The sequence below is a fragment of the Streptomyces sp. NPDC006339 genome (assembly GCF_040612775.1).
Taxonomy (GTDB): domain Bacteria; phylum Actinomycetota; class Actinomycetes; order Streptomycetales; family Streptomycetaceae; genus Streptomyces.
Window position 1 is genome coordinate 1 of record NZ_JBEXQW010000007.1, and the last position, 54993, is coordinate 54993.

Here is a 54993-nt window from a genome sequence, read left to right on the forward strand (position 1 = left end):
GGAACCGGAACCGGAGCCGAGGCCGAAGCCGAGGCCGTCGGTCGGCTCCGTGGTCGTCGCCCGTACGCACGACGCGTACGGGCCCCGGGCCGTTCCTCCGGGACGGGAGGGCGGGGCGGGCGATCTTGTCCGCCGAAGTCCCGTGTTCGGCCGACTTAAGGATCCGAACCGCCCGTATCAGGTCGCACGCGCCCGGATTCTGGACGAGGTCTTCCGCTGAGCGGAGCAGGTCGCTACTGTCCCGGCTCAAGCAAACGCCCCGTGGCAGCGCCGCCGCGGAGCGCAGCCGGTGTACCCCGTCCTGCCGGCGGCCTCTGACGTGCGTCGCCGATGGGACCGGTGCCGCGGCTTTCGTCGGAGTCCGTTGTCACTCACTCCGAAGGAGAGGGCGTCGTGACCGCGGAGACCTCCCAGACGCTCGACCGGGGACTTCGAGTCCTCAAACTGCTCGCCGACACCGACCACGGCCTGACCGTCACCGAGTTGTCCAACCGACTCGGTGTGAACAGGACCGTCGTCTACCGACTGCTCGCCACGCTCGAACAGCACGCCCTCGTCCGCCGGGACCTCGGCGGCCGTGCCCGGGTCGGCCTCGGCGTGCTCCGGCTCGGCCGGCAGGTGCACCCGCTGGTGCGGGAGGCCGCGCTGCCCGCGCTGCGCTCGCTCGCCGAGGACATAGGCGCGACCGCGCACCTGACCCTCGTCGACGGGGCGGAGGCGCTCGCCGTCGCCGTCGTCGAACCGACCTGGACCGACTACCACGTGGCCTACCGGGCCGGCTTCCGCCACCCGCTGGACCGCGGCGCGGCCGGCCGCGCCATCCTCGCCGCCCGCCAGGGCGAGCTCATCGAACCGGGCTTCACCCTCACCCACGGCGAACTCGAGGCCGGCGCGAGCGGCGCCGCCGCCCCGCTCGTCGGCGTGACCGGCATCGAGGGCAGCGTGGGCGTCGTCATGCTGGCCGACGCGGTCCCGGAACGGGTGGGCCCGAGAGTCGTGGACGCGGCCAGAGAAGTCGCCGACGCGCTGCGCTAGGGCGCGGGCTCGCCGTCTGCCGGTGGCAGCGACCGGACTGTCGGGCCGAGTGCCTCGCGTTCGGCGTGCTGAGCGTGCCCGGCGCCTCGTGGGGGCCGTGCCCTCCGGTCGCGCCCGTCCACGCCCCCGGGACGCGCCCCGGCTCTCGCCCCGGCGCCTACCGCTCCGCGTGGGCCGGGCCCGTCATGAGGGCGCCCAGGGCCGTGCGTTCGTGGGTCACCGAGCGGCCCGTGCGGGTGGTGGTGAGGAGGCCGGCCGCTCGGAGGGCGGCCGCGTGGGCCGAGGCGGTCGCGTTGCTGACGCCCAGGGCGCGGGCGAGGGTGGTCGTGGTGTGGGGGGTGGCGAGGAGGTGGAGGAGGGCGGTGCGGGTGCGGCCCAGGACGGGGGTCAGGGGCTCGTCCGGGGGCGCCGCGTCCTGGACGGGCGGGTGGCCGGGGTCCGCCGGGTAGGTGAGGACCACCGGGCGGTCCGGAAGGTCGTGGAGGAGCGGGCCCGCCGGGTGGTGGAAGGTCGGCAGCAGGACCAGGCCGCGGCCGGCGAGCCGTACGTCACGGCCCGGCCGGCCCGGCCACTCCCAGACGCCCTCGTGGAGCCGCGTGCCGGGGACCAGGGCGGTCAGGGCCGCGGCCACGCCGTGCTCGGCGACCGCCAGGGCGTGCCGGGCGAACTCCTCGCGGTGCAGGTCCTGCACCCGCGCCCAGACGGGCGCGAGGACCGTCTCGTACGCGGCCCGCTGGGCCTTCCGTACCGTCTGCCAGGACGTCTCCTCGCCCGCGTGCAGGCCCGCGATCCAGCGCGGCGCGGGCGCGGCCCCGTACACCCGCTCCAGTTCGGAGCGGACGACCTCGGGCGCGGTCGAGCGGATCCGTTCGAAACCGTCGGCGAGGCTGTCGCCGAGGACGTCGAGGAAGGACGGCGGGCGGCCCGCCGGCACCAGGTCGGCGAGGGCCCCCGCGGCGGCCGGCAGCGCACGCAGCACCCGGCCGCGCCAGCGACCGAAGAGCGGCGGCGCGGGGCGGCGGGGCGCGACCGCCGTCGTCAGGGCCGCATGGAGCTCCTGGAGCGGCGCCGGCCGGGGCGCGAAACGCACCCGTCCGAAGTCCTCCGCCGTGAAATGGATCCGCAGCACCCGCACGACTCCCCACCCTCGCCCTCGCCCCTGACCAGCCTTTCGGGCAGGGCCTGAACCTTCGCGCGGGCCCCCGCCCCGCCCCAAGGATGCCCGGTATGACAGCGAAACCCGCTCCCAGCCGCCGTACCGCTCCCAGCCGCCGCACCCTCGCCCGAGGCGCCCTCGCCGGTGTCGTCGCCGCCGCGCTGCTCCCGACGACCACCGCGCACGCCCGAGAGGCGCTGCTCGGCCCGGCGCTGCGACTGCCGGCGCCGACCGGCCCCCACCCCGTCGGCCTGCGCACCGTCCACCTCACCGACCACACCCGTACCGACCCCTGGGAGGGCGGCGTGCGGGAACTGATGCTCACCGTCCTCTACCCGGCCCGCAGCGTGCGCGGATGCCCGCGCGTCCCGCAGCTCACCCCCGACGAGGCCGTGGTCTTCGCCGACCTCGCGCCGCACGTCCGCCCGGGCCTGCCGCAGCCGGGGACGGTGGACTGGGGCGCCGTCCTCACCCACGGGCACCTCGGCGCCCCCGCCCTGCCCGGCCGCCGCCCGGTGCTGCTGTACACCCCGGGCGGCGGGGACTCCCGCACCCTCGGCACCGGCCTCGCGGAGGACCTGGCGAGCCACGGCAGGGTCGTCGTCCTGGTCGACCACCCCGGCGACGCCACCCAGGTGGAGCTCCCCACCGGCATGCGGACCACCGCCCTGCTCCGGCCGCCGTCCCCGGAGACCTTCCGCACCATGATCGACACCCGGCTCGGGGACCTCCGCTTCGTCCTCGACCGCCTGGGCGACCTGCCCCTCGCCCCGGTCATGGACCGGCGCCGGATCGGCATCGTCGGGCACTCGGCGGGCGGCACCGCCGCCGTGTACGCGGCGCACGGCGACCGCCGGATCCGCGCCGTGGCGAATCTGGAGGGCCATCTCGACCTGGCCCCCCTCGACGGCTTCGACCGGCCGCTGCTGCTCTTCCGCACCGACGGCTTCGACGCCGCCGCCCGCCTCGAGCGCTCCTGGGCCGGGCTGCCCGGCCGCCGTGCCCTGCTCACCGGCGCGAACCACTGGGCGTTCACCGACTACGCGGCGTTCGTCCCGCAGCTCCAGGCCGCCGGCCTGGTGACGGCCGCCGCCCGGGCCGCGCTCGTCGGCCCCGGCGACCCGGCCACGGCGGTGGCGACGGTACGGCGCCGGGTGGGCGCCTTCTTCGCCCGCCGACTGCCGTAGCGCTGGGTTCGGCCACCGGCTGCCCCGGGGTGGGCCGGGCCGCCCGACTGCCGTAGCGGCGGGTGCGGCCGCCACCCGCCCCAGGGGGGCGGCCACCGGCTGCCGTCGCGGTGGGCGCGCGGCCGCCCAGTAGATTGGGGGCGTGTTCTCCCGTCTCGCCGGACTCCCGCGCCCCCGTGCCCTCGCGCTCTGCGCCCTGCCCGTCGTTGCGCTGCTCGCCGTCGCCGGGCTCGCGCCGCTGCCGTACTCGATCGCACAGCCCGGCTCGACGGCCGATGTGCTCGGCGAGGACAAGGGCCGCGAGGTGATCACCGTCTCCGGAGTCCCGGTCCGCCCGACCGAGGGTCAGTTGCGGATGACCACGATCGTGGCGACCGGGCCGTCCGAGCCCATCGACCTCGGAGAGGTCGCCGACGCCTGGTTCCGCACCGACCGGGCGGTTCTGCCGAAGTCCTCCGTCTATCCGTCGGGCAAGTCCGACGAGGAGATCGAGAAGCACAACCTGGGTCAGATGAAGGAGTCACAGGACGCGGCGACGCTCGCCGCCCTCGGCTATTTGAAACTGGACCCGAAGAAGGTGAAGGTCCGGCTCCATCTGGCCGACATCGGCGGCCCCAGCGCCGGACTGCTGTTCTCGCTGGGCATCGTCGACAAGATCGCCGGGGACGGCGACGGCGGTGAGCTGACCGGCGGCCGGATCGTCGCCGGTACGGGCACGATCGACCCGGACGGGACCGTCGGCGCCGTCGGCGGGGTCTCCCTGAAGACGCAGGCCGCCGCCCGTGACGGGGCCACCGTCTTCCTCGTGCCGAAGGCCGAGTGCTCCCAGGCGGAGGCGGAGCTGCCGAAGGGCCTGCGCCTGGTGCCGGTCACCGCCCTCAGCGACGCGGTGTCCTCTCTCCGCGCCCTGGAACAGGGGCAGGAGTCGAAGGTCCCGAGCTGCTGAGAGCCTCCTTCGGCGTGGCCGCGGCCGGGGCCGGGACCGGGGCGTCCAGTTGGCGCCAGACCGGGAACAGCAGCGGCGAGAGGGTCGCCAGGAAGAACGCCCCGCCCACCGCGAGCAGCGCCGCCGTGAGGCCCGCGCTCTCGACCAGGAGGCCGGCGGCCAGGCCGCCGAGCGGGGTGGTGAGCAGCACCGCGGCCGAGCTGGCGCCGCCGACGCGGCTGCGCAGCTCCTCGGGCACCACCTCGTAGAAGGCGGTGGTGAGGATCGGGTTGAGCACTCCGGCACCGAGCCCGCCGAGCGCCGCTGCCACGATCATCGGCGGGACGGTGTCGGTGAGGGCGGCGGTGACGATGGGCGCGCCCGATATCAGGAAACCGGCGGTGAAGACCGGCCGGCGCGGGAAACGGTGACCGGCCGCGCCGTAGAGGAGGGCGCCGGCGAGGGCGCTGCCGCCGAAGACGGCGACCAGCAGGCCCTGGGCGGCCGAGCCGCCGAGCTCCTCGCGGGCGTGCAGCGGCAGCAGTACGGCGCTCCAGCTCAGGGCGAGACCGTTGGTCACCATCACCATGAGGTCGACGGCGAGCAGCAGCTTGGTGCGCAGCAGGAAGGAGTAGCCCTCGCGCAGGTCGGCGCGGTAGGCGGCGAGGTTCAGGGGTGGTGCGGCGCGCGGTGGTTCGGCCGCCGGGATGCCCCGCAGGGTCGTGAGGACGAGGAGGGCGGAGGCCAGGAAGGTGGCGGCGTCGACGTACAGCACGGTGTCGGCGCCGATCAGCGCGACGAGCAGGCCGCCGACGGCGGCACCGGCCATCCGGGCGCCGCGCGAGACGGCGTCGTAGAGGCTCGCGGCGCGCGCGAGCGGGGTGCCGGCGTGCTGGGCGAGGTCGGGGACGAGGACGTGGCGTGCGGTCTCGCCGGGCGCGTGGAAGAGGCCGGTGACGGCCATGAGCGCGCACAGCATCCAGAACTGCAGCATCCCGGCCCGGTTGAGCAGGGGGATCGCGACGAGCGCGAGGGCGCAGACGAGGTCGGAGACGACGGAGACCCGGCGGCGGCCGATCCGGTCGATGACGGGACCGCCGGCGAGGGCGGAGACCACGACGGGCGCGGCGGCGCAGAAGGCGACGAGGCCCGCCTTGCCGGGGCTTCCGGTGGTCTCCAGGGCGAACCACGGCACGCCGATGAGGGTGAGTGAGTTGCCGCTGATGGAAATGGCGTTGGCGGCGAGTACGCCGGCCAGTGGCGTGCGTGAGCGCACGGTGGTCCCCCCGGTGCGGTGGCGGTTCAGGCGGACAAGGAGACGGGGCGGGGAGACCGAGGTATCGCCAGCTTCAGGCCGAATTCGACCAGCTTCCAGCCCAGTTGGACGCGGACGGGAGTGGCGGGGGCGGCGGTGGCGGCGGCGTGGCGGAGCTCGGCGGCGGTCAGGGCGTGCAGCGTGAGGTGGATGTCGGGGTGCATGGGACGGGCCCTTCCGGTCGTGTCCGTACGTACGTCGGTCAGTTCGCGCCGTGCTGGGGAAAGGCGTGCAGGTGCATCCGCACCCGCTGGACGCCGGGGGCGTCGCGGTCCTCGGCCGCGTGGTACTCGCCGATCAGGGCGTGTATCCGCTCGTTGAGCTCGCGCTGCCGCTCCGGGGACAGGTGCAGCGTGAAGTCGCTGATGTCGGAGGCGCCGTTCCACTCGTCGATCCACTGGTGGCGGTTGCCGAGGAAGGTGTGGAGCTCCTGGGTGTGGATGTTCGCGATCTCGTAGAGGAAGACCTCGACCGCGCCCTGCACCTCGGGGTCCGGGTTGGCGTGCAGCGACTCGTCGATGGCGGTGCCCTGCTGGGCCGCCTTCCACCAGCGCTCCCGGCCCTTGCCGCGCTCCGGGTCGTCCTCGACGAAGCCGTGGGCGGCGAGCTGGCGCAGGTGGTAGCTGGTGGCGCCGCTGGACTCGCCCAGCCGCTCGGCGAGTTGGGAGGCCGTGGCGGGGCCGTGGTGGCGCAGGGCGCGCAGCAGTTGGATGCGCAGGGGGTGGGCGAGGCCCCGTAGGGAACGGGGGTCGAGCACGCGGGGCGGGGGCGGTGCGGGGCGGGCCCCGGAGCCGGCTTCGGGCCGGGGGGCGTGCCCGGCCTCGGGCCGGGGTTCGGACTCGTGCTTCTCGGACATGACTCCACCGTAGAGTTGCAAAGCACTCTCTGCAAGGCTTTTTTGCAGAGTCTTCTTTGCAACTCTACGGGCGGCCATCGGCTGCCATCACCCCTCCCTGATGAAGCCCTCCTCAATCAGCCACTCCTTCGCCACCTCGTGCGGGTCCCGGCCCTCCACGTCGACCTCCGCGTTGAGCTCCCGGGCCACCGCCGTCGTCAGCTTCGCCGTCACCGGCCCGAGCAGATCCGCGATCGCCGGGTACTTCGCGTACGTCGCCGCGTTCAGCTCCGGCGCCGCGTTGTAGTTCGGGAAGAACTGCCGGTCGTCCTCCAGGACCGTCAGGTCCATCGCCTTGATCCGGCCGTCGGTCGTGTACACCTCGCCGAGCAGGCAGGAATCGGACTGCGAGACCTGGGTGTAGATGATCCCGGCGTCCATCTTCCGTACGTTCGCGGCCGGCAGGCTCATCCCGTACGCCTTCTGCATCCCCGGCAGCCCGTCGTCGCGCGAGGCGAACTCGTTCTCCACGCACACCGTCACCGCCGACGGGTCCCGTTTCGCGAGCGCCGCCACGTCCGAGAGGGTGCGCAGGCGGTACTTCTCGTTGTTCCTGCGGCTGATCGCCAGCGCGTACGTGTTGTCCAGCGACGCCTGCGGCAGCCACACCACCCCGTTCTTCCGGTCCGCCCGGCGCACCGCCTCCCACTGCGCCGCCGGGTCGGCGATCGGCTCGGCGTTGCCCTGGTACGTGATCCAGGCCGTGCCCGTGTAGTCGTACATGGCGTCGGCGTCGCCCTTCACGATCGCCTCGCGCGTGCTGATCGAACCGGCCAGGTTCGTCCGGTCCAGGACCTCCGCGCCCGCCGCCTTGAAGACCAGGCCGATCATCTGGCCCAGGACGATGTTCTCGGTGAAGGTCTTCGACGTGACCGTGAGCGAGGCGCCCTTCAGCGGCTGCCCTCGGCCCACCGAGCCCGGCACCACGTCGTCGACCATCGGAGAGCCGCTCTTCAGCCCGCAGCCGGACAGCACCAAGGCCGCGACCAGGGCCGGAATCAGGGCAGCCGGCCACCACCGCGGCCCCGGCCACCACCGCGGCCCCGGCCACCACCGCGGCCCCGGCCGACACCGCGCCGCCGCCCGCATCACGCCTCCGCTCCCAGGCCGCGCGGCGTCAGCGCCACCTCCGCCAGCGAGGCCAGCCAGTCGACGAGCAGCGCGAGGGCCACCGTCAGCACGGAGCCGAGGACCAGGACCGCCATCCGCTGCGTCTGGATGCCCGAGGTGATCAGATCGCCGAGCCCGCCGCCCCCGCCGAAGGTCGCGAGGGTCGCCGTGCCCACGTTCAGCACGAGGGCCGTGCGCACGCCGGCGAGGATCAGCGGGACGGCCAGCGGCAGTTCGACCTTGGTGAGGGTGCCGGACGGGGACATTCCGATGCCCCGGGCGGCCTCCACGAGCTGCGGGTCGATCGCCCGCAGCCCGGCCACCGTGTTGGAGAGCACCGGCAGCACCGCGTACACCACCATGCCGACGATCGCCGTCGACGGGCCGATGCCCAGCCAGATCACCAGCAGCGCGAGGAGGCCGATCGCCGGGGTCGCCTGCCCGATGTTCGCGAGCGCCGTGAAGACGGGGGCCGCCCGGTCCAGGCCCCGGCGGGTGAGGGCGATGCCGAGCGGGATCGCGATGACCAGCACCCAGAACGTGGAGATCGCCGTCAGCTTCACGTGCTGCCACAGCCGCAGTTGTACGTTGCCGCCCGCCAGGGCGTTGCGGGCGATCGAGTCGAGGTCGGCGCTGGAGATCCACAGGAAGGTCGCGAGCAGCACCAGCGCCACGAAGGCGGGCAGCAGCACCAGCTTGCGCCAGGTGATCCGGCGCCGGGGCCCGGCCGGCGGGGGAGGAGGCTCCGCCTTCTCGACGACGGCCGCGTGCCCCTCGTCCAGGAAGGTGTGGCCCCGGACCTCGTGCTCGCCGGCCGGGCGGTTCTCCGTGTCGCTCACGTTCCGCCCTCCAGCTCCTGCTCCGTCTGGTGGGCGCGGAGTTCCTCCAGCTCGTGCTGGTGCTCGATCGCCGCGAGCCGGTCGGCTTCGAGGAGCTCGTGGACCGAGTTCATCAGGGTCTCCATGTCGACCACCCCGATGTACTCACCGCGCCGCCCGGTCACCGCGACCCGGCCGCCGCTGTCGATCAGGACCGCCTCCAGGGCGTCGTGCAGGGTCGCGTCCCGGGTCACCGTGTCGTGCACGAGGGTGCCCGCCCGGGCCAGCGAACCCTTGGCCCGCATCAGGTCCCCGCGCCGCAGCCACTTGTACGGCCGGCCGCGCCGGTCCAGCATCAGCAGCTCGTTGTGCGGGCCCTTGCGCAGCGCGTTGAAGATCGACTGGAGCGGGTCGTCGACCGTCACCGTCGGGAAGTCGGCGACCCCGACGTCCCGCACCCGGGTGAGGTTCAGCCGCTTCAGTGCCGCGCCCGCGCCGACGAAACCGGAGACGAAGTCGTCGGTGGGGTTGGTGAGGATCGCCTCCGGCGTGTCGAACTGGGCGATGTGCGAGCGCTCGCGCAGCACCGCGATCCGGTCGCCGAGCTTGATGGCCTCGTCGAAGTCGTGGGTGACGAACACGATCGTCTTGTGCAGCTCGTGCTGGAGCCGGATCAGCTCGTCCTGGAGGTGGTCGCGGGTGATCGGGTCGACCGCGCCGAACGGCTCGTCCATGAGCAGCACCGGCGGGTCCGCGGCGAGCGCCCGGGCCACGCCCACCCGCTGCTGCTGGCCGCCGGAGAGCTGGCGCGGATAACGGCCGTGGAACTCGCGCGGGTCGAGGCCGACCAGGTCCAGCATCTCCTCGACCCGGTCCTTCACCCGGGACTTCGACCAGCCGACCATCTTCGGTACGAGGGCGATGTTCTCGGCCACCGTCATGTGCGGGAAGAGGCCGGAGGACTGGATGGCGTAACCGACCTTCCGGCGCAGCTTCACCGGGTCGATGTTCGTGACGTCCTCGTCGCCGATGCGGATGCGGCCGCTGGTCGGCTCGATCAGCCGGTTGATCATCTTCAGGGTGGTGGACTTCCCGCACCCGGACGGACCGACGAAGATCACCGTCTCGCCCGCCTTGATCTCCATGCTGACGCCGTCCACGGAGGGGTGCGGATTGCCCGGGTAGCGCTTGGTGAGGTCCTCCAGCTCGATGGAGGCGCCGGAGGTGGTGACGGCGGTCTCAGACACGGATCCCCCTTGGTACGGTCAGGCGGCCGAGCAGGACGTACGCCCCGTCGAAGAGCAGGGCGAGGATCACGATCCCGAGCGTGCCGGCGAGCACCTGGTTGATGGCGTTGGCGCTGCCCAGGGAGGCGATGCCGCGGAAGATCTCGTTGCCGAGACCGGGCCCCGAGGCGTACGCGGCGACCGCGGCGATCCCCATCAGCATCTGGGTCGACACCCGGATGCCGGTCAGGATCGGCGGCCACGCGAGCGGCAGCTCGACCCGCAGCAGCCGGGCCGCCCGGGACATGCCGATGCCCTTGGCCGCGTCCACCAGGCTCGGGTCCACCCCGCGCAGGCCCACGATCGCGTTGCGGACCACGGGCAGCAGCCCGTACAGCGTGAGGGTGATGACGGTGGGCGGCACGCCCAGGCCGACGAGCGGGATGAGCAGACCGATCGCGGCGAGGGAGGGGATGGTGAGCAGGGTGGCCGTGGACATGATCGCCACGCTGCCCGCCCACGGGCTGCGGTACGTGAGCAGGCTGATCAGCACGCCGACCGCGGTGGCGATCAGCATGCACTGGAAGACGGCGCTGACGTGCTGGAAGGCGTCGGTGAGCAACTGCTGGTGGCGACTGACCAGATAGTCCCAGAAGCTCACGCGCGTCCCTCCACAAGGCCCCGGGGGCACAGGGCCCGGGGGTCACCGCGGCGGGTCCCGGTCCTCCGCGGCCTGTTCCACCAGCGGGATGATCCGCAGGGGGACCGGGTTCTCCATGACGATCGCCGTGGAGGCCCGGACGATGCCATCAAAACCGACGACGCGGTCGATCACCCGCTGGAGATCGGCGTTGGAGCGGGCCACCAGACGGCACAGCATGTCCCCGTGGCCGGTGGTGGTGTGCAGCTCCAGGACCTCCGGCACGGTCGCCAAGTGGCCGCGTACATCGGCGCCTTGGCCCTGTTTGATCTCCAGGGTCGCGAAGGCGGTGACCGGGTAGCCGAGGGCCGCCGGATCGACCTGCGGCCCGAAACCCCGGATGACTCCGTTCGACTGAAGCCGGTCGAGGCGGGCCTGGACGGTGCCGCGCGCCACGCCCAGGCGTCGCGACGCCTCCAGGACCCCGATCCGGGGCTCCTCGGCGAGCAGCACGATCAGCCGCCCGTCCAGATGATCGATCGCCACGGCGGCCTCCCGATGGTCAGGATGTACAAGTCGCACGGCCATACTCGCTTGCCGCTGTACACATTGACCAGGGAAACAACAAACTATTGCGCAGCCTGCCGCCCGGGGTGACCCTGCTCCCATGACTGAGACCATCGATCAGACCCTGAGCACCGCGCGTGAGGCCGATCCCTTCCCGGTGAAGGGAATGGACGCGGTCGTCTTCGCCGTCGGCAACGCCAAGCAGGCCGCGCACTACTACTCCACGGCCTTCGGCATGAAGCTGGTCGCGTACTCCGGACCGGAGAACGGCAGCCGCGAGACCGCCAGTTACGTCCTCACGAACGGGGCCGCCCGTTTCGTGTTCACCTCCGTCATCAAGGCCACCAGCGACTGGGGCCGCTTCATCGACGAGCACGTCGCCGCGCACGGCGACGGCGTCATCGACCTGGCGATCGAGGTGCCGGACGCGCGTGCCGCCTACGCCCACGCCGTCGAGCAGGGCGCCACCGGCCTCGTCGAGCCGTACGAGCTGAAGGACGAGCACGGGACCGTCGTCCTGGCCGCCATCGCCACGTACGGCGAGACCCGCCACACCCTCGTCGAGCGCTCCGGCTACGACGGCCCCTACCTCCCCGGCTACGTCGCCGCCAAGCCGATCGTCGAGCCGCCGGCCAAGCGCACCTTCCAGGCCATCGACCACTGCGTGGGCAACGTCGAGCTCGGCAAGATGAACGAGTGGGTCGCCTTCTACAACAACGTCATGGGCTTCACGAACATGAAGGAGTTCGTGGGCGACGACATCGCGACCGAGTACTCGGCGCTGATGTCGAAGGTCGTCGCCGACGGCACCAAGAAGGTGAAGTTCCCGATCAACGAGCCGGCGATCGCGAAGAAGAAGTCGCAGATCGACGAGTACCTCGAGTTCTACGGCGGCCCGGGCGTCCAGCACATCGCCCTCGCCACGAACGACATCGTCGCCACCGTGCGGACGATGCGGGCCGCGGGTGTCGAGTTCCTGTCCGTCCCGGACGCGTACTACGACACGCTCGGCGAGTGGGTCGGCGACACCCGTGTCCCGATCGACGAGCTGCGCGAGCTGAAGATCCTGGCCGACCGCGACGAGGACGGCTACCTGCTGCAGATCTTCACGAAGCCGGTGCAGGACCGTCCGACGGTCTTCTTCGAGATGATCGAGCGGCACGGGTCGATGGGCTTCGGGAAGGGGAACTTCAAGGCGCTGTTCGAGGCGATCGAGCGCGAACAGGAAAAGCGCGGCAACCTCTAGCCCCCGCCGCCCCCGCACCGCCCCGGTGGGCCTCCGCCCCGCCGGGACGGCGCCCCGGTGGGCCTCCGCCCCATCCCCACCCCCGTGTGGGCAATCGTCCCGCTGGGGCGGGACGGGTGGGCACACGGGACGGCGCCCATGCGGGCGCGTTCCGCACCTGTTCCTGGCCGCACCACGACGGTGCCGTACTCGTGGTGCGGGTCAAGGCACCAGGAGCCTAGGCCCGGCAAAGGGCGCCGTTCCGTTGTGCCCACCCGTTCCGCCCCAGCGGAACGAATGCCCACAACGGAGTGGCGACGGCCCGGCAAGGGCGGGCACCGCGCCAGCGGGACGAATGCCCACAACGGCGTGGGCCGGCCGGGTACGGCGCTACGCGCGCTCGCCCGCCGGTCGTTTCGGCGGGGTAGGTGCGGTGTCCCCGTCGCTCGGGAGGGTGTCCGGTGGGGGGCCCAGGGTTGTCAGGGACTGCCTTGCCCGCGCCGCGAGCAGGGGGGAGAAGTGGGGGTTGGTCCGCAGGGCCTCCGCGAGGTGGCGCCGCGCCGGCCCCTCCGCACCGAGCGCCCGCTCGATCTCCCCCCGGTGGTAGGCGAAGAGCGCGCTCCGCAGCCCCTCCTCCGTCGCCCGCTTCGCGTACTCCAGCCCCTCCTCCGGCTCGCCCGCCCGATGCAGCGCCCACCCCAGCGCGTCCGCCACCTGCACCGAACGGTGCCCCCGCGCCCACTCCGCGCGCAGCCGCCGCACCGCCGCCGCCGGGTCGCCGTGCTCCGCCTCCAGCAGGCCGAGGACCGCCTCCGCCCGCGGCCAGCCGCCGGTGCGGGCCCGCTCGTACAGCGCCTGCGCCTCCGCGTCCCGGTCCAGCGCCTCGAACAGCTCGCCCGCCTCCAGCAAGTACTCCGGCAGCGGCAATCGCTCCAGCGCCGCCCGCCAGTCGCGGACCGCCTCCGCCGTCCGGCCGAGCGCCGCGAACGCCCGCGCCCGGCCCGCGAGCGACGGGCCGTGATCCCGTACGAGACCCAGCGCCGCCCCGTACTGCCCCAGCGCCTCCTCCGGCTCGCCCCGCTCCCACGCCAGGTCACCGAGCCGGGCCAGCGCCGCCGCCTTCTCGGTCGGCGTCCGGGCGAGTGCCACCGCGTCGAGCGCCGCCGCGCCCGCGTCCTCGCGCCAGCCGCGATCGCGGTACACCTGCGCCGTACGGGCACGGACCACCGCGCCCGAGTGCAGCTCGGCCAGCGTCTCCGTCGCCTTCCGCGCCGCCTTGTAGTCGCCGAGACCGTTGTACGCGTCGATCAGCACCGGGTACGCCGACCACCGCTTCGGGTTCGCCCCGCGCACCCGCTCGGCCCACTCCTTCGCCGACTTCCAGTCCCCGCGGGCGTTCGCCAGGGCCGCCATCCCCAGTTGCGCGTCCGGATTTCCGCGCGCCGCCGGCCGCACCGCCAGCGAGCGCTTCAGGGCGCCCTCCGCGCGCGGCAGGTCCGCCGCGTCCGCGCGCCGCAGCCCCCGCTCCGTATAGGCGGCGCCGAGCATCGCCCACGACGCCTCGTCACCGGGATGGGCCCGCAGCCACTTCTCCCGGTCCGCGATCAGCGCGACCAGATCCGGCAGGGCCGCCTGCGCCCCCGCGTTCGCCGCCTTCGCCGCCCGCTCGGCGGGACCGGGCGCGGGCGGCGGCGTCCGGCCGACCAGCTCGGGCACGTACACCAGCGCCGTCGCCGCGAGCACCGCGCCCACGCCGCAGGCGAGGACCGTCCTCGACACGTTCTCGGTCTTCATGGCGCTCACTGTGCTCCCGGGCGCGGCTGTACGAAGAGCACACGAGCGCCCGCTCCGGCGGGTTCACACCGATGGCCCCGGGTGCCACGCTGGACGCATGGACGATCTTCAGCAGAGCGATCCTCGAACCGGCCTCCCGGCGCGGCTCCACCGGGCCCTCGCCGCCGGACTCCCCGCCGACGCCCTCCTCACCGACCCGGACGTCACGGCCTCCTACGCCCACGACATGGCGAGCTTCTGCACGGCCGGCACCCCCGCGGCCGTCGTGCTCCCGCGCACCGTGGAACAGGTCCGGCACGTCATGCGCACCGCGACCGAGCTGCGGGTCCCGGTCGTCCCGCAGGGCGCCCGCACCGGGCTCTCCGGCGCCGCCAACGCCACCGACGGCTGCATCGTCCTCTCCCTGGTCAAGATGGACCGCATCCTGGAGATCGACCCGGTCGACCGCATCGCCGTCGTCGAACCGGGCGTGATCAACGCCGTGCTGTCCCGGGCCGTCGCCGAGCACGGCCTGTACTACCCGCCGGACCCCTCCAGTTGGGAGATGTGCACCATCGGCGGCAACATCGGCACCGCGTCCGGCGGCCTGTGCTGCGTGAAGTACGGGGTCACCGCCGAGTACGTGCTCGGTCTGGACGTCGTCCTCGCCGACGGCCGGCTGCTCAGGACCGGCCGGCGCACCGCCAAGGGCGTCGCCGGATACGACCTGACCCGCCTCTTCGTCGGCTCCGAGGGCACCCTCGGCATCGTCGTCGGGGCCGTGCTCGCGCTCCGGCCGCAGCCGCCCGTCCAGTTGGCGCTGGCGGCCGAGTTCCCCACCGCGGAGGCCGCCTGCGAGACCGTCTGCGCCATCATGGAGCGCGGCCACACCCCGTCGCTCCTCGAACTGATGGACGGCACCACCGTCCGGGCCGTCAACAAGCTGGCCCACATGGGTCTGCCCGACACCACCGAGGCGCTGCTCCTGTGCGCCTTCGACACCCCCGACCCGGCCGCCGATCTGGCCGCCGTGGGGGAGCTGTGCCGGGCCGCGGGCGCCACCGAGGTCGTCCCGGCCGAGGACGCCGCCGAGTCCGAGCTGCTCCTCCAGGCGCGGCGGCTCTCGCTCACCGCCCTGGAGACCCTCAAGACGGCCACGATGATCGACGACGTGTGCGTGCCCCGCACCCGGCTGGCCGCGATGCTCGCGGGCACGGCGGCGATCGCCGCCAGGTACCGGCTGACCATCGGGGTCTGCGCGCACGCGGGCGACGGCAACACCCATCCCGTCGTCTGCTTCGACCACGCCGACGAGGACGAGTCGCGGCGGGCGCGGGAGTCCTTCGACGAGATCATGGCGCTCGGACTCGAACTCGGCGGCACGATCACCGGCGAGCACGGGGTCGGGGTCCTGAAGAAGGAGTGGCTGGCCAGGGAGCTGGGACCGGTGGGCGTCGAGCTGCAGCGCGGCATCAAGGAGACCTTCGACCCGCTGGGCCTGCTCAACCCCGGCAAGCTCTTCTGACCCTTCCCGTACGGGCACGGAGGAACGGCCCCGGCTCACAGCTCGCCCTCGGACTCGTCCGACGGCCACGGGTCGCCCAGCCACAGCTCGTCCGCCACGACCGTCGCGGCGAGCAGCTCGGCGAGCCCCTCGTCGATGCCGAGCTGCTCGGCCTCCGTGCCCGGCGGGACCGCCCGCAGGGTCCGCTCCAGCCAGGCGGACACCTGCGCCGACGGCGCCTCCAGGAGGGCGTCGCCGTCGGGGGAGGAGAGGGCCATCAGGATGACGTTGCGCCCGTCGACCTTCGTCGGCCAGATGCGGACGTCGCCGTGGCCGCAGGGCCGGAACACACCCTCGACGAGGAGTTCGCGGGCGAAGGTCCAGTTGACCGGGTGATCGGAGCCGATGTGGAAGGTGATGTGGACGGCGTACGGATCGTCGATCCGGTAGGCGAGACGGGCCGGGACGGGGATCGAGCGCTCGGGGGAGAGGACGAGCTTCAGCTCCAGCTCGCGCTCCACGACGTTGTTCTCGGTGTTCTGCATGGTCCTGTCTCCCTGTGCGGTGGGGGCCCCGGGACGGGCCTTCACGAGGAGAGAGCGGGGTCCGGCCGATCCATTACGCGACTTCGGAAAACTTTCTGAGGAAAATTTTTCCGGGCCCGAGGATCACGCTGTGTGACAAATCCGGGGAGCTGTCCCTCGAAGGCGGGCTTTCTGGTGGGCTCCTTGTCCGTGCGGCGGCGTTCTTCGTTACTGTCCTCCTTGGGCTCGGCGCGGTCGGTGCGGACGGCGCGCGGCCCTGGCGGATCAAAGACGTTGTGACTGAACGGAGTCGGGGCAGTGGCTACTCCTCCTGGAGGCGGCGGCGAGGTACCGCAGGCGGGGTACTACCCGGACCCGTCCATTCCCGGGTACATCCGGTACTGGAACGGCGGTGCGTGGGTCCCCGGTACGAGTCGCCCCGCGCCCAAGGAGGGCGAGGCGCTCCCGGCCCCGCCGGTCGCCGTCGCCCCCCAACTGGCCCCGAGCCCGGCGCCCGCGCCGTCGCTCCCGGCCGTCCCCGCGGTCGAGGAGACCGGGCCGGTCTTCCTCGACGAGGAGCCGGCCGGCACGGCCGCCGAGACCGCCGCCCCGCAGGAGCCCGCCTCCGCCTGGCAGGCGACCACGGACCGCCAGACCGGCTTCGGCGGCGAGCGCGACCAGAAGGTCTCCTGGGGCGGCACGCCCGACCCGCGCGCCGCCTGGCCGGCGCCGGAGCCCGCCGCCGCCCCGGCGGACGGCTCCGGTACGGCGGGACCGGACCGGCCCGCGGCCGGTGAGGCCGCCGGTGGCCGGGCCGCTGCTCCCGCGCGGACGTCCGGCGCCGTCGCGGACGCCGGCGCGGGCTCCTCGCCCGCCTGGCCCCCGGCCGGTGACGCCGCCGACGGCCGGGCCGCCGTTCCCGCGCAGGGTTCCGGCACCGCTTCCGGCACCGCTCCCGCCGCGCCTTCGCCCGCCGCGCCCGTGCCGACCGCCGCTGCCGCCGCTCCCGCCCCGGCGAGCGCGGCCACGGCGGCGCCGGCGTGGCCCGCGGCGGGCGGCCAGGCGGGCGCCCCGGCCGGCGCACCCACCGGCGGGCAGGCCGAGGCCCCGGCGAGCCTGCCGGCCCGCCCCGCCCCCGGTCCCGCCGCACCCGCAGGCCCCGCCGCTCCCGCCGGCCCCTCCGGTTCCGCCGCTCCCGGCGGCTCCGCCCGGCTGGGCGGCATGCCCGTCCAGCCGTCGCCCGCCGCCGCCTCCTGGACCCCGCAGCCCGCCCCGGCCCCGGCCCCGGCGCCGGTCCCGCCGCAGCCCGCCGCCGGGCTCGCCCCCAGCCCCGCAGGGCAGGACGCCGGCCAGCCCGTGCTGCCCTGGAAGCCGGTCGCCGAGGATCCGTTCCTGTCGGCGGCGCGGGCGCAGGCGGCGGCGCGGCCGGCCGGGCTCGGGCGGCGGCTGACGGCCCGGCTCGTCGACACGCTCGTGCTCGGCGCGGCGGTCGGCGGGGCGTCGTACCCCTTCGTCAGCGCCGCGCTCACCCACATCAACGACAAGATCGAGGCCGCCAAGCAGTCCGGCGTCACCGTCCAGGTGTGGCTGATCGACTCGACGACCTCCGTGCAGTTCGGGATCGCGCTCGCCGTCTTCCTCGTCATCGGCGTGCTCTACGAGGCGCTGCCCACCGCCAAGTGGGGCCGCACGCTCGGCAAGAAGCTGTGCGGGATCGAGGTGCGGGACATCGAGGCGCACGAGCCGCCGACCTTCGGCGCCGCGCTGCGCCGCTGGCTGGTCTACGGCGTGCTCGGACTGCTCGCCGTCGGTGTGTTCAACGTGCTGTGGTGCCTGGTCGACCGGCCCTGGCGGCAGTGCTGGCACGACAAGGCGGCCCGTACCTTCGTCGCCCGGTAGGGCGCTCCCGGCCCGCCCGGCGGAGTCGTCCCCCGAACGGGCGGCGATTCCTTGCGGGGGGCCGGGGCCCGGGGTGCACTGCCCCCATGAGCAACGATCAGCCGCCGCCGCCCCCCGGTCAGCCGCCCGAGGACGATCCGTTCCGCAAGAGGCCCCAGGAACCGCCGCCGGGCGGCCCGCCCCCGGGTGGTCCGCCTCCCGGCGGCCCGCCGCCCGGAAGCCCGTACGGCTCGCCCTACGACAGCGCGCCGCCCCCGCCCTACGGCGGTTACGGAGGGGGCTACGGCGGCACGGACCCGCTCGCCGGGATGCCGCCGCTCGCCGAGTCGGGGCGGCGCATCGCCGCCCGGATCATCGACTGGCTGATCATCGCGATCCCGCTCGCGGTCATCGGCATCCCGTTCAAGGTGTACGAGCGGGCCGGGGACGACAACGACTTCGGTGACACCGTCAACAGCCTCAACGGCGGCGGGCAGCTCGTCTTCCAGCTCATCACCATCGTCGCGTACGTCGCCTACGACACCGTCATGACCGCCAAGAACGGTCAGACGCTCGGCAAGAAGCTGATGAAGCTGCGGGTCGCCATGCTCAACGACGGCTCCACGCCGCCGATGAACGCCTCTCTCGTCCGCGCCCTCGTGCTCTGGCTGCCCGCGCTGATCTGCTGCGCCTGCCTGTGGCCGCTGCTGATCCTGATCCTCATCCTGGTGGACAAGCCGTACAAGCAGGGCCTTCACGACAAGGCGGCCAAGACCGTGGTGGTCTCCGTGCCCCAGTGACCCGTCGGGACAACCGGGCGGAAGAGGACGAGCGTTACGAACCGACCCGGGTGTCGGCCCCCGCCCCCACGGGCGCGGCCGGCACCCGGATCCCGTTGGACTCGGCGCCCGCTGAGCCCGCGGCGACCGAGGTCTTGACGTTCCTCGCCCGGACCGGCATCGTCACCGCCACCAGCACACCGAGCATCAGGCCCGCGGCGCAGACCGCCGCGATGCCGAGCGTCGTGGTCGTGCCGGAGAGCAGCAGCAGGGCGACGGTCGAGAGCACGACGGTGGCCGAACCGTAGGCGAGTTGTGCGGCGTTCGGTCGCTGCATGGCGGATACCGTCCCTCGGGCGCGTGGCGATGGCGACTCTACGACGGTGGATGCCCGAGGGGAACCGGCGTAAGCGTGACCTTACCCACGGCTCCGGTGCACGGGGGGCGCAGGGGCGCACGGCCGCGTCGCGCGAGGCCCGGAAGTTCGTTCTATGTTCGACTATCGGTTACCCGCTCCCGCATAGTGCAGTTGGCCTGTCCAAGTCAAGATCTGTCTTTTCCGCTTCAACTCCGGTCGAATGTCGTCACTTGTGACGCGCGAACCCGCCGAGCGGACACCCCACCACCGGTCCGCGGCGAGGAGCGCCGGGGAGGACAGATCCAAGTGACCATCAGACGACGGGCCATCAGAGCGTCCGCAGTCGTCGTCGCGCTCGCGGCCACCGCCGCCACCGCCTCGACCTTCAGCACCGCGTGGGCCGACGACCACTCGGGCGCGCCCACCACCGCTCCGCGGGCCGTGGACAAGCTCACGGTCGACCACGACCTCGAGGGTCCGTTCAGCAAGCAGCAGGAGCAGCAGCGCAAGGCCGCCATCGAGCAGGTGCTCAGCGGCGAGACCAAGGTCGAGCGCCGCAACGGCTCCAAGGTCGTCAAGCTCGACGACAAGAAGTACGTCGAGCTCGGCCGCGAGAAGACCGACAAGATCTTCACCATCCTCGTCGAGTTCGGCGACCAGGTCGACAACACGACCCTGGTCGACCGCAAGGACGACGACACCACCGAGCTGAAGCCGAAGTACGGCGGCACGCCCGGCCCGCTGCACAACCAGATCGCCGAGCCGGACCGCTCGAAGGACAACTCGACGGCCTGGCAGGAGGACTACAACCAGCAGCACTTCCAGGACCTGTACTTCGGCACCGGCAAGGACGCCTTCGGCCGGCCGAAGCAGTCCCTGAAGACCTACTACGAGAAGACCTCGTCCGGCCGCTACTCGGTCGACGGCCAGGTCTCCGACTGGGTCAAGCTGCCCTACAACGAGGCCCGCTACGGCTCCAACTACTGCGGCCAGTCCAACTGCGCCAACGTGTGGGACACGGTCCGCGACGGCGTCACCGCCTGGGTCGCCGACCAGAAGGCCAAGGGCAAGAGCGACGCCGAGATCAAGTCCACGCTGGCCCAGTACGACCTGTGGGACCGCTACGACTTCGACGCCGACGGCAACTTCAACGAGCCCGACGGCTACATCGACCACTTCCAGCTCGTGCACGCGGGCGAGGACGAGTCGGCCGGCGGCGGCGCCCAGGGCGGCGACGCCCTGTGGGCCCACCGCTGGTACGCGTACGGCACCAACGCGGGCAAGACCGGCCCCGAGAACAACAAGGCCGGCGGCACCCAGATCGGCGACACCGGCATCTGGGTCGGCGACTACACCGTGCAGCCCGAGAACGGCGGCCTCGGCGTCTTCGCCCACGAGTACGGCCACGACCTCGGCCTGCCGGACCACTACGACACCGCCGGCGGCGAGAACTCGACCGGCTACTGGACGCTCATGTCGTCCGGCTCCTGGCTCGGCACCGGCAAGGACGCCATCGGCGACCTGCCCGGCGACATGACCTCGTGGGACAAGCTCCAGCTCGGCTGGCTCAACTACGCCAAGGTCAACGACTGGCAGCGCGGTACGAAGACCACCCACAAGCTGGGCGTGGCGGAGTACAACACCGAGAACCCGCAGGCGCTCCTCGTCGAGCTGCCGAAGAAGGCCGTCACCACCGACGTCGTGGCCCCCGCCGAGGGTGCCACCCAGTGGTGGAGCGACATGGGTGACGACCTCAAGAACACCCTCACCCGCTCCGTCGACCTGACCGGCAAGAGCTCGGCCTCCCTGGAGCTCCAGGGCTGGTACGACATCGAGCTGGACTACGACTACCTCTACACCGAGGTGTCGACGGACGGCGGCGCCAACTGGACGGCCGTGGACGGCACCGCCAACGGCAAGCCGCTCCCGCGCGACGCGTCCGGCGCCCCGGCGCTGACCGACGTCTCCGGCGCGTACCAGAAGCTGGTCTACGACCTGAACGCCTACGCGGGCAAGAAGTTCGACCTCCGCTTCCGCTACCAGACGGACGGCGGCGCGGGCGGCAAGGGCTTCGCGGCCGACGCCATCACGCTGACCGCCGACGGCGCCGCCGTGTTCACGGACAACGCCGAGAACGGCACCAACGGCTGGACCGCCAAGGGCTTCCAGCGCATCGGCAAGGGCTTCACGAAGGAGTACGAGCAGTACTACATCGCGGAGAACCGCCAGTACGTCTCGTACGACAAGACCCTCAAGGTCGGCCCGTACAACTTCGGCTTCACCGGTGACAAGGCGAGCTGGGTCGAGCACTACCCGTACCAGAACGGTCTGCTGATCTGGAAGTGGGACCTGTCCCAGAAGGACAACAACACCTCCCAGCACGAGGGCAAGGGCCTCATCCTCCCGATCGACGCCCACCCGAGCCCGCTGAAGTGGCGTGACGGCACCCTGATGCGCAACCGCGTCCAGGCGTACGACTCGCCGTTCGGCCTCACCCGCACCGACGGCTTCCAGCTCCACAAGGCGGGCGAGCCGACCTGGGTGCCGTCGCAGGCCGGCAACCCGGTCTTCGACGACCGCAAGGGTGTGTACTGGTTCGCCGAGACCCCGCGCGCGGGTGTCCAGGTAACTGACACCAACACCAAGATCCAGGTCGTCAAGGAAGCCAAGGACGGCTCGACGGTCACGGTCCAGGTGGGCCCGTCGACGAAGTAACGACGAGATATTTCGTATCGTCGCAGGTCAGAGCATGATCGGCCGCCGACCCCTAGCGGGCGGCGGCCGATCGTGTTTAGGTGCGTCTTACGGCCTCGGCCGCCCGACCTTATTGACAGTCGTTCCACGGGGGAGTGGTTCCGCATGCCCAACGGAGGGTTCTGCAGACTGCCGGGAGGCAGTGTCGTCGTCGCCATAGGACTGCCCAGCCCGGCCGGCGACGGAGCCACCGTCCGCTTCCTGGTGCACGCCGCGAACCGCGCCCGCGCCCTGACCCGGCTGCGGAACCTGGGGCTGCGGGCGGTCTACCTCCGCGGCAACACCGAGCCGCCCACCCCGGACGAGATCACGGCCGTCCTGCACCACCCGGACGGCCTGCTGTGGCGGACCACGCCCGGCCACGCCCAGGAGCTGTGGCACCCGGTACGGTCGCTCCCCAAGGCCGTCTGAGGCCGCCGCGGGCCCGCGCACGGGCCCCCTGGGGGACGGGGGCCGTCAGCCCGCCACCACCGGCTTCCCGGTCAGCTCCACGCCCGCCGCGCGCAGCTCCTCCAGGGCCCGGTCGGTGGTCTCCTTCGCCACCCCGGCCGTCAGATCGAGCAGCACATGGGTGCGGAAGCCCTCGCGGACCGCGTCCAGGGCGGTCGCCCGCACGCAGTGGTCGGTGGCGATGCCGACCACGTCGACCTCGGTGACCTTGCGGGCGCGCAGCCAGTCGGCCAGCGTGCCGCCGTTCTCGTCGCGCCCCTCGAAGCCGCTGTACGCCGCCTCGTAGGCGCCCTTGTCGAAGACCGCGTCCACGGCTCCGCCGGCGACGACCGGCGCGAAGTTCGGGTGGAAGCCGACGCCCTCGGTGCCCGCCACGCAGTGCCGCGGCCAGGAGGACACGTAGTCCGGCCGGTCCGAGAAGTGGGCGCCCGGGTCGACGTGGTGGTCGCGGGTGGCGACCACGTGCTGGTAGGCGGCGCCGCCCGCCGCGCCGACCAGCTCGGTGATGGCGGCGGCGACGTCGGCGCCCCCCGCCACCGCGAGGCTGCCGCCCTCGCAGAAGTCGTTCTGTACGTCCACAACGATCAGTGCGCGGTGCATGGCGGGTGTCCTTCGCGAGGCGGTGGGGGTCGGGTTCCGAGCCTAGAGACTTCCCCCTCCGCGGGGGAGGGGGCGCTCACGGCGTCCTGCGTACTCCGTGACGCGTTCCGTCGGAGGTGTCCGTCAGACGTACTCCGTCGGCAGGACCGGCTCGCCGCGCGAGAGCTGCATCGCCGACATCGGCAGCGCGGCGCGGGCCGCGATGTGCCGGGACCTGGCCGCCTCCAGGGGCTCGCGGGCGACCACGTCACCGCCCTTGACCAGCTCGACCAGGAGCTGCCGGTCGACGAGCTCGGCCGGCACGGCCCCGGTGCCGACGACCTCGGCCTCCGCGACCCCGTCGGCGTCCGCGCGGCGGGCGGCCCACTTGCGTCCGCCGACCGACGCCTTGCCGCCCACCGACTTCTTCGCCACCGGTACGAGCGGCGCCTTCGGATCGGCCGAGGAGGCCCGGGCCACCAGCTTGTAGACCATCGAGCAGGTCGGGTGGCCGCTGCCGGTGACGAGCTGGGTGCCCACGCCGTACGCGTCGACCGGGGCCGCCGCGAGCGAGGCGATGGCGTACTCGTCGAGATCGGAGGTCACCACGATCCTGGTGTCCCGCGCGCCCAGCTCGTCGAGCTGCTGGCGCACCCGGTGGGCCACCAGCAGCAGGTCGCCGGAGTCGATCCGGACGGCGCCGAGCCCGGTGCCGGCCACCTCCACGGCGGTCCGGACGGCCTCGGTGACGTCGTAGGTGTCGACGAGCAGGGTGGTGCCGCCGCCCAGCGAGTCGACCTGGGCCCGGAAGGCGTCGCGCTCGGTGTCGTGCAGCAGGGTGAAGGCGTGGGCGGAGGTGCCGACGGTCGGGATGCCGTAGCGGAAGCCGGCCGCCAGGTCGGAGGTGGAGTCGAAGCCGCCCACGTAGGCGGCCCGCGAGCAGGCCACGGCGGCGAGCTCGTGGGTGCGCCGGGCGCCCATCTCGATCAGCCGCCGGCCACCGGCCGCGGCCGACATCCGGGAGGCGGCGGCCGCGATGGCCGAGTCGTGGTTGAGGATCGACAGGATCACGGTCTCCAGGAGCACGCACTCGGCGAAGGAGCCCTCGACCCGCAGGATCGGCGAGCCGGGGAAGTACACCTCGCCCTCCGGGTAGCCCCAGATGTCGCCGGAGAAGCGGTAGCGCCCGAGCCACTCCAGGGTCGGCTCGTCCACGATGCCGCGCTCGCGCAGGAAGCCGAGCACGGCCGGGTCGAAGCGGAAGTTCTCGACGGCGTCCAGGACCCGTCCGATGCCCGCCACCACGCCGTAGCGCCGCCCCTCGGGCAGCCGGCGGGTGAAGACCTCGAAGACGGACCTGCGGTCCGCCGTTCCGGCCCTGAGGGCCGCCTGGAGCATGGTCAGCTCGTACTGGTCGGTGAAGAGCGCGGTCGACGGCACGTCCACCGGCAGCCCAAGGTCCGCAGCGTTCATGTGAGGATGCTACCGCAGTATTCGTCAGTTTGACGAATACCCGGCCCGTGCGGCCGCCGGACGTGCGGCGTGCGGGTGGCCCCGTTTGTGCGACGGGCCGCTCGGGGTGGCAGCATGGGGTAAGTGAGCGTTGCGCCTATCGAGATCGAACGGACCGCATCGGCCGAGGAGGTCTCCGCCGTCGTCGAACCCGACGTGCCCTGGGTGACCCTCGTGCACAACGACCCGGTCAACCTGATGAGCTATGTCACCTACGTCTTCCAGGCGTACTTCGGCTACTCCAAGGACAAGGCGCACAAGCTGATGCTCGACGTGCACAACAAGGGCCGCGCGGTGGTCTCCAGCGGCACCCGCGAGGAGATGGAACGGGACGTGCAGGCGATGCACGGCTACGGCCTGTGGGCGACCCTCTCGCAGGACCGCGGCTGATGGCGGGGCACTTCGAGGCGCTGCCCGGCGGCGGCGCGGCCGTCGCGCTCGACGAGGTCGAGATCTCCATCCTGCGCTCCCTCGCCGTCCAGCTCATGGAGCTGATCGGACCCGGCGACGAGCCCGTCGAGGGCGAGGACCCGCTGGCCGCGCTCTTCGCCGAGGGGCCGAGCGAGCCGCCCTCCGACCCGGCGCTGCGCCGGCTGTTCCCCGACGCGTACGGGGACGACAGCGACGAGCTGCGGCAGGCGGCCGCGGACTTCCGCCGCTTCACCGAGAACGACCTGCGCGCCCGCAAGCGCGACGACGCGCTCGCCGTCGTCCGCACCCTCGACGCCCTCGCCTCGACGGCGGCCGGCGAGGGCGGCGGGATCCTGAAGCTCACGGCGGACGAGTCCCGCTGCTGGCTCGGCGCGCTCAACGACCTGCGGCTGACGATCGGCACCCGGCTCGAGGTCACGGACGACGACGAGAGCGAGCGGCTCTACCGGCTGCCCGACTCCGACCCGCGCAAGCCCATGGTGATGGCCTACCTGTGGCTGGGCGGGCTCCAGGAGTCGCTCGTGGCGACCCTGATGCCGTAGCGGATGCCGTGACGCGGCCCCGTCCGCGCCGACGGGCGTTCGCTCAGCGGACGCTCAAATCCGCATAACGAATCCGTCACCGAAGAGCCCACCTTTGCCGTGTCGGGTCCTCTTTGTCCGCCTTTTCGTGTGGTGTGGGCCACACACGCCCCCGTCGATCACTGTGAACGCCGTGATAAATCTTCACGACCACCCGGGGACGCCACCCCTGTCCCCGGGGGCGCTCCGACCGGCTGACCGCCGGTGGCACTCCATCCACATCCGGGGGGATCAGGACCTGATCCGCGACACACACGGCCCAGCGGCCGACGCGCGGATCAGCATGGAGAAAGGCGCACCACCATGACCTCAGTGCAGGTCGACAAGCAGCACGACGGCACCGACGGGGCCGTGGACGGCGGCGAGGGCTACCAGCGTGGCCTCGGCGCCCGGCAGATCCAGATGATCGCGATCGGCGGCGCCATCGGCACCGGCCTCTTCCTCGGCGCGGGCAAGGCCATCGCCAAGGCCGGCCCCAGCCTGATCCTCGCCTACGCCATCGCGGGCCTGGTCATCTTCTTCATCATGCGGGCCCTCGGCGAACTCCTCATGTACCGCCCGGTGTCCGGCTCCTTCTCGGAGTACGCGCGCGAGTTCATCGGCCCCTTCGCGGGCTTCGTGACCGGCTGGACGTACTGGCTCTTCTGGGTCGTCACCGGCATCACCGAGGTCACCGCCGCGGCGACCTACATGACGTACTGGTGGAACATCCCGCAGTGGATCTCCGCCCTCGTCTTCACCGTGATCCTCTACGGCGCCAACCTGATCTCCGTGAAGCTCTTCGGTGAGCTGGAGTTCTGGTTCTCCATGGTCAAGGTCACCGCCATCATCGGCATGATCCTGATCTGCGCCGGCATCCTCACCGTCGGCTTCTCCGACGCCGCCGAGACCGCGTCCGTCGCCAACCTGTGGAACGACCGCGGCTTCTTCCCGCACGGCATCGGCAACACGCTGATGACGCTCCAGATCGTGATGTTCGCCTTCCTCGCGGTCGAGCTGGTCGGCGTCACCGCCGGCGAGTCCAAGGACCCGAAGACCGTCCTGCCCAAGGCCATCAACACCGTGCCGTGGCGCATCGCCGTCTTCTACGTCGGCGCGCTGATCATGATCCTGTCGGTCGTGCCGTGGTCCGAGTTCAAGCCGGGCGTCTCCCCGTTCGTCGCGGCCTTCGAGAAGATGGGCCTCGGCGTCGGCGCCGCCATCGTCAACTTCGTCGTCCTGACCGCCGCCCTGTCCTCCTGCAACTCGGGCATGTACTCCACCGGCCGCATGCTGCGCGACCTCGCGCTCAACGGCCAGGGCCCGAAGGTCTTCACGCGGCTGACCAAGAACGGCACCCCGCTGCTCGGCCTGACCTTCTCGGCCGCCCTGATGCTCGTCGGCGTCTGGATCAACTACGTCGCCCCGGGCAAGGCGTTCGAGTACGTCGTCTCCTTCGCGACCATCTCCGGCATGTGGGCCTGGATCATGATCCTGGTCTGCCAGATCCGCTACCGCGCCAAGGCCGACCGCGGCGAGCTGCCGCAGTCCACCTTCAAGGCCCCCGGCGCCCCCTGGACGAGCTGGTTCGCGCTGCTCTTCATCGGCATGGTGATCGTGATGATGGGCCTCGACGAGGGCGCCCGCGTCTCGCTCTACTGCGCGCCGGTCTGGGGCCTGATCCTCGCGGTCTCCTACCTGGTGCTCAAGGCCCGCAACCCCGAGGGCGCCGCCTTCGCCAAGCGGTCGTAGCACCCGGTCGTCACACCTCCGACCTGCCTGATCTCACCATGCGGGCCGCTTCGTACCACACCTCGGTACGGGGCGGCCCGTCTGCTTATCCTGTCGTCATGCTGACCATCACCCGGGCCCTTTACGACCAGATCGTGGAACACTCCCGCGCGGACCACCCCGACGAGGCATGCGGCGTCGTCGCCGGTCCGGTCGGCAGCGGCCGCCCCGAGCGCTTCATCCCGATGCTGAACGCGGCGCGCTCGCCCACCTTCTACGAGTTCGACTCCGGCGACCTGCTCAAGCTCTACCGCGAGATGGACGACCGGGACGAGGAGCCCGTGATCATCTACCACTCGCACACGGCGACCGAGGCGTACCCGTCCCGCACGGACATCTCCTACGCCAACGAGCCGAACGCCCACTACGTCCTCGTCTCCACCGCCGACACCGACGGTGCCGGCCCCTTCCAGTTCCGCTCGTACACGATCGTCGACGGCGTCGTGGAGGAGGAAGAGGTCAAGATCGTCGAGGCGTACGAGTGAGCGACCCGTCCGCGTGAACGGCCCCGCGCCCATGCGACACTGAGCGCGACCAACGGGCGGCAGGACCCAGGAAGCCGGTGCGAGTCCGGCGCGGTCCCGCCACTGTGACCGCCCCCTCGGGGGCGCGAGCCAGGAACTGACCTGCCGCCTCTCACCACCGATCGGGGACGTGGAAATCCCCGTCAGGAGGCACCGCCATGTCCTGGCGCCGTACGCTGCTGCCCGCCGCCGCGCTCATCCCGCTGCTCGCCGCCTGCGCGGCACCGGCTCCCGGGCCCACCGCCAAGGCCGCCCCCGGCTTCCCGTACACCGTCACCAACTGCGGGACGACGACCACCTACCAGGCCCCGCCGAAGCGCGCGGTGACCATGAACCAGCACGTCACCGAGATCATGCTGGCCCTCGGCCTGGAGAAGTCCCTGGCCGGCACCGCCTACCTGGACGACGCGATCCTCCCCGCCTACAAGAAGGCGTACGACTCCGTCCCCGTCCTGGCGAAGGAGTACCCCTCCAAGGAGGCCCTCCTCGCCGCGAACCCGGACTTCGTCTACGGCGGCTACTCCTCCGCCTTCGACGCCACGGCCGGCCGCGGCCGCGAGGACCTGAAGCGCTCCGGCATCGCCACCCGCCTCAACACCGAGTACTGCCCCACCGGCGCCCCCTCCTTCGACGACCTCTACCGCGAGGTGACCGAGGTCGGCCGCACCTTCGGTGTCCCCGACCGGGCCGAACGCTGGACCCGCGAGGCCCGCGCCACCGTCGCCGCCACCGAGAAGCGCCTGAAGGGCACCGCCCCCGTCTCCGTCTTCGTCTACGACAGCGGCGACAAGACCGCGTTCACGGCCGGCGGCAAGGGCATCGGCGACGAACTGATCACCCGCGCCGGCGGCCGCAACGTCTTCGCCGACCTCGACAAGGCGTTCGCCGACGCCACCTGGGAACAGGTCGTCGCCCGCAAGCCCGACGTCATCCTCATCTACGACTACGGCGCCACCACCGTCGAGCAGAAGAAGAAGCGGCTCCTCGACGACCCCGCCCTGCGCGAGGTCCCGGCCGTCAAGAACCGCCGCTTCGCCGTCCTGCCGCTGTCCGACACGGTCCTCGGCGTCCGCGTCCCCGCCGCCGTCGGCAAGCTCGCCGCCCAGCTCCACCCGGCCACGGCCCCCGCCCCGTGAAGCGCGCCGCCACCGGACGCGTCCCCTACCCGGCCGTCGTCGCCGGGCTGCTGGTGGCACTCGGCGCGGCCGTCCTGGCCTCGCTGGCGCTCGGTTCCGTCCGCATCCCGCCCGGCCAGGTGCTCGACGCGCTGACCGGGCGCGCCGGCCCCTCGCCGTACCGGACGATCGTCCTCGACGTCCGGCTGCCCCGGGTGCTGCTCGGCGCGGTCGTCGGCGCCGGGCTCGCCGTCGTCGGCACCGTCCTCCAGGCCCTCGTCCGCAACCGGCTCGCCGACCCCTTCCTGCTCGGGATCTCCTCCGGCGCCTCCGCCGGCGCGGTCCTCGTCATCGTCCTGGGCGTCGCCGGCGGGATCACCACCACCGTCGCCCTGCCCGCCGCGGCCTTCGCCGGCGCGCTGCTCTCCCTCGTCCTCGTCTACGCCCTCGCCCGCCGCGGCGGCACGATGACCGGCGCCCGCCTCGTCCTCGCCGGGGTGGCCGTCTCCTACATCCTGTCGGCCCTCACCACCCTGCTCCTGGTCGTCGCCGGCCGGCCCGAGCAGTTCCAGGAGGCGCTGTTCTGGTCCCTCGGCGGCCTCGGCGGCGCCCGCTGGGACGGGCTGCTGCTGCCCGCCGCCGTCCTCGTCGCCGGGACCGGCGCCCTGATGACCCTCGCCCGGCCGCTCGACCTGATGCTCGTCGGCGAGGAGGGCGCGGTCGCCCTCGGTCTCGACCCGGCCCGCTTCCGCGCCGCCGTCTTCGTGCTGGCCTCCCTCGTCACCGCCGTCCTCGTCGCGGCCAGCGGCGCCGTCGGCTTCGTCGGCCTGATGGTCCCGCACGCCGCCCGGATGGCCGTCGGCGCACCGCACCGCCGGCTCCTGCCGGTCGCCGCCCTCGGCGGCGCGGTCGCCCTGGTCCTGGCCGACCTGGCCGCCCGCACCGTCGCCGCGCCCCAGGACATCCCCGTCGGCGTCCTCACCGCCCTGACCGGCGGCCCGTTCTTCCTCTGGCTGATGCGCCGCCGCCCGGAAGGAGCGACCGCATGACGCGCCGCACGCCGGAAGGCCGCGTGCCCGAGCGCCGTACGGCTGAAGGCGGCCTGCCCGGGGGCCGTGCCCCCGAAGCCCGTGCGGCCGAGGCCCGTACGCCTGGGGGCCGTGCGCCGGAAGGCGGTGCGGCCGAGGCCCGTACGCCTGGGGGCCGTGCGTCCGAAGCCCGTACGGCCGAGGGCCGTGCGCCGGAAGGCCGTGCGCCCGATGCCCGTACGGCCGGGGGCCGTGCGCCGGAAGGCGGTGCGTCCGATGCCCGTACGCCTGGGGGCCGCCCGCCCGGGGGCGGTGCCCCCGATGCCCGTACGCCTGGGGGCCGTGCGTCCGAAGCCCGCTCGCCCGAGCGCCGGCCGCCCGAACTGCGGGTCGAAGGGCTCACGTACGAGGGCCGCCTGCACGACGTCGACCTCGTCGTCCGGCCCGGTGAGACCGTCGGCCTGGTCGGCCCCAACGGCAGCGGGAAGACCACCCTGCTCCGCTGCGTCTACGGCACCCTCGCCCCCACCGCCGGCCGCGCCCTGCTCGACGGCGACGACCTCCACGCCCTCGGGGCCCGGGCGCGGGCTCGCCGGGTGGCGACCGTGCCGCAGGAGAGCGCCACCGAGTTCGAACTGACCGTCCGCGAACTCGTCGCCCTCGGCCGCTTCCCGCACAAGCGCTTCTGGGAGGCCGACACCGCGGCGGACCTGGCCCGCGCCGACGAGGCCCTGGCCCGGGTCGGCATCGCGGAGCTCGCCGACCGCCCGTACCCCGAGCTCTCCGGCGGCGAACGCCAACGCGCCCTGGTCGCCCGCGCCCTCGTCCAGGACCCGGCGCTGCTCGTCCTCGACGAGCCCACCAACCACCTGGACATCCGCTACCAGCTCGAAGTCCTCTCCCTCGTCCGTGAAGTCGGCACCACCAACCTCCTCGCGCTGCACGACCTCACCCTCGCGGGCGCCCACTGCGACCGCCTCTACGTCCTGGAGCGAGGACGGGTCGTCGCCGAGGGGCCGCCGGCCGAGGTCCTCACCCCCACGCTGCTCGCCACCGTCTACGGCGTGGAAGCCGAGGTCATCCCGCATCCGCGCACCGGGACCCCGCTCGTCGTCTACCTGCCCCGTCCGCGCCTTGAGCAGGATCTGTCCGTCATGTGAGATCACATTCCGGAACCCGGACCGGGAATCGATACGATGACCGCATGGTTCCCCACGACGTGAGCGAAGAGACGCCGGGCACACCCCTGCTCGTGGCGCGGCTGCACGTCGACCTGTGCCGCCTCGCCAGCGCGATGTGTCCGCCCCGCGCTGCGCTCTGAACGACCGGCTCGAGCGCACCTCCAGCACGACCCCCCTCCGCGCGGGGGCCCCAGCCGCGCGCCCACCACGTCACTCCGCCCTTCCGACAGGAGCCCACGTCATGGCCATCGAGGTCCGCATCCCGACCATCCTCCGCACCTACACCGACGGCGCCAAGGCCGTCGAGGGCAGCGGTGAGACCCTCGCCGAGCTCTTCGCCGACCTGGAGTCCCGCCACGCCGGGATCGAGGCCCGCATCGTCGACGGCGACAAGCTCCGCCGCTTCGTCAACGTCTACCTGAACGACGAGGACGTCCGCTTCCTCGACGGCATCGACACCAAGCTCACCGACGGCGACAACGTCACGATCCTGCCGGCCGTGGCCGGCGGCATGGTCTGATCCACATGCGTTACGACTCCCCGCTGGCGGCGGTCGGCAACACGCCCCTGGTCCGGCTGCCGCGGCTCTCCCCCTCGGACGAGGTCCGCATCTGGGCCAAGCTGGAGGACCGCAACCCCACCGGCTCGGTCAAGGACCGCCCCGCGCTCCACATGATCGAGCAGGCCGAGAAGGACGGCCGGCTCACCCCCGGCTGCACCATCCTGGAACCCACCAGCGGCAACACCGGCATCTCCCTCGCCATGGCGGCCCGCCTCAAGGGCTACCGCATCGTGTGCGTCATGCCGGAGAACACCAGCGAGGAGCGCCGCCAGTTGCTCACCATGTGGGGCGCCGAGATCATCTCGTCCCCCGCGGCGGGCGGCTCCAACACGGCCGTACGGGTCGCCAAGGAGCTCGCCGGCGAGCACCCGGACTGGGTGATGCTCTACCAGTACGGCAACCCGGACAACGCGGGCGCCCACTACGCCACCACCGGCCCCGAGATCCTCGCCGACCTGCCCTCGATCACGCACTTCGTGGCCGGCCTCGGCACCACCGGCACCCTCATGGGCGTCGGCCGCTACCTGCGCGAGCACAAGCCCGACGTCAAGATCGTCGCCGCGGAGCCCCGCTACGACGACCTGGTCTACGGCCTGCGCAACCTCGACGAGGGCTTCGTCCCCGAGCTGTACGACGCCTCTGTCCTCACCACCCGCTTCTCGGTCGGCTCGGCCGACGCCGTCACCCGCACCCGCGAACTCCTCCAGCAGGAGGGCATCTTCGCGGGCGTCTCCACCGGCGCCGCGCTGCACGCCGCCATCGGCGTCGGCCGCAAGGCCCTCAAGGCGGGCGAGAGCGCCGACATCGTCTTCCTCGTCGCCGACGGCGGCTGGAAGTACCTGTCGACCGGCCTCTACACCGCGGCCACCACGGAAGAGGCCATCGCGACGGTGCAGGACCAGCTCTGGGCCTGAGCGCCCACCGACCGTCAGCGCGCGAGATGGCGGACCTGGTCCCACACCACCGGGTCCGCCGTCCCCACCCTCCGGCGGAACTCCCACACCGGCACGTCCCGCAGCTCGTCCGTCTCCAGGAAGCTCGGACGGCCCTGGGCGTCGCCCACCGCGCCCGGCGGCAGCGCGATCACGCCCGGCCGTTCGTCGTGGTACTTGCTGGTGATCTTGGCGACCAGCGCACAGTCCCCGCGCAGCGCCAGGACCAGGCACGGCCGGTCCTTGGCGCCCGGACCGTCCTCGTACGGCACGTCCGCCCACCAGATCTCACCCGCCTGCGGCAACCGCTCCGGAAGCCGCCCCGGCGCGCGGCCTGGCGCACGGCCCGGCGCGCTGCCGCGCGCGGCCGGACGCCCCGGCGGGTGTCCCGACGGACGGGTCCGCCCCGCGGGGCGCCGCCCCGAGCGGCGCCATCCGTCGGCGACCGCCACCACCAGGGCGAGCACCACCACCGCGATCAGCGCGGGCCACCACGACGTGTCCATACCTCAAGACCGTACCGTCGCGGGCGCCACTTGGCCGGGAGGCCCCGCCATCCATCCGAACCGGTGACAGAGCCCGTGAGTTCGCCCACAACGGGCCGCCACGGAGGAGCGACAGGCGGCCACGCACCGTACGCTCGACTGACCGCACGACCTCCCCTCTCAGCGCGCTTTCCGCACCCGTCCACGGAGGTTCACGCTCCATGAAGCTCACCGTCGTCGGCTGCTCCGGGTCGTTCCCGTCCGCGGAATCGGCCTGTTCGAGCTACCTCGTAGAGGCCGACGGCTTCCGGCTGCTCCTCGACATGGGCAACGGTGCCCTGGGCGAGCTGCAGCGCCACATCGGTCTGTACGACCTCGACGCGATCTTCCTCAGCCACCTGCACGCCGACCACTGCATCGACATGTGCGGCTATTTCGTGGCCCGCTACTACCGCCACGAGGGCGGCCGCTGCGACGCGATCCCCGTCTTCGCCCCGGAAGGCGCGGAGCAGCGGCTGACCACGGCGTACGCGGACACGCCGTCGCCGACCTCGATGAGCGAGGTCTTCGGCTTCCAGACGCTGAAGTCCGGCACCTTCGAGGTGGGCCCGTTCACCGTCCGTACGGAGAAGGTGTGCCACCCGGTCGAGGCGTACGGCATCCGCATCGAACACGCCGGCCGCACGCTCACCTACTCGGGTGACACCGGGGTCTGCGACAACCTCGACGCGCTGGCGGAGGGCGCCGACCTCTTCCTCTGCGAGGCGTCCTTCACCCACGGCAAGGAGGACGTCCCCGACCTCCACCTCAACGGCCGCGAGGCCGGTGCCCACGCCGCCCGCGCCGGGGTGCGCCGCCTGGTGCTGACCCACATCCCGCCGTGGACGGACGGGGAGCGGAACCTGGCGGACGCCCGCGAGGTGTTCCACGGCCCGGCGGAGCTGGCGTACGCGGGCGCGGTGTACGAGATCTGAGAACGGCACGGCGAAGGCCCCCGGAACCTGGTTCCGGGGGCCTTCGCGCGAGGTCACGTCAGGCTCACGCCTTGGTGAGGTCCTCGACCTCCTCCTCGGGCTCGCGGCCCGGGGTGGGGAGGTTGAACTTGGTGATCGCGAAGCGGAAGAGCACGTAGTAGACCGCCGCGAAGACGAGGCCGATGGGGATGATCAGCCAGGGCTTGGTCGCGAGGTTCCAGTTCAGGCCGTAGTCGATCAGGCCGGCCGAGAAGGTGAAGCCGGCGTGGACGCCGAGGGCCCAGGTGACGGCCATGGAGATGGCGGTCAGGACGGCGTGGATCGCGTACAGGACCGGCGCGATGAACATGAACGAGAACTCGATCGGCTCGGTGACACCGGTGACGAACGAGGTCAGCGCGAGCGAGATCATCATGCCCGTCACGGCCTTGCGGCGCTCGGGGCGGGCGCAGTGCGCGATGGCCAGGGCGGCGGCCGGCAGGCCGAACATCATGATGGGGAAGAAGCCCGACATGAAGAGTCCGGCGTTCGGGTCACCGGCGAAGAAGCGGTTCAGGTCGCCGTGGACGACCTCGCCGGCGGCGTTGGTGAAGTCGCCGATCTGGAACCACGAGACGGTGTTGACGAACTGGTGCATGCCGACCGGGATCAGCGCGCGGTTGATCAGACCGAAGAGGCCGGCGCCACCGGCGCCGAGGCCGGTCATCCACTCGCCGAAGCTGGAGATGCCCTCGCCGATCGGCTCCCAGACCAGGCCGAAGAAGACGCCGACGGCGGTGCCGACGAAGGCCATGATGATCGGGACGAGACGGCGGCCGTTGAAGAAGCCGAGCCAGTCGACCAGCTTGGTGCGGTGGAACCTTTGCCACAGCACGGCCGCGATCAGACCCATGAGGATGCCGCCGAGGACACCCGGGTTGTTGTAGGTCGCGGCGACGTCGACGCCCTTGTTGGCGGTGGTGTTGACGACGGCGTCGGTGACCGGGAACGCCTTCAGCACATTGCTGTAGACCAGGAAGCCGACGAGAGCGGCGAGCGCCGTGGAGCCGTCGGCCTTCTTGGCGAAGCCGATGGCGACGCCGATGCAGAAGAGCATCGGCAGGTTGTCGAAGACCGCGCCACCGGCGGTGGCGAACACGGAGGCGACCTTGCCCCAGCCGAGACCGTCGGCGCCGAACACGTCCGGCTGGCCGAGACGGAGCAAGATACCCGCGGCCGGCAGTACGGCGATCGGCAGTTGCAGGCTGCGACCGACCTTCTGCAGGCCCTGGAACAGGCCGGATCCGCGCTTCTTCGCGGGAGCGGCGGCCTGGGCGGTGGCCGTACTCATCAACTTCCTCCAGTAGGCAAGGCGCCGCCAGAGGACAGGGAAAAGGGGGTGACGGCGGCGTCTCGGGAACGCGGTGGTCTGGACCGCGTGGTCTACACCAATAACTGGTGTAGACCTGTTGTAGCACGTGGGACTTAGATAAGGAACCTGTGAATTCTGTGCACTGAGCCATAGCCGGGCGGTGGGCGGTTCGGGGACGGCAAAAGGCCCCCGGACCGGACGGTCCGAGGGCCCTGGTGAGGCGGGCGCTACGCCTTGGTGGTGTCCCGGTCCATCTCCTCCTCCACCTCCTCGGGCTCGCGCCCGGGCGTCGGAAGATCGAACTTGGTGATCGCGAAGCGGAAGATCACGTAGTAGACGACCGCGAAGCCCAGACCGATCGGAATGATCAGCCACGGCTTGGTCGCCAGGTTCCAGTTGATCAGGTAGTCGATCAGCCCCGCCGAGAAGCTGAAGCCGTCCTTGACCCCCAGCGCCCAGGTCACGGCCATCGACACACCCGTCAGCACCGCGTGGATCGCGTACAGCACGGGCGCGATGAAGAGGAACGAGTACTCGATCGGCTCGGTGATGCCGGTGACGAACGAGGTCAGCGCCACCGACAGCATCATGCCGCCGACCCGCTTGCGGTGCTCCGGCCGGGCGCAGTGGGTGATCGCGAGGGCCGCCGCCGGCAGGGCGAACATCATGATCGGGAAGAAGCCGGTCGTGAACTGCCCGGCCTCCGGGTCGCCCGCCAGGAACATGCTGATGTCGCCGTGGACCGTGGACCCGTCCGGCTTCGTGTACGACCCGAACTGGAACCAGATCGGCACGTTCAGGAACTGGTGCAGACCGATCACCAGCAGCGCGCGGTTCGCCACGCCGAAGATGCCCGAACCCCAGGCGCCCAGCCCCACCAGCCAGTCGCTGAAGCTCTCCAGTGCGTCGCCGATCGGCGGCCAGATCCACAGACACAACGCGGCGAAGACGATGCCGACGAAGGCCATGATGATCGGGACGAGCCGGCGGCCGTTGAAGAAGCCCAGCCAGTCGACCAGCTTGGTGCGGTGGAACCGCTGCCAGAGGTACGCCGCCAGCAGGCCCATGACGATGCCGCCGAAGACGCCCGGATTCTGGTACGTGTATCCCGCGAAGGCGTCGTCCGCGCCCAGGCAGCCGCCGCCGACGTCCCTCGTCCCCGTCGGGCAGTCCTTCGGGAACTGGCGCAGCACCGTGTAGTAGACGAGGAAGCCGACCACCGCGGCGAGCGCCGTCGACCCGTCCGCCTTCTTCGCCATGCCGATGGCGACACCGATGCAGAACAGCAGTGGCAGCCCCAGGCTGCCGTCGAGCAGTGCGCCGCCCGCGCCCGACATGACCTTGGCGACGTTGTCCCAGCCCAGGCCGTCCGCGCCGAAGACGTCCGGCTGACCGAGCCGGTTGATGATGCCGGCCGCCGGAAGCACCGCGATGGGGAGCTGAAGGCTCCGCCCCATCTTCTGCAGCCCCTGGAAGAAACCGCCCCACATCGATTTTTTCGGTGCGGCGGCGGCACGTGCGCTACTCATCGGCGTCCTCCCTGGGGCCTGCGGACGGGTGCTGCGGGCGGGTGCTGCGGATGCACTGGTGTAGACCAGTTGCGGTAGGCTCGCGGAGGCTGCCGGGAGCACGCCGCCGGTGATCGTCATCATTCGACAGAACGGCGGTATGCGCTCGCGAGGTTGGGCCAACCGTGGGTTACCGTGACACAGCGAACCATCGGTGCGCAGAACGGACAGGGAGAGACATATGGCCAGCAAGGCTGAGAAGATCGTCGCCGGCCTCGGCGGCATCGACAACATCGAAGAGGTCGAGGGTTGCATCACCCGCCTCCGCACCGAGGTCGTCGACCCCAGCCTCGTCGACGAGGCCGCCCTCAAGGCCGCCGGCGCCCACGGCGTCGTCAAGATGGGCACCGCCATCCAGGTCGTCATCGGCACCGACGCCGACCCGATCGCCGCCGACATCGAAGACATGATGTGAGTCGCTGACACCGGCTGACGAGGGGCCCGTTCCGGCAGGGGAACGGGCCCCTCCGCCATGACGGCTCCCACGCACTACGCTCAAGGCATGTCTCGTATCGACGGCCGTACCCCCGAACAGCTCCGCCCCGTCACCATCGAACGCGGATGGAGCAAGCACGCAGAGGGCTCCGTCCTCATCTCCTTCGGCGACACCAAGGTCTTCTGCACCGCCTCCGTCACCGAGGGCGTCCCGCGCTGGCGCAAGGGCAGCGGCGAAGGCTGGGTCACCGGCGAGTACTCCATGCTCCCCCGCTCCACCAACACCCGCGGCGACCGGGAATCGGTCCGGGGCAAGATCGGCGGCCGCACCCACGAGATCTCCCGCCTCATCGGCCGCTCCCTGCGCGCCGTCATCGACTACAAGGCCCTCGGCGAGAACACCATCGTCCTCGACTGCGACGTCCTCCAGGCCGACGGCGGCACCCGCACCGCCGCCATCACCGGCGCCTACGTCGCCCTCGCCGACGCCGTCGCCTGGGCCCAGGGCAAGAAGCTCGTCAAGGCCGGCCGCAAGCCCCTCACCGGCACCGTCTCCGCCGTCTCCGTCGGCATCGTCGACGGCATCCCCCTCCTCGACCTCTGCTACGAGGAGGACGTCCGCGCCGACACCGACATGAACGTCGTCTGCACCGGCGACGGCCGCTTCGTCGAGGTCCAGGGCACCGCCGAGGCCGAGCCCTTCGACCGCAAGGAGCTCAACGCCCTGCTCGACCTGGCCTCCGGCGGCTGCGCCGAACTCGCCGAACTCCAGCGCAAGGCTCTCGAAGGAACCCTGTAGGACGCCACCGCGTCTCTACGCTTACGGGCGCACGCCTCAAAGCCGTGCGCCCCGTCCACACGTATCAGCTTGGGGGAGGACCCGAACGTGAAGCGCCGCCGCACTATTGCCCTCGCTGTCACCACGGCAGCCGCACTCACCGCACTCGTCGGCTGCGGGGCGCTCGACAAGGCCATGGACTGCGTCAAGACCGCCGAGGCGATCGCCACCTCGGTCGACAAGCTCCAGCAGGCCGTCTCCGACGCGTCCAACGACCCGACCAAGATCGAAGAAGCCCTCAACAGCATCGACACCGAGCTCGGCAACCTCAAGGGCACCACCGACAACGCGGACCTCTCCAAGGCCGTCGACGACCTGAACAAGGGCGTCGACACCGTCCGCGAGGCCGTCAAGAACGGTGACACGACCCCCGACATCAAGCCCGTCACCGACGCGGCCACCGAGATCGGCAAGGTCTGCACCCCCGGCTAGGCACCCGGCGGACCCTCGGGCGAGGACCGGATAATCAGGGCATGACCCGTCTGATCCTCGCCACCCGCAACGCGGGCAAGATCACCGAACTCCACGCGATCCTCGCCGACGCCGGCCTCGACCACGAGCTCGTCGGCGCGGACGCGTACCCCGACATCCCCGACGTCAAGGAAACCGGCGTCACCTTCGCCGAGAACGCCCTCCTCAAGGCCCACGCTCTCGCGCGCGCCACCGGCCTGCCCGCCGTCGCCGACGACTCCGGCCTCTGCGTCGACGTCCTCGGCGGCGCCCCCGGCATCTTCTCCGCCCGCTGGGCCGGCCGCCACGGCGACGACAAGGCCAACCTCGACCTCCTCCTGGCCCAGCTCGCCGACATCGACACCCCCCACCGCGCCGCCCACTTCGCCTGCGCCGCCGCCCTCGCCCTCCCCGACGGCACCGAACGCGTCGTCGAAGGCCGCATGCCCGGCGTCCTCCGCCACGAGCCCACCGGCACCAACGGCTTCGGCTACGACCCGATCCTCCAGCCCGAGGGCTACGAGGTCACCTGCGCCGAACTGACGCCGGCCCAGAAGAACGCGATCAGCCACCGGGGCAAGGCGTTCCGTGCCCTCGTGCCGGTGGTGAAGGAACTGCTGGGCTGAAAACGAAGGCCCACCCGCCTGTGGTGGGTGGGCCTTCGTTTCGAAAGGGTGCGGCCGATGGGATTCGAACCCACATGGGCGAAACGCCCAGAGGCACCTAAAACCTCCGCTTATACCATTCAGCAACGGCCGCTCGCCCAGCCATGCTACCGGTGAAGGCACGTCCGCCTAAGAAGTACGCCGATTCCCGCCGCGGCACCAGGTGTCCGTGATCGCGTGGCAGTTGGGACACAGCAGCCTCAGGTTCTCGCGCCGATCGTCGCTCCAGTCACCGTTGATGTGGTCGACCTCCAGTGTCATCGGCTTGCCGAGCCACTCGGGGCCGATGCCGCACCGGGCGCATTCCTCGGGGGCACCCACCTCGTGCAATGCACGGCGGAGCAGATGCGTCCGGGTCCTTCGCGCACCGCTGTGCAGGACCAGAATCTCTGCCGCGCCCTTGGCCTTGCCCGGCTTCCCTCGCTGGTGCGCCTGCCCGAAGAAGTGGCCGGTGTCGAGGCCGTCATCTGCGACCCACTGCCGGAACAACGCGCGCACGCGACCGGTGTCCGCCCTGCCCAGAGTACGCAGAGCGCCGGCGATGGAGATCGACTGCTCGACAGCGGTCCGCAGGTCTTCCGGTGTCGGGCGTGGCGGTTGTTCGCCACGCCGCCGGTGCGGAAAGTGCGAGATGTCGATGCCGTAGTGGGCGAAGCGCTTCAACAAGTAGCGGCGCAGCTTGTCACAAGGCTGCGTGCCGAAGAAGGCCATGACCTCGTAGATGTCCGCGCACCGCGCGGCTGCTTCGGCCAGCCGCGCACGCGTGTACCGCACCCCGTTCCTCATCGGGCGCGCCCTTTGCCCCGACCGCGATATGTGTCCGTAGTGGAGTGGCAGTTGGGGCAGAGGAAACGCAGGTTCCCGAGGCGGTTGTTGCGCCAGTTGCCGTCCACGTGGTCGACCTCCAGCGGCAGGGGCTCTCCTTGCCACACTGGCTCCATCCCACACAGCGCGCATCGCTGTGGTACCCCGGACTCCGTCATCGCCCTCGCGATCCGTTCGCTCGGGATGCGACGCGGGTGCGGGCCATCCTGCTCGACGAGCAGAGCTTCTGGCGTACGGCGTCGCCGACTCTCCCCCCGCCGATCCGGCGCCCGAAAGTGCGACGTGTCGATGCCGAACGCCTTCACCCGCCGACTGATGTGCGTGTGCTGACCACCGACGAGTTCCACTCCCAGCCGTCGCAGCACCTCCCACATGTTCGTGGACGCCGCCACCGCCTCCGCCAGCACCTCCCTCGTCCACCGCACCCCCTCCCGCTCGAAGTGCGACGTGTCCACCCCAAGGCTTCGCATCCGCCCCGCCACGTACCGCCGTGTCGAAGTCCTCGGATCCACCCCCAGCCGCTCCAGCGCCTCCGACAACGTCCGCGCCCCTCGCGCCGCCGCTTCGAGCCGTTCCCTCGTATACGCGCTCGTCCCCATCGAGCCCCCTCCGTGCTCGGCCACCCGTTCGTGGCCTCGCACGGATTAACGAGCCGAATATCGGACGGTCACGTCATATCGCGTACCGATGTCGCGTACGAACGGCCCGTGCTCAGAACTTCGGTTCCGGCGCCCCCGCCATCACGATCTCCGCCGCCTCCTCGTGCGTCTCCACCGCCGGCGGGGAGCCCTCCAGGGGGCGCTGGGCGGTCTCCTTCATGCAGGCCACGGCGATGACGCCGACCAGGGCCGCGCCCATCGCGTAGTAGGCGGGCATGAGGCTGCTGCCGGTCGCGCCGATCAGGGCGGTGATGACCAGGGGGGTCGTGCCGCCGAAGAGGGAGGTGGAGACGTTGTAGCCGACCGACAGGGAGCCGTAGCGCAGGGAGGTCGGGAAGAGGGCCGGGAGGGCGGCCGACATGGTGCCCAGCATGCAGAGCAGCGACAGGCCCAGCATCAGCATGCCCGCCGTGATCGCCGGCACCCCGCCCTGGCCGATCAGCAGGAAGGCGGGCAGCGACAGGAAGAGGAAGCCGAGCATCCCCGCCATCAGCACCGGCTTGCGGCCGAACCGGTCGTTCAGCCGCCCCACCTGAGTGATCAGCAGCATCATCAGCACCATCACGACCAGCAGCACCAGCAGGCCGTGGGTCTCGCTGTAGCCGAGCTCGTCGGAGAGATACGTCGGCATGTACGACAGCAACATGTAGTCGGTGATGTTGTACGCGCCGACCAGCGCCACGCACAGGACGAGCGCCCGCCACTGCTCCCGGAAGATCCGGCCCAGATCGCCCTTGGTCGTCGTCTCCACCGTGTCCGCGGCCTCCGAGGCGTGCGCCGACTCCGATTCCAGCTTGCGGAAGGCGGGCGTCTCGTCCAGGCGCATCCGCAGGTAGAGGCCGACGAGGCCCAGCGGCCCGGCCACCAGGAACGGCACCCGCCAGCCCCACGCCTCCATCGTGTCCGGCCCCAGCCACGCGGTCAGGGCCGTGACCAGGCCCGCCGCGCCGACGTAGCCGGCCAGGGTGCCGAACTCCAGGAAGCTGCCGAAGTAGCCGCGCCGGCGGTCCGGCGCGTACTCGGCGATGAAGGTCGAGGCGCCCCCGTACTCGCCGCCCGTCGAGAAGCCCTGCACCATCCGGAAGAACACGAGCAGCACCGGCGCCCAGAAACCGATGGAGGCGTACGACGGGATCAGACCGATCGCGAAGGTGCCGACCGCCATGAGGATCATGGTCAGGGCCAGGACCTTCTTGCGGCCGAGCCGGTCACCCATGGGGCCGAAGACCATGCCGCCCAGCGGCCGGATCAGGAAGGCGACGGCGAAGGTCGCGAACGACGACAGGAGCTGCACCGTGTCGTTGCCCGAGGGGAAGAAGACATGGCCGAGGGTGACGGCCAGGTAGGCGTAGACGCCGAAGTCGAACCACTCCATGGCGTTGCCGAGGGAGGCGGCCCGTACCGCCCGCTTGACGGCCGCCTCGTCGGTCACCGTGATGTCGGTCCGGCGCAGCCTGGGCCGCTGCCGGCGGGTGACCGCCCGGAACAGCCGGGGATGTCGCCGCAGGGCGTCCGGATCGGCCGGGGTGTCGTGGTCGGGGGCCGGCATGGCCGTACGTCCTTTCTCCGGGGATGCTCCGGGAAGGACTCCTGCACGGTCACGCCGATCCCAAACGGAATCCGGCCGCGAGTGCGACCCGCGTCACGCGGGGAGGGCGCGGCGGCCGGGGCGGGGCGTGGGGGCTCAGCCCTCGATCTTCAGGTCCTTGAGGATCTTGGCGACGTGGCCGGTGGCCTTCACGTTGTAGAGGGCGCGCTCGACCTTGCCGTCCTCGTCGACCACGACGGTGGAGCGGATCACGCCCGTCACCGTCTTGCCGTAGAGCTTCTTCTCGCCGAAGGCGCCGTACGCCTCCAGGACCTTCTTGTCCGGGTCGCCGACCAGCGTGACCTTCAGGCTCTCCTTCTCGCGGAACTTCGCCAGCTTCTCCGGCTTGTCCGGCGACACGCCGATGACGTCGTAGCCGGCGCCGGCCAGGAGGTCCAGGTTGTCGGTGAAGTCGCACGCCTGCTTGGTGCAGCCCGGGGTGAGGGCGGCGGGGTAGAAGTAGACGATGACCTTGCGGCCCTTGTGGTCCGCGAGCGAGACCTCGTTGCCGTCCGCGTCGGGAAGGGTGAAGGCGGGGGCGGTGTCGCCGGGCTGCAGTCGCTCGCTCATGGCTCTCCTCGGGGGTCGTACGCGTACGACGACCCAGCCTAATGGGGGTGTGTGACAACCCCGGCGGCCCGAAGCTGACAGACTGTCCACAACGACCGGAACACGACTACGGAGGCAGCGCGGTGTCGGACGCCAGGACCCCTGCGCAGATCGAGGCGGACATCGTCCGCCGGCGCGAGCAGCTCGCCGTCACTCTCGACGAGATCGGCATTCGGATGCACCCGAAGACGATCATCGGGGACGCGAAGGCGAAGGTCGCCGCCCAGGTCGACCACACCGCCGGACGGGCGTTCGTCGCCGTCAACCGCGTCGTCTCGGACGTGAAGGCCCGCTTCACCGACGCCGACGGCACGCCCCGCCTGGAGCGGGTGGTCCCGGTGGCGCTGGTCGCCGTCGCGGTCGTCGGGCTGATCGCCGTGTCCTCCCGCAAGGGCAGGCGGTGAACGGCTCCCGTCACGTGCACCGGTCCCGGAACCGGTCCCTGATCCGGTCCCGGGTACGGGCGACACGCCCGGGCAGGTAGGTTCGGACCGTGAGCGAGAACACGCACGACAAGCTGCCCATCCGGATGCTCCACGACCGCGTCCTGGTCCGGACCGACACCCCCGAGGGGGAGCGTCGCTCGGGCGGCGGCATCCTGATCCCGGCGACCGCGGCGGTCGGTCGCCGTCTTGCCTGGGCCGAGGTCGTCGCGGTCGGGCAGAACGTCCGTACCGTCGAGATCGGCGACCGGGTCCTGTACGACCCCGAGGACCGCGCCGAGGTCGAGGTGCGGGGCGTGGCGTACGTCCTGATGCGCGAGCGCGATCTGCACGCGGTGGCCGCGGACCGCTTCCAGGGCGCCTCCGACTCGACCGGGCTCTACCTCTAGGCGGCGGCCCGGCGGTCCGGCCTCGGGTCCGGCGGTCCGGCTTCGGGTCCGGCGGTCCGATCGTTGTGCCGAAGGGCCTGGTGGCCGGTGTCACCAGGCCCTTCGCCCGTTCTTTGCTAGCCTGGAATCACCCCGACGAGACGCGCCGTACCGGGTTTCACGACAAGACGACGCACCCCTGTTGATCCGTCTCGCGGAGGTGTTCGTCGTCATGGCCTGGGTTCTTCTCATCGTCGCCGGTCTGCTCGAGGTCGGCTGGTCGATCGGCATGAAGTACACCGAGGGCTTCACCCGGCTGTGGCCCAGTGTGTTCACCGCCGCCGGGATCGTCGCCTCGATGCTGCTGCTCTCGCAGGCCGCCAAGACCCTTCCGATCGGTACCGCCTACGGCGTGTGGGTCGGCATCGGTGCGGCCGGTGCGGCGGTGCTCGGCATGGTGGTGCTCGGTGAGCCGGCGACCGCCGCCCGGATCTTCTTCGTGTGTCTGCTCCTGGTGGCCGTGGTGGGCCTCAAGGCGACGTCGGGGCACTGACAGGAGCACCGCCCGGTCCGCCGCCCGGTCCACCGCCCGGCCCGCCGAGCGGCCCGTCGAGCGGCCCGGCCGGGCCGTCGGCGGGGCCCGGAGCCGGCATCGGCGGTTCGGCGGCCCCCGGGCCGGGCCCGCCCGGCGGGGGAGCCTCCGCCTGCGGCGGCTGCGCGGCCTGCGGTGCCTGCGCCTCGGGACCCGGCGCCGGAGGGACCTCCGCCTGCCACCGCGGCTCCGCCCGAGGGGCCGGCAGCGGGTCCGCCCGGAGGTCCGTACGCGGGTCCGTACGCGGGTCGGGCTCTCCCGGTCCGCCCGGTTCCCCTCGTACGTCCGCCCTCGGTGTCCAGGGCGTCCACGGCATCCCCGGCGCCCACGGCTTCGGTCCGCGCGGCGGGCGGGCCGCGCCCGGCCCCTCGTACCCCTCCGGGCCGTCCTCCCCGAACGGCGGCCCGTCCTCGGCGCCCGGCATCAGCCGCAGGTCGAAGTCCTTCGGCGGCACTCCGGCGAGCGCGTCGCGGGTGAACCGGGCCCAGATCTCCGCCGGCGCCCCGCCGCCGTTGATCCGCGGCAGTCCGAGCGCCCCGTACAGCGGGAGCTGCCGGCCCGACTCCGGGTCCTGGCCCATCATCGCCACCACGGTGGCGAGCTCCGGGGTGTAGCCGGCGAACCAGGCCGCCTTGTCGTCCTCCGCCGTGCCCGTCTTGCCCGCCGCGGGCCGCCCGGCCGCCAGCGCCGCCGTCCCCGTGCCGCCCTCGACGACGCTCCGCAGCACCGCGGTCGTCGTGTCGGCGGCCTCGCGGCCGATCACCTGCCGGGCCCCGCCGGCCGGCAGCGGGAACTCCTCGCCGTCCCGGGTGACCTTCTCGACCAGGGTGTACGGGCCGCGGCGGCCGTGGTTCGCGAGCGTGGCGTACGCCTGCGCGAGGTCCAGGACGCTCGCCGTGGCCGGGCCGAGCGCGATGGACGGACTGGCGTTGAGGTCCGGGGTCTTCGCCGGCAGTCCCAGCGCCACGGCGGTCTCGCGGACCCGGGCGGGCCCCGCGTCCACGGCCATCTGCGCGTAGACGGTGTTCACCGAGTGGTCGGTGGCGGACCGCACGGTGATCTCGCCGTAGTCGGTGTCGTCCTCGTTGGCCGGGTCGTAGTACGGGCCGCTCCAGCCCTGCACCGGGCGGCGGTTGTCGCCGTCGTAGAGGGTGTGCGGGGTGATCCGCTCGCCCTCCTGCGTCTGGGCGCCGTGCTGGAGCGCGGTGGCGAGGACGAAGGGCTTGAAGGTGGAGCCGACCTGGTAGTCGCGGCGGGTGGCGTTGTTGACGAACTGCCGGGTGTAGTCGACGCCCCCGTAGAGCGCGACGACCTTGCCGCTCGCCGGCTCGATGGCCGCGCCCCCGACCCGTACGTGACGGTCGACGGGGTTGCGGTCCGGGTCGAGCTTGGAGGTGACGTGCTCCTCGACGGCCTTCACGAAGGCGTCCTGCTTGGCCGGTTCCAGGGTGGTGGTGATTCGGAAGCCGCCGGCGGCGAGGGTCTTCTCGTCGACGACGGCGTGCTCGGTCAGATACTGCTCGACCGCCTGGACCAGATAGCCGCGCTGTCCGGACAGCCCGGTGGAGGGGCGCGCGGGCTGCGGGGCGGGGAAGACGGCGGCGGCGCGGGCGGCGGGGGTGAGCCAGCCCTTCTTGACCATGCCGTCGAGGACGTAGTGCCAGCGGGCGAGCGCCCGCTCGCGGTTCTCGGGGTGGGAGGCGACGTCGTACGCGTTGGGGGCGTTGAGCAGCGAGGCGAGGTACGCGCCCTCGGCGGTGTCGAGGTCGTGGGCGTCCTTGCCGTAGTAGGCGCGGGCGGCGGCCTGGATGCCGTAGGCGTTGCGGCCGAAGTAACTGGTGTTCAGGTAGCCCTCGAGGATCTCGTCCTTGGTCTTCTCGCGGCCCAGCTTGAGCGCGATGAAGAACTCCTTGGCCTTGCGGGTGAGGGTCTGTTCCTGGCCGAGGTAGTAGTTCTTGACGTACTGCTGGGTGATGGTGGAGCCGGACTGGCGGCCCTTGCCGGAGAGGGTGTTCCAGGTGGCGCGGAGCATGGCCCGGGGGTCGACGGCCGGCGAGGTGCGGAAGTCGCGCTCCTCGGCGGCGAGGACGGCGTGCTGGACGGTGACCGGCACGCGTCGCAGGCTGACGTTCTCCCGGTCGATCTCGCCGTCGCGGGCGATCGGGGTGCCGTCGCGGTAGAGGAAGAGGTTGGATTGGGCGACCGCGGTGGCGTTGGCGGGCGGGATGTCCACGAGGAGATAGCCGGCGAGGAGGCCGCCGAGCAGGAGCAGGACGCCGAGGACGACGAGGCCGAACAGGCGCCGCAGGATGCGGCGGGGCCGGCGCGGGCGGGAGGGCGGGGCGGGGACGGTCGGGTCCCGTGGTTCCCAGGAAGGTGCGGCGGACCGCACCTCACGCGTACCGGATGAAGGGGACATAGCACCACATCCTGCCCTCAAGGAGTCCCATGGGGCGGGAAAACCGGTCGCGGCGGCACGGGAAATCCCACTAAGGTCGTGCGCTTTGATGCCGATAGGGTCCGAGCGGAGAGGGGTGGGGTGTGCTGCGGCTCTACGCGACGGTGGCCGCCGGTGGTTTCCGGCGCCATGCCACCTACCGGGTGGCCACGGCTGCGGGCGTGTTCACCAACACGGTCTTCGGCTTCATCCTGTCGTACACCTATATGGCCCTGTGGGACGCCCGCCCCGGCCTCGGCGGATACGCCATGGGCGACGCCCTCGCCTATGTGTGGATCGGCCAGGGGCTCATCACCGTCTGCGGACTGATGGGCGGCGGCTTCGAGGACGAGCTCATCGAGCGGATCCGGACGGGCGACATCGCGGTCGACCTCTACCGGCCCGCCGACCTCCAGTCCTGGTGGTTCGCCGTCAACCTGGGCCGCTCCGCCTTCCAGTTGCTCGGCCGCGGCGTCGTCCCCATGACCTTCGGCGCCCTCGTCTTCGACGTCACCCTCCCGACCCGCCCCGGGACCTGGCCCGCCTTCGTCACCGCCGTGATGCTCGGCTCGGTCGTCGGCTTCGCCCTCTGGTACCTGGTCGCCATGAGCGCCTTCTGGCTCCTCGACGGCCAGGGCGTGGTCCAGGTCGCCTGGCTCGGCGGCCTGTTCTTCTCCGGGATGCTGCTCCCGCTGAACGTCTTCCCGGGCGCCCTGGGCGAGGTGGCGCGGATGCTGCCGTGGGCGTCACTGCTCCAGGTGCCGGCCGATGTCTACCTGGAGCGGTACGAGGGCTGGGGGCTGCTCCGGGCGTACGGCTTCCAGGCATGCTGGGCGGTCGTCCTCCTCGCGGCGGGCCGGGCGGCGCAGGCGGCGGCGACGCGGAAGGTGGTGGTGCAGGGTGGCTGACCAGCCCGTGGAGGTGTCGGCGCGCGCGTACGGGAGGGCCGGCGGAGGGCCCCACGTGCGCGCGTACCGGAGCGCCGGCGAGTCCTGGCGTACGTACCGGATGGTGGCCGCCATGTGGATCCGCTCCACCATGACGTACCGCTCCTCCTTCGCGCTCACCCTCGTCTCCTCCTTCACCGTCACCTTCTTCGACTTCGTCGTCATCCTCCTGATGTTCGGTCAGGTCGAGGGCCTCGGCGGCTTCTCCTTCGCGGAGGTCGCCTTCCTGTACGGCACGACCGGGACGTCCTTCGGGCTCGCGGACCTGGTCATGGGCTCGCTGCCGAGGATGGGCAAGCGGGTGCGCGACGGCTCCCTGGACACCTTCCTGCTGCGGCCGGCCCCGGTCCTCGCCCAGGTCGCGGCGGACAGGTTCGCGCTGCGGCGGCTCGGGCGGCTCGCCCAGGGCCTGCTGGTCCTGGTGTGGGGACTGGTCCTGCTGGACGTGGCCTGGACGCCGGTGAAGGTGCTCCTGCTGCCGGTGATGCTGCTGAGCGGTGCGCTGATCTTCGCCGCGGTGATGGTGATCGGCGCGTCGGCGCTGTTCTGGATGCAGGACGCGGCGGAGGTCACCAACTCGTTCACGTACGGCGGCAACACCCTCCTGCAGTACCCGCCGACGATCTTCGCCCAGGACCTGGTGCGGGGCGTCGTCTACGTCGTGCCGCTCGCCTTCGTCAACTGGCTGCCCGCCCTGTACGTGCTCGGCCGGCCGGCCCCGGCCGGGGTGCCGGCCTGGACGGCGTTCGCCTCGCCGCTGGTCGCGGCGCTGTGCTGCGCGGTCGCGGGGTGGGCGTGGCGGGCGGGCCTCCGTGGCTACCGATCGACAGGAAGCTGAGACGCCGTGGGATTCATCGAACTGGACGAGGTGGAGAAGGTCTTCACGGTCAGGAGGCGGGCCGGTCTGCTGCGCCGCGAGAAGCGGGAGGTCAGAGCGGTCGACGGCATCTCCTTCACCGTGGAGAAGGGGGAGATGGTCGGCTACATCGGCCCCAACGGGGCGGGGAAGTCCACCACCATCAAGATGCTCACCGGCATCCTCACCCCGAGCGGCGGGCGCCTGCGCGTCGCCGGCATCGACCCGCAGCGCGAGCGGGCCAGGCTGGCGGCGCGCATCGGCGTGGTCTTCGGCCAGCGCACCACCCTGTGGTGGGACCTGCCGCTGCGCGACTCGTACCGGCTGACCCACCGCATGTACCGCATCCCCGACGACCGCTTCCGGGAGAACCTGGCCCGCTGCGTCGAGCTCCTGGACCTCGGCGAACTGCTCGACGTACCCGTACGGCAGCTCTCCCTCGGCCAGCGGATGCGCGGCGACATCGCCGCGGCCCTGCTGCACGACCCGGACGTGCTCTACCTCGATGAGCCGACCATCGGCCTGGACGTCGTGTCCAAGGCGAAGGTGCGGGAGTTCCTGCGCGAGCTGAACGCCACGCGCGGCACGACCGTGCTGCTGACCACCCACGACCTCACCGACATCGAGCAGCTCTGCTCCCGGGTCATGGTCATCGACCACGGCCGCCTGATGTACGACGGTGAGCTCGCCGGCCTGCACGCGGCGGGCGAGAGCGAGCGGCTGCTCGTCGTCGACCTGGCGCGGGAGACGGCACCGATCGAGGTGCCGGGCGCCCGCTTCGTACGGGCGGAGGGACCGCGCCAGTTCCTCGCGCTGCCGTCCCACGCGTCGGCGGCGCCGGTGGTGGCGGCGGTGGCGGCCGCGTACCCGTTGGTGGACCTGTCGGTGCGGGAGCCGGACATCGAGGCGGTGATCGCGAAGATGTACGCGGGAACTCGGGACGGGGCCGGGGAGTCAGTCAGATAGGCCGGTTCCGGACGGGCAGGCAGGTGAGGTGGTGGCGCGATGGTGAGCTTCACGTACACGGCGGCGGACGAGGAGAAGAGCAGGGGCGTACGCCGGATGAAGGCGTTCGCCACGTCGCTCCTCGGCTTCGTGGCGGTCGTCTACGCCCTGGCCACCTGGGCGGAGTCCGCGGGCGCCGGGGCCTGGGCCGGTTATGTGGCCGCGGCGGCGGAGGCGGGCATGGTCGGCGCGCTCGCGGACTGGTTCGCGGTGACGGCGCTGTTCCGGCGCCCGCTGGGCCTGCCGATCCCGCACACCGCGATCATCCCCACGAAGAAGGACCAGCTCGGCGCCTCGCTGGGCACCTTCGTGGGGGAGAACTTCCTGTCCGCCGATGTCGTACGGGGCAGGCTGCGCGGCCTCGGCATCGCGAGCCGCCTCGGGACGTGGCTGGCGGACCCGGCGCACGCGGACCGGGTCACCTCCGAACTGGCCGCGGCGCTGCGGGGCGCCCTCACGGTCCTGCGGGACTCCGACGTGCAGGCGATCGTCGGCGAGGCGATCACCCGGCGGGCCGAGGCCGCCGAGATCGGGCCGGGCCTCGGCAAGACCCTGGAGCGGGTGGTCTCCGACGGCGCCCACCACCGGGCGGTGGACCTGATCTGCGCCCGCGCCCACGACTGGCTGGTCACGCACGGCGAGTCGGTGATGGAGGCGGTCCAGGGCGGCGCGCCGGGCTGGACCCCGCGCTTCGTGGACCGGCGCGTGGGGGAGCGGGTCTACAAGGAGCTGCTGCGCTTCGTCACGGAGATGCGCGACATGCCGGCCCACCCGGCGCGGGGCGCGATCGACCGCTTCCTGACGGACTTCGCCGCCGACCTCCAGGCCGACACCGACACCCGGGCGAGGGTCGAGCGCCTGAAGTCCGAGCTGCTGGCCCGCCCCGAGGTGCAGGACGTCATCGCCTCGGCCTGGTCGTCGGTGCGCGCCCTGATTCTGGCCGCCGCCGAGGACGACCGCAGCCAGCTCCGCCGCCGCGCCCGCGCCTCCCTGATCTCCCTGGGCACCCGCCTCTCCGAGGACGAGCGCCTCCAGGCGAAGGTCGAGGGCTGGGCGGAGGACGCGGCCGCCTACGTGGTCACCACCTACCGCGCCGAGATCACCTCCCTGATCACCGACACGATCGCCGGCTGGGACGCCACCCAGACCTCCCGCAAGATCGAGGCCAACATCGGCCGCGACCTCCAGTTCATCCGCATCAACGGCACGGTGGTGGGCGCGCTGGCGGGCCTGCTGATCCACACGGTGAGTCATGCGGTGGGTGGGTGAGGGGGCGGGCGGGTGACGGCTCGCGGGTCACGGCCGAGGAGGCGGGCGCGTGACGGCTTGCGGGGCCCCGGGAGGGGCGCGTGACCGTAGGCTCAGCTTGCCTTGCGGGTGACGGCCCAGGAGGCCCCGGCTACGGCCCCGGCCACCGAGAAGACGGCCGGCCACGCCCCGATCTTCTTCGCCAGCGGGTGCGACCCGGCGAACGCGGCCACATAGGCGGCCCCCAGCCCGGCCGCCGCCTTCCCCCCAGCCACTCGCTGCCACTCCCGCGCGGCCACCCCACCAGACACGGCCAACACCACCCCACCGAGCGGCCGCTTCTTGGTCCACCGGGCGACGGCGTAGCCACCGACGAGGCCGGCGGCGGCGATGGCGGGGGAGAGGGTGTGGGCATGGAACCACCTCGTTCTCGAACGGACGTTTCCGTACGAGCGTAGCGAGGTGCTAGCTCCTAGCTCTCTCGGTGGTCGTGATGGTCCCGGTGGTAGCCGAGGAAATCCGGGTTCACCACGTGCCCTTGCGCCGTACGCAGCTTCCCCCGGCTTTCGCCGCCCCGCTCGCGTATACTCCCGTCCTCCTCAATGGTGAGCATCCCGAAGTCGAATGCGACATGGTGATTGGGGCACAGGCAAAGAATATTGTCTGTACGGTCTGGGCCGTTGTGGGGGCGTCCGAGGGGCTTGATGTGAGCAGCTTCGGCGTAGGCTCCCGTGGGTGTATCGATACGGATGCCGCAGACCTGGCAGGTGTAGTCGTGCAGTCTCTTTACTCGGTTCGCCCGCTGTGTGCTGCGAATGATGCGCTGGATGGTCGCCTGGCGACGGCCGGGGCGTGCCTCCGACTCGCTGTCGATGTCGCTCAGCGAGAGGAGAGGGGGCCGCGGGGCCGGCACGTCGGCCACAGGAGTGTCATTCACGGCACGCAGGCGATAACGCCAAATGCGGTGCCCATCCTCGCGGCGGCGCTCCGACCAGTAGTCCTCGACCCGATAAAGTCCGTCATATCTCAGGCCGGAATGGGGAGCGTGTTCTGAGTGGCGGCCGGCACCTCGGATGACCCGCACCGGAGTCCCGGAAGCTGCACTGTTCACCAGCGCCGAGTTGCCCCGTGTGAGTGTCTGATCATGAGTGTGGCGACCCGCGGTGACGCCACCCTGACCGGTGTAGATGATCTCTGAGCCGTAATCCTCGTCGTCGGCATAGCCCCCTGACACGACGATGGACTTCGCCTCTTCGTTCTGCTTGCCCCAGATGCCGCCCTGTAGCGGCCTGTGGATATTGGCTGCCGCGAGTGCATCTCGATTGGGGAAGGTTGTCCCTATCGGGACGTAGGGTGGAGGTCCGAAGCCGTCGAATGGCTCATCTTGCAAACCAACGGCGCAAAGGATCTCTTCCCAGGGCGTGTCAGTGAAGTACGTCTGCAAGAGTGAACAGACGGCCCGCTCGCGAAAAGCGCTGTCCTTGGCGAGAAGGTTGTACAAGTCCAGCTCAAGGCCGCCCAGGGGATTGTGCTGGTCAAGCCAGGGGCGAAGTCGGGACCCACGCGCCTGCGGGACGTCCTCCGTGAGGTTTTCGAGGGTCCACAGGGATGATCGGTGCAAGGCGGCGAAGGGGAATTCTGGCGAGGGTGTTGAGCCCGGCAAACCGTATCGTTCGAGCAGCTCCGTCAGCTCTTTCTTGGCTTCATGCCAATAGGTCAGCCGCTTCCTGCCTTGTAGGGCCCGCCCCATGGCCCAGAGAAGGACGATCGGTTGATGGCGCGCCGGTTGGCCCGACGACCGGTCAACTTGCAGCGAAGTGAAGGCAGTGAGATAGCCGGTCGTGCTGTGCGTCGACTCCTCAGGCAAGAGTGTGCTCCCCGTGGATTGGTGGTGGTCAGCCGCTTGCTCGGCGCGTCCCAGCGGACTTGGGTGGTCTCACTCCGCCCCGTGGCACTCCCCGTACGTCCGCCCCGAGCCGCACCAGCACGCAGCGCCCCTTGCCGGGGGCCAGGGGGTGGCGCGGCCGCGGGCGGCGAGGGTGGTGGCGTATTGGGGGAGGAGGTCGGGGTTGGCCGGGGTGGAGGACTCGGAGGCGGCGAATGCCTCGTAGGAGGGGACCGTGGCCGGGACGATGCCCAGGTTGGGGGTGCCGGACTGGGCGAGTTCGCGGAGGGACGCCTCGATGTCGGTGAGGTGGGCCCGGTAGGTGGGGTACTCGGCTTCCAGCTCCGGGTAGGCGGCCAGCAGCTCGTCCAGTTCGGCTTCCGGCCAGTGGAGGACGGCGACCGGGAAGGGGCGGGAGAGGGCCGTGCGGTAGGAGCCGAGCTCGGAGCGCAGGCGGGCGATCTCGGCCTGGAGCTCGGCCGGGTCGGAGGAGCCGAGGGACCACAGGCGCTTGGGGTCGTGGAGCTCGTCCAGGGCCACGTCCCCCGTGTGGAGGCGGTCCGCCAGGACGTCGTGGTCGTCGTGCGGCAGCGCCAGCAGGCGGCGGACCCGGTGGCGGGCCGCCAGGAGGGACTGCACCGCGAAGGAGACCTCCTCGCCCGGCACCACGAGCAGGGCGGCCGCCTCCGAGAAGGTGGCCTCCGACGCCTCCAGCTCGTCGTGTGACTCCAGCGTCTCCGCGACGATCTCCCACGGCGCCGGCTCCGTGGGGCGGGCCCGCCGGACGCCCTCGATGATCGCCCGGGCCTCGGCCTCGTGCCCGTACTCCCACAGGTTCGCCGCCTTCAGCGCCCGGATGAGGAGGGGCGCGGCGGGGGACGAGGCCAGGAGCGAGTCGTACAGGGACGTCGCTCTCTCGCGGTGGCCCGCCAGCTCCAGGTGGGCCGCCGCGCGCAGCAGCAGGGGTTCGCGGTCCTCCGGGTACTGCCCCGCGGTGCGGAGCAGACGCTCGGCTTCGGTGGTGTGATCGGCAGGCGTGTCGGGGCGCATGTCGACCACCGTACTGCTGTACACCCCTGGAGAGTTGGCGCCCCAGCGCTTATGGTGCCCGCCGTGCTGGTTCGGCGAGGGCCCCGGCGGCGGGGCCGCGGTCCGGTGGTCCTCCAGGCGCGCGCGGGACGCGGGCCCCTGGGCCGCGCCCTCTGGGCGGGCGCCGAAACCCTCGTCACCTGCGGCGTTCTCGTCCTCCTCCTCGTCGTCCACCAACTGTGGTGGACCAACCGGCAGGCCCGCGCCGACGCCGTCGCCCAGGTGCGCAACCTCGAGCGGGAGTGGGACTCCTCACCCTCCGCACCGCGCTCGGAGCCCCCCGACACGGCACCCTCCGAGCCGGCGACCGTGGCACCCCCGGACCCGACGACCGAGCCGACGACCCAGTCGCCTACCGGGCCGCCGCCGCCCGCGTCCTCCGACATCCCCTACGCCGTCCTCCGCATCCCCCGCCTCGGCCTCACCGTCCCCGTCGCCCCCGGCGTCGGCAAGCGGACCGTCCTCGACCGCGGCTTCGCCGGCCACTACCCCGGCACCGCCGCCCCCGGCCGTACCGGCAACTTCGCCCTCGCCGGGCACCGCAACACCCACGGCGAGCCCTTCCGCCACATCGACCGGCTGCGCCCCGGCGACACCCTCACCGTCCGGACCCGCGAGCGCACCCACACCTACCGCGTCGACCGCACCCTCCCGCAGACCTCGCCCCGCGACATCGGCGTCATCGCCCCCGTACCCCGGTCGCTCCACAAGCCGTCGTACGGCTACGACACACCCGGCGCCTACCTCACCCTCACCACCTGCACGCCCGAGTTCAGCTCCCGCTACCGGCTCGTCGTGTGGGCCAGGCTCGTCCCGCCGCGAGCGTGACCGCCGCCCCGCCCAGGCCGAGGGCCGCCGAGACGAGCGGGGCCGCGTCGGCGCCCGCCGTCGCCACGGCCAGGCAGAGCGCCACACCCGCCGCGGAGCCGATGTAGCGGGCCGTGTTGTTCGCGCCCGAGCCCATCGCCGCCCGCTCCTGCGGTACGGAGTCCACGGCCAGCCGCGGCAGCGCCGCGTTCAGCAGGCCGCTGCCCGCGCCCGCCACCACCAGGCCGGGCAGGAGGCGCGGCCAGACGACCGGGGCCAGCGCGCCGTACAGGACGAGCGTCCCGGCCGCCGAGAGCACGAAGCCGAGGACCAGTTGGTACGGGGCGGACAGCCGGCCCGCGAGGCGGCGCGCCTGCAGCGCCACCGCGAACGCCGTGCCGGACCAGAGCAGGAACAGCCAGGCCGTGGTCAGCGGCGTCATGCCCGCACCCCGCTGGAGCAGCGCGGGCAGCACGCTGAAGAAGCCGATCACCGCGAGGCCCGTGAACAGCGCCCCCGCCGTCGCCGCCCGGA

At 72.0% G+C, this 54993-nt stretch carries 58 protein-coding genes, 1 tRNA gene and 2 riboswitches (1 of these 61 only partly in view); of the genes, 32 read left to right on the plus strand and 27 right to left on the minus strand.

Features of this window, described 5'->3' with window-relative positions; all coding sequences use genetic code 11:
* Positions 1-393 precede the first annotated feature (393 nt).
* Positions 394-1035 (plus strand): helix-turn-helix domain-containing protein, encoded by a 642-nt coding sequence (locus ABZ135_RS07280; protein WP_352080204.1) that lies wholly within the window; start codon positions 394-396, stop codon positions 1033-1035.
* 157 nt (positions 1036-1192) lie between these two features.
* On the opposite strand, the gene ABZ135_RS07285 is transcribed toward ABZ135_RS07280, so the two are convergent.
* Complete coding sequence (locus tag ABZ135_RS07285; protein ID WP_356692727.1) at positions 1193-2164, minus strand: ArsR family transcriptional regulator; 972 nt, start codon at positions 2162-2164, stop codon at positions 1193-1195.
* A gap of 98 nt (positions 2165-2262) precedes the next feature.
* Here ABZ135_RS07285 and ABZ135_RS07290 point away from each other — a divergent pair, with 98 nt between their 5' ends.
* Together ABZ135_RS07290 and ABZ135_RS07295 are read left to right on the plus strand one after the other, a co-directional pair.
* The gene (locus ABZ135_RS07290; RefSeq protein ID WP_356692729.1) at positions 2263-3378 is read left to right on the plus strand and encodes an acetylhydrolase; all 1116 of its coding nucleotides are present in this window, start codon (positions 2263-2265) and stop codon (positions 3376-3378) included.
* A 142-nt stretch (positions 3379-3520) separates the two neighbouring features.
* A complete protein-coding gene (locus ABZ135_RS07295) occupies positions 3521-4324 on the plus strand; it encodes a S16 family serine protease (RefSeq protein WP_356692731.1) in 804 nt (267 codons plus the stop codon).
* Here the strand turns inward: ABZ135_RS07295 and ABZ135_RS07300 are convergent.
* The 8 genes from ABZ135_RS07300 to ABZ135_RS07335 form a co-directional block, all read right to left on the minus strand.
* Positions 4257-5579, minus strand: a complete 1323-nt coding sequence (locus ABZ135_RS07300) for an MFS transporter (protein WP_356692733.1) — start codon at positions 5577-5579, stop codon at positions 4257-4259. The two genes, ABZ135_RS07295 and ABZ135_RS07300, sit on opposite strands and share 68 nt — an antisense overlap.
* 26 nt (positions 5580-5605) lie before the next feature.
* Positions 5606-5782, minus strand: a complete 177-nt coding sequence (locus tag ABZ135_RS07305) for a hypothetical protein (RefSeq protein ID WP_356692735.1) — start codon at positions 5780-5782, stop codon at positions 5606-5608.
* A 38-nt stretch (positions 5783-5820) separates the two neighbouring features.
* Positions 5821-6474: a winged helix-turn-helix domain-containing protein gene (locus tag ABZ135_RS07310; protein WP_356692737.1), complete on the minus strand. Its 654-nt coding sequence runs from the start codon at positions 6472-6474 to the stop codon at positions 5821-5823.
* Between the two features lie 87 nt (positions 6475-6561).
* Positions 6562-7452, minus strand: coding sequence for a glycine betaine ABC transporter substrate-binding protein (locus ABZ135_RS07315; RefSeq protein WP_356692739.1), 891 nt, complete (start codon positions 7450-7452; stop codon positions 6562-6564).
* A 149-nt stretch (positions 7453-7601) separates the two neighbouring features.
* Positions 7602-8462 (minus strand): ABC transporter permease, encoded by an 861-nt coding sequence (locus ABZ135_RS07320; protein ID WP_356692741.1) that lies wholly within the window; start codon positions 8460-8462, stop codon positions 7602-7604.
* The gene (locus tag ABZ135_RS07325) at positions 8459-9688 is read right to left on the minus strand and encodes a betaine/proline/choline family ABC transporter ATP-binding protein (protein ID WP_356692743.1); all 1230 of its coding nucleotides are present in this window, start codon (positions 9686-9688) and stop codon (positions 8459-8461) included. Before ABZ135_RS07325 ends, ABZ135_RS07320 begins: the two co-directional genes overlap by 4 nt.
* Positions 9681-10328 carry an ABC transporter permease gene (locus ABZ135_RS07330; protein ID WP_356692745.1) on the minus strand — a complete coding sequence of 216 codons (648 nt, stop codon included), beginning with the start codon at positions 10326-10328 and terminating at the stop codon, positions 9681-9683. Before ABZ135_RS07330 ends, ABZ135_RS07325 begins: the two co-directional genes overlap by 8 nt.
* A 42-nt stretch (positions 10329-10370) precedes the next feature.
* Positions 10371-10853: an Lrp/AsnC family transcriptional regulator gene (locus ABZ135_RS07335; protein WP_345487928.1), complete on the minus strand. Its 483-nt coding sequence runs from the start codon at positions 10851-10853 to the stop codon at positions 10371-10373.
* A 121-nt stretch (positions 10854-10974) separates the two neighbouring features.
* Between ABZ135_RS07335 and hppD the strand changes: the two genes are divergently transcribed.
* On the plus strand, positions 10975-12120 hold the full coding sequence (hppD, locus tag ABZ135_RS07340; RefSeq protein WP_356692747.1) for a 4-hydroxyphenylpyruvate dioxygenase: 1146 nt from the start codon (positions 10975-10977) through the stop codon (positions 12118-12120).
* A gap of 369 nt (positions 12121-12489) precedes the next feature.
* On the opposite strand, the gene ABZ135_RS07345 is transcribed toward hppD, so the two are convergent.
* Positions 12490-13893, minus strand: a complete 1404-nt coding sequence (locus tag ABZ135_RS07345) for a hypothetical protein (protein WP_356692749.1) — start codon at positions 13891-13893, stop codon at positions 12490-12492.
* Between the two features lie 97 nt (positions 13894-13990).
* On the opposite strand from ABZ135_RS07345, the gene ABZ135_RS07350 reads away from it, so the two are divergent.
* Positions 13991-15397 carry an FAD-linked oxidase C-terminal domain-containing protein gene (locus tag ABZ135_RS07350; RefSeq protein WP_356692751.1) on the plus strand — a complete coding sequence of 469 codons (1407 nt, stop codon included), beginning with the start codon at positions 13991-13993 and terminating at the stop codon, positions 15395-15397.
* Positions 15398-15432: 35 nt separating this feature from the next.
* Here the strand turns inward: ABZ135_RS07350 and ABZ135_RS07355 are convergent, their stop codons facing one another.
* Entirely contained in the window at positions 15433-15921 is a 489-nt protein-coding gene (locus ABZ135_RS07355; RefSeq protein WP_356692753.1) for an SsgA family sporulation/cell division regulator, read from the minus strand.
* A 297-nt stretch (positions 15922-16218) separates the two neighbouring features.
* On the opposite strand from ABZ135_RS07355, the gene ABZ135_RS07360 reads away from it, so the two are divergent.
* Entirely contained in the window at positions 16219-17799 is a 1581-nt protein-coding gene (locus ABZ135_RS07360) for an RDD family protein (RefSeq protein WP_356692755.1), read from the plus strand.
* 86 nt (positions 17800-17885) lie between these two features.
* Positions 17886-18578, plus strand: a complete 693-nt coding sequence (locus ABZ135_RS07365; protein WP_356692757.1) for an RDD family protein — start codon at positions 17886-17888, stop codon at positions 18576-18578.
* A gap of 34 nt (positions 18579-18612) precedes the next feature.
* On the opposite strand, the gene ABZ135_RS07370 is transcribed toward ABZ135_RS07365, so the two are convergent.
* Positions 18613-18894 carry a hypothetical protein gene (locus ABZ135_RS07370; protein ID WP_356692759.1) on the minus strand — a complete coding sequence of 94 codons (282 nt, stop codon included), beginning with the start codon at positions 18892-18894 and terminating at the stop codon, positions 18613-18615.
* A 327-nt stretch (positions 18895-19221) separates the two neighbouring features.
* Between ABZ135_RS07370 and ABZ135_RS07375 the strand changes: the two genes are divergently transcribed.
* Both ABZ135_RS07375 and ABZ135_RS07380 read left to right on the plus strand, forming a co-directional pair.
* Entirely contained in the window at positions 19222-21630 is a 2409-nt protein-coding gene (locus ABZ135_RS07375) for an immune inhibitor A domain-containing protein (RefSeq protein WP_356692761.1), read from the plus strand.
* 144 nt (positions 21631-21774) lie between these two features.
* Complete coding sequence (locus ABZ135_RS07380; protein ID WP_356692763.1) at positions 21775-22080, plus strand: hypothetical protein; 306 nt, start codon at positions 21775-21777, stop codon at positions 22078-22080.
* A 45-nt stretch (positions 22081-22125) separates the two neighbouring features.
* Here ABZ135_RS07380 and ABZ135_RS07385 read toward each other — a convergent pair whose 3' ends face one another.
* Entirely contained in the window at positions 22126-22719 is a 594-nt protein-coding gene (locus tag ABZ135_RS07385) for an isochorismatase family protein (RefSeq protein ID WP_356692765.1), read from the minus strand.
* Between the two features lie 123 nt (positions 22720-22842).
* Positions 22843-24171, minus strand: coding sequence for a nicotinate phosphoribosyltransferase (locus ABZ135_RS07390; protein WP_356692767.1), 1329 nt, complete (start codon positions 24169-24171; stop codon positions 22843-22845).
* A gap of 123 nt (positions 24172-24294) precedes the next feature.
* Here ABZ135_RS07390 and clpS point away from each other — a divergent pair, with 123 nt between their 5' ends.
* The 10 genes from clpS to ABZ135_RS07440 all read left to right on the plus strand — a co-directional run bounded on the left by clpS (position 24295) and on the right by ABZ135_RS07440 (position 32317).
* Positions 24295-24600, plus strand: coding sequence for an ATP-dependent Clp protease adapter ClpS (gene clpS, locus ABZ135_RS07395; RefSeq protein WP_345487951.1), 306 nt, complete (start codon positions 24295-24297; stop codon positions 24598-24600).
* Entirely contained in the window at positions 24600-25184 is a 585-nt protein-coding gene (locus ABZ135_RS07400; RefSeq protein WP_356692769.1) for a DUF2017 domain-containing protein, read from the plus strand. Before clpS ends, ABZ135_RS07400 begins: the two co-directional genes overlap by 1 nt.
* A 342-nt stretch (positions 25185-25526) precedes the next feature.
* Positions 25527-26954: an amino acid permease gene (locus ABZ135_RS07405; RefSeq protein WP_356692771.1), complete on the plus strand. Its 1428-nt coding sequence runs from the start codon at positions 25527-25529 to the stop codon at positions 26952-26954.
* A 98-nt stretch (positions 26955-27052) separates the two neighbouring features.
* Entirely contained in the window at positions 27053-27478 is a 426-nt protein-coding gene (locus tag ABZ135_RS07410) for a M67 family metallopeptidase (protein ID WP_356692773.1), read from the plus strand.
* 67 nt (positions 27479-27545) lie between these two features.
* Positions 27546-27617, plus strand: a riboswitch (cobalamin riboswitch).
* Positions 27618-27675: 58 nt separating this feature from the next.
* Positions 27676-28653, plus strand: coding sequence for an ABC transporter substrate-binding protein (locus tag ABZ135_RS07415; protein ID WP_356692775.1), 978 nt, complete (start codon positions 27676-27678; stop codon positions 28651-28653).
* Positions 28650-29681: an iron ABC transporter permease gene (locus ABZ135_RS07420; protein ID WP_356692777.1), complete on the plus strand. Its 1032-nt coding sequence runs from the start codon at positions 28650-28652 to the stop codon at positions 29679-29681. Before ABZ135_RS07415 ends, ABZ135_RS07420 begins: the two co-directional genes overlap by 4 nt.
* A 362-nt stretch (positions 29682-30043) precedes the next feature.
* Positions 30044-30820, plus strand: a complete 777-nt coding sequence (locus tag ABZ135_RS07425; RefSeq protein ID WP_356693070.1) for an ABC transporter ATP-binding protein — start codon at positions 30044-30046, stop codon at positions 30818-30820.
* Between the two features lie 44 nt (positions 30821-30864).
* On the plus strand, positions 30865-30981 hold the full coding sequence (locus tag ABZ135_RS07430; RefSeq protein ID WP_356692779.1) for a putative leader peptide: 117 nt from the start codon (positions 30865-30867) through the stop codon (positions 30979-30981).
* A gap of 101 nt (positions 30982-31082) precedes the next feature.
* On the plus strand, positions 31083-31361 hold the full coding sequence (locus ABZ135_RS07435; protein WP_352057815.1) for a MoaD/ThiS family protein: 279 nt from the start codon (positions 31083-31085) through the stop codon (positions 31359-31361).
* 5 nt (positions 31362-31366) lie between these two features.
* Entirely contained in the window at positions 31367-32317 is a 951-nt protein-coding gene (locus tag ABZ135_RS07440; RefSeq protein WP_356692781.1) for a cysteine synthase, read from the plus strand.
* A 14-nt stretch (positions 32318-32331) separates the two neighbouring features.
* Here the strand turns inward: ABZ135_RS07440 and ABZ135_RS07445 are convergent, their stop codons facing one another.
* Positions 32332-32841: a type II toxin-antitoxin system PemK/MazF family toxin gene (locus ABZ135_RS07445; RefSeq protein WP_356692783.1), complete on the minus strand. Its 510-nt coding sequence runs from the start codon at positions 32839-32841 to the stop codon at positions 32332-32334.
* A 200-nt stretch (positions 32842-33041) separates the two neighbouring features.
* On the opposite strand from ABZ135_RS07445, the gene ABZ135_RS07450 reads away from it, so the two are divergent.
* Positions 33042-33794, plus strand: coding sequence for an MBL fold metallo-hydrolase (locus ABZ135_RS07450; protein WP_356692785.1), 753 nt, complete (start codon positions 33042-33044; stop codon positions 33792-33794).
* Between the two features lie 64 nt (positions 33795-33858).
* Here the strand turns inward: ABZ135_RS07450 and ABZ135_RS07455 are convergent, their stop codons facing one another.
* Together ABZ135_RS07455 and ABZ135_RS07460 are read right to left on the minus strand one after the other, a co-directional pair.
* Complete coding sequence (locus tag ABZ135_RS07455; RefSeq protein ID WP_356692787.1) at positions 33859-35124, minus strand: PTS transporter subunit EIIC; 1266 nt, start codon at positions 35122-35124, stop codon at positions 33859-33861.
* Between the two features lie 248 nt (positions 35125-35372).
* Positions 35373-36674, minus strand: coding sequence for a PTS transporter subunit EIIC (locus tag ABZ135_RS07460; RefSeq protein ID WP_356692789.1), 1302 nt, complete (start codon positions 36672-36674; stop codon positions 35373-35375).
* A gap of 220 nt (positions 36675-36894) precedes the next feature.
* Here ABZ135_RS07460 and ABZ135_RS07465 point away from each other — a divergent pair, with 220 nt between their 5' ends.
* The 4 genes from ABZ135_RS07465 to rdgB all read left to right on the plus strand — a co-directional run bounded on the left by ABZ135_RS07465 (position 36895) and on the right by rdgB (position 39062).
* Positions 36895-37128, plus strand: coding sequence for a PTS glucose/sucrose transporter subunit IIB (locus tag ABZ135_RS07465; protein ID WP_351898403.1), 234 nt, complete (start codon positions 36895-36897; stop codon positions 37126-37128).
* Between the two features lie 87 nt (positions 37129-37215).
* The gene (rph, locus tag ABZ135_RS07470) at positions 37216-37947 is read left to right on the plus strand and encodes a ribonuclease PH (protein WP_356692791.1); all 732 of its coding nucleotides are present in this window, start codon (positions 37216-37218) and stop codon (positions 37945-37947) included.
* Between the two features lie 87 nt (positions 37948-38034).
* The gene (locus tag ABZ135_RS07475) at positions 38035-38418 is read left to right on the plus strand and encodes a hypothetical protein (RefSeq protein ID WP_356692793.1); all 384 of its coding nucleotides are present in this window, start codon (positions 38035-38037) and stop codon (positions 38416-38418) included.
* Between the two features lie 41 nt (positions 38419-38459).
* Positions 38460-39062 (plus strand): RdgB/HAM1 family non-canonical purine NTP pyrophosphatase, encoded by a 603-nt coding sequence (gene rdgB / locus ABZ135_RS07480; RefSeq protein WP_356692795.1) that lies wholly within the window; start codon positions 38460-38462, stop codon positions 39060-39062.
* A gap of 49 nt (positions 39063-39111) precedes the next feature.
* Here the strand turns inward: rdgB and ABZ135_RS07485 are convergent.
* From ABZ135_RS07485 to bcp, 5 genes are all read right to left on the minus strand, one after another.
* A tRNA-Leu gene (locus tag ABZ135_RS07485) sits at positions 39112-39195 on the minus strand.
* A 35-nt stretch (positions 39196-39230) separates the two neighbouring features.
* Positions 39231-39887, minus strand: coding sequence for an HNH endonuclease (locus tag ABZ135_RS07490; protein WP_356692797.1), 657 nt, complete (start codon positions 39885-39887; stop codon positions 39231-39233).
* Positions 39884-40525, minus strand: coding sequence for an HNH endonuclease signature motif containing protein (locus ABZ135_RS07495; protein WP_356692799.1), 642 nt, complete (start codon positions 40523-40525; stop codon positions 39884-39886). Before ABZ135_RS07495 ends, ABZ135_RS07490 begins: the two co-directional genes overlap by 4 nt.
* Positions 40526-40637: 112 nt before the next feature.
* Positions 40638-42134, minus strand: coding sequence for a glycine betaine/L-proline transporter ProP (gene proP / locus ABZ135_RS07500; RefSeq protein ID WP_356692801.1), 1497 nt, complete (start codon positions 42132-42134; stop codon positions 40638-40640).
* 135 nt (positions 42135-42269) lie between these two features.
* A complete protein-coding gene (bcp, locus tag ABZ135_RS07505; protein ID WP_356692803.1) occupies positions 42270-42743 on the minus strand; it encodes a thioredoxin-dependent thiol peroxidase in 474 nt (157 codons plus the stop codon).
* Positions 42744-42865: 122 nt separating this feature from the next.
* On the opposite strand from bcp, the gene ABZ135_RS07510 reads away from it, so the two are divergent.
* From ABZ135_RS07510 to ABZ135_RS07520, 3 genes are all read left to right on the plus strand, one after another.
* Complete coding sequence (locus ABZ135_RS07510) at positions 42866-43186, plus strand: DUF3618 domain-containing protein (protein ID WP_356692805.1); 321 nt, start codon at positions 42866-42868, stop codon at positions 43184-43186.
* Between the two features lie 89 nt (positions 43187-43275).
* A complete protein-coding gene (locus tag ABZ135_RS07515) occupies positions 43276-43614 on the plus strand; it encodes a co-chaperone GroES (RefSeq protein WP_356692807.1) in 339 nt (112 codons plus the stop codon).
* A gap of 103 nt (positions 43615-43717) precedes the next feature.
* Positions 43718-43791: riboswitch (guanidine-III (ykkC-III) riboswitch) on the plus strand.
* Positions 43792-43825: 34 nt separating this feature from the next.
* The gene (locus ABZ135_RS07520; RefSeq protein WP_282695561.1) at positions 43826-44146 is read left to right on the plus strand and encodes a multidrug efflux SMR transporter; all 321 of its coding nucleotides are present in this window, start codon (positions 43826-43828) and stop codon (positions 44144-44146) included.
* On the opposite strand, the gene ABZ135_RS07525 is transcribed toward ABZ135_RS07520, so the two are convergent.
* A complete protein-coding gene (locus ABZ135_RS07525) occupies positions 44124-46604 on the minus strand; it encodes a transglycosylase domain-containing protein (RefSeq protein WP_356692809.1) in 2481 nt (826 codons plus the stop codon). The genes ABZ135_RS07520 and ABZ135_RS07525 overlap by 23 nt on opposite strands.
* Positions 46605-46729: 125 nt before the next feature.
* Between ABZ135_RS07525 and ABZ135_RS07530 the strand changes: the two genes are divergently transcribed.
* The 4 genes from ABZ135_RS07530 (at position 46730) to ABZ135_RS07545 (ending at position 50699) form a co-directional block, all read left to right on the plus strand.
* Positions 46730-47530, plus strand: coding sequence for an ABC-2 family transporter protein (locus tag ABZ135_RS07530; protein ID WP_356693072.1), 801 nt, complete (start codon positions 46730-46732; stop codon positions 47528-47530).
* A 100-nt stretch (positions 47531-47630) separates the two neighbouring features.
* The gene (locus ABZ135_RS07535; protein ID WP_356693074.1) at positions 47631-48407 is read left to right on the plus strand and encodes an ABC transporter permease; all 777 of its coding nucleotides are present in this window, start codon (positions 47631-47633) and stop codon (positions 48405-48407) included.
* A 6-nt stretch (positions 48408-48413) separates the two neighbouring features.
* Positions 48414-49391, plus strand: a complete 978-nt coding sequence (locus ABZ135_RS07540; protein WP_356692811.1) for an ATP-binding cassette domain-containing protein — start codon at positions 48414-48416, stop codon at positions 49389-49391.
* 39 nt (positions 49392-49430) lie between these two features.
* A complete protein-coding gene (locus ABZ135_RS07545) occupies positions 49431-50699 on the plus strand; it encodes a DUF445 domain-containing protein (protein WP_356692813.1) in 1269 nt (422 codons plus the stop codon).
* 92 nt (positions 50700-50791) lie between these two features.
* On the opposite strand, the gene ABZ135_RS07550 is transcribed toward ABZ135_RS07545, so the two are convergent.
* The 3 genes from ABZ135_RS07550 to ABZ135_RS07560 form a co-directional block, all read right to left on the minus strand.
* The gene (locus ABZ135_RS07550) at positions 50792-51070 is read right to left on the minus strand and encodes a hypothetical protein (protein ID WP_356693076.1); all 279 of its coding nucleotides are present in this window, start codon (positions 51068-51070) and stop codon (positions 50792-50794) included.
* A gap of 80 nt (positions 51071-51150) precedes the next feature.
* Positions 51151-52545 carry a YDG/SRA domain-containing protein gene (locus ABZ135_RS07555; RefSeq protein WP_356692815.1) on the minus strand — a complete coding sequence of 465 codons (1395 nt, stop codon included), beginning with the start codon at positions 52543-52545 and terminating at the stop codon, positions 51151-51153.
* 69 nt (positions 52546-52614) lie between these two features.
* The gene (locus ABZ135_RS07560; RefSeq protein WP_356692817.1) at positions 52615-53613 is read right to left on the minus strand and encodes an SEC-C domain-containing protein; all 999 of its coding nucleotides are present in this window, start codon (positions 53611-53613) and stop codon (positions 52615-52617) included.
* A 105-nt stretch (positions 53614-53718) separates the two neighbouring features.
* Between ABZ135_RS07560 and ABZ135_RS07565 the strand changes: the two genes are divergently transcribed.
* Positions 53719-54480, plus strand: coding sequence for a class E sortase (locus tag ABZ135_RS07565; protein WP_356693078.1), 762 nt, complete (start codon positions 53719-53721; stop codon positions 54478-54480).
* Here ABZ135_RS07565 and ABZ135_RS07570 read toward each other — a convergent pair.
* On the minus strand, positions 54425-54993 hold the 3' portion of the coding sequence (locus tag ABZ135_RS07570; RefSeq protein WP_356692819.1) for an MFS transporter. Its footprint extends 721 nt past the window's final position; only the last 569 of its 1290 coding nucleotides appear in the window; its start codon lies beyond the right edge, outside the window; the stop codon is at positions 54425-54427. The genes ABZ135_RS07565 and ABZ135_RS07570 overlap by 56 nt on opposite strands.

Bases quoted from the DNA above. Each gene is read 5' to 3' on its own strand.
- ABZ135_RS07290 (WP_356692729.1), top strand. From the start codon at position 2,263: ATGACAGCGAAACCCGCTCCCAGCCGCCGTACCGCTCCCAGCCGCCGC.
- ABZ135_RS07305 (WP_356692735.1), bottom strand. From the start codon at position 5,782: ATGCACCCCGACATCCACCTCACGCTGCACGCCCTGACCGCCGCCGAG.
- ABZ135_RS07310 (WP_356692737.1), bottom strand. From the start codon at position 6,474: ATGTCCGAGAAGCACGAGTCCGAACCCCGGCCCGAGGCCGGGCACGCC.
- ABZ135_RS07315 (WP_356692739.1), bottom strand. From the start codon at position 7,452: ATGGTCGACGACGTGGTGCCGGGCTCGGTGGGCCGAGGGCAGCCGCTG.
- hppD (WP_356692747.1), top strand. From the start codon at position 10,975: ATGACTGAGACCATCGATCAGACCCTGAGCACCGCGCGTGAGGCCGAT.
- ABZ135_RS07345 (WP_356692749.1), bottom strand. From the start codon at position 13,893: ATGAAGACCGAGAACGTGTCGAGGACGGTCCTCGCCTGCGGCGTGGGC.
- ABZ135_RS07350 (WP_356692751.1), top strand. From the start codon at position 13,991: ATGGACGATCTTCAGCAGAGCGATCCTCGAACCGGCCTCCCGGCGCGG.
- ABZ135_RS07355 (WP_356692753.1), bottom strand. From the start codon at position 15,921: ATGCAGAACACCGAGAACAACGTCGTGGAGCGCGAGCTGGAGCTGAAG.
- ABZ135_RS07365 (WP_356692757.1), top strand. From the start codon at position 17,886: ATGAGCAACGATCAGCCGCCGCCGCCCCCCGGTCAGCCGCCCGAGGAC.
- ABZ135_RS07370 (WP_356692759.1), bottom strand. From the start codon at position 18,894: ATGCAGCGACCGAACGCCGCACAACTCGCCTACGGTTCGGCCACCGTC.
- ABZ135_RS07380 (WP_356692763.1), top strand. From the start codon at position 21,775: ATGCCCAACGGAGGGTTCTGCAGACTGCCGGGAGGCAGTGTCGTCGTC.
- ABZ135_RS07385 (WP_356692765.1), bottom strand. From the start codon at position 22,719: ATGCACCGCGCACTGATCGTTGTGGACGTACAGAACGACTTCTGCGAG.
- ABZ135_RS07390 (WP_356692767.1), bottom strand. From the start codon at position 24,171: ATGAACGCTGCGGACCTTGGGCTGCCGGTGGACGTGCCGTCGACCGCG.
- ABZ135_RS07400 (WP_356692769.1), top strand. From the start codon at position 24,600: ATGGCGGGGCACTTCGAGGCGCTGCCCGGCGGCGGCGCGGCCGTCGCG.
- ABZ135_RS07405 (WP_356692771.1), top strand. From the start codon at position 25,527: ATGACCTCAGTGCAGGTCGACAAGCAGCACGACGGCACCGACGGGGCC.
- ABZ135_RS07410 (WP_356692773.1), top strand. From the start codon at position 27,053: ATGCTGACCATCACCCGGGCCCTTTACGACCAGATCGTGGAACACTCC.
- ABZ135_RS07415 (WP_356692775.1), top strand. From the start codon at position 27,676: ATGTCCTGGCGCCGTACGCTGCTGCCCGCCGCCGCGCTCATCCCGCTG.
- ABZ135_RS07430 (WP_356692779.1), top strand. From the start codon at position 30,865: ATGGTTCCCCACGACGTGAGCGAAGAGACGCCGGGCACACCCCTGCTC.
- ABZ135_RS07435 (WP_352057815.1), top strand. From the start codon at position 31,083: ATGGCCATCGAGGTCCGCATCCCGACCATCCTCCGCACCTACACCGAC.
- ABZ135_RS07440 (WP_356692781.1), top strand. From the start codon at position 31,367: ATGCGTTACGACTCCCCGCTGGCGGCGGTCGGCAACACGCCCCTGGTC.
- ABZ135_RS07445 (WP_356692783.1), bottom strand. From the start codon at position 32,841: ATGGACACGTCGTGGTGGCCCGCGCTGATCGCGGTGGTGGTGCTCGCC.
- ABZ135_RS07450 (WP_356692785.1), top strand. From the start codon at position 33,042: ATGAAGCTCACCGTCGTCGGCTGCTCCGGGTCGTTCCCGTCCGCGGAA.
- ABZ135_RS07455 (WP_356692787.1), bottom strand. From the start codon at position 35,124: ATGAGTACGGCCACCGCCCAGGCCGCCGCTCCCGCGAAGAAGCGCGGA.
- ABZ135_RS07460 (WP_356692789.1), bottom strand. From the start codon at position 36,674: ATGAGTAGCGCACGTGCCGCCGCCGCACCGAAAAAATCGATGTGGGGC.
- ABZ135_RS07465 (WP_351898403.1), top strand. From the start codon at position 36,895: ATGGCCAGCAAGGCTGAGAAGATCGTCGCCGGCCTCGGCGGCATCGAC.
- rph (WP_356692791.1), top strand. From the start codon at position 37,216: ATGTCTCGTATCGACGGCCGTACCCCCGAACAGCTCCGCCCCGTCACC.
- rdgB (WP_356692795.1), top strand. From the start codon at position 38,460: ATGACCCGTCTGATCCTCGCCACCCGCAACGCGGGCAAGATCACCGAA.
- ABZ135_RS07490 (WP_356692797.1), bottom strand. From the start codon at position 39,887: ATGAGGAACGGGGTGCGGTACACGCGTGCGCGGCTGGCCGAAGCAGCC.
- ABZ135_RS07495 (WP_356692799.1), bottom strand. From the start codon at position 40,525: ATGGGGACGAGCGCGTATACGAGGGAACGGCTCGAAGCGGCGGCGCGA.
- proP (WP_356692801.1), bottom strand. From the start codon at position 42,134: ATGCCGGCCCCCGACCACGACACCCCGGCCGATCCGGACGCCCTGCGG.
- bcp (WP_356692803.1), bottom strand. From the start codon at position 42,743: ATGAGCGAGCGACTGCAGCCCGGCGACACCGCCCCCGCCTTCACCCTT.
- ABZ135_RS07520 (WP_282695561.1), top strand. From the start codon at position 43,826: ATGGCCTGGGTTCTTCTCATCGTCGCCGGTCTGCTCGAGGTCGGCTGG.
- ABZ135_RS07525 (WP_356692809.1), bottom strand. From the start codon at position 46,604: ATGTCCCCTTCATCCGGTACGCGTGAGGTGCGGTCCGCCGCACCTTCC.
- ABZ135_RS07535 (WP_356693074.1), top strand. From the start codon at position 47,631: ATGGTGGCCGCCATGTGGATCCGCTCCACCATGACGTACCGCTCCTCC.
- ABZ135_RS07545 (WP_356692813.1), top strand. From the start codon at position 49,431: ATGGTGAGCTTCACGTACACGGCGGCGGACGAGGAGAAGAGCAGGGGC.
- ABZ135_RS07560 (WP_356692817.1), bottom strand. From the start codon at position 53,613: ATGCGCCCCGACACGCCTGCCGATCACACCACCGAAGCCGAGCGTCTG.